Genomic DNA, 57,671 nt, shown 5'->3' with positions numbered 1-57,671 from the left:
GCGGTCCCCACGGGACTGCTCGCCGCCGTCGCCGGGGCCTTCGCGTACGTCGCGGCAGTGGACCCGAACGAGCCGGGCCACTACCCGGTGTGCCCGCTGTACGCCTACACCGGCCTGTACTGCCCCGGCTGCGGCGGACTGCGCAGCGCGCACGCCTTCATCCACGGGGACCTCACGGCCGCGCTTCAGGCCAACGCCCCGGCCGTGGCCGCCTACCTGGCCTTCGCCGTCCTGTGGACCGTCTGGATGGTCCGCACGGTGCGCGGGCGGCCGATGCGGATCGCACTCGGGCCGGTGCACCTGTGGAGCCTCGGAGCCGTGCTGCTGGCCTTCACCGTTGTCCGGAACCTGCCGTTCGGTGGCTGGCTGCATCCTTGATCAACTGGGTGAGGTCCAGGTAGTGGGACCGGCGACGACCGGATGCGGGGCCTTCGCCGTCCTGCGGATACCATCGCAGTGACCACGGGTTTCGACCCGGCAGGAACCACCGGCTGGAAGGGGGCCGCTCGCGTGAGTGTGCTCGACGAGATCATCGACGGGGTCCGTGCCGACCTGGCGGATCGGCAGGCGCGCGTCAGCCTCGACGAGCTCAAGGAGCGCGCGGCGAAGGCGCCGGCGGCCAAGGACGGGGCGGCCGCCCTGCGCGGCGACGGCGTCAAGGTGATCTGCGAGGTCAAGCGCTCCAGCCCGTCCAAGGGCGCGCTGGCCGCGATCGCCGATCCGGCCGGGCTCGCCGCCGACTACGAGGCGGGCGGCGCGGCCGTCATCTCGGTCCTCACCGAGCAGCGCCGCTTCGGCGGCTCGCTCGCCGACCTGGAGGCGGTCCGGGCCCGCGTGGACATCCCGGTGCTGCGCAAGGACTTCATCGTCACCTCGTACCAGCTGTGGGAGGCCCGGGCGTACGGCGCCGACCTCGCGCTGCTGATCGTCGCAGCCCTCGACCAGCCGGCCCTGGAGTCGCTGATCGAGCGGGCCGTCTCCATCGGGCTCACCCCGCTCGTCGAGGTGCACGACGAGGACGAGGTGGACCGCGCGGTGGACGCGGGCGCCAAGGTGATCGGCGTCAACGCGCGCAACCTGAAGACCCTGGAGGTCGACCGGGGCACGTTCGAGCGGGTCGCCCCGGAGATCCCGGACAGCGTGGTCAGGATCGCCGAGTCCGGTGTCCGCGGCCCGCACGACCTGATCGCCTACGCCAACGCCGGCGCCGACGCGGTCCTGGTCGGCGAGTCCCTGGTGACCGGGCGCGACCCGAGGACGGCGGTCGCCGACCTGGTGGCGGCGGGCGAGCACCCCGCACTGCGGCACGGCCGGGGCTGAACTCCCGGTAGGGTGGGCCCCGATGACTGCGACGATCCCCGTGACGACCACGGACCGGTACGCCCGCCTGGCGCGCGGCTGCCGTCCCCGTGGCTGCCGGGCGCCCGCCCGCCGGGTGCACGGGCGCCGGGTGCGCTATGTCATCGGTGACGAGCCCGGGCAGGTGAACGGCCGTCGATGGCAGCGCCCCGGAAGGGGCGCGGGACACTGCGCGACCGGGAACGACGGTCCCGCAGCCGGCTGACGGAGCCCGCACCCCACGGCGATGAGTGTCTTTTCCACCAGCTCACCGTGAGGATTGCGCATGCCCAGCGAGTTCTTCATCCCCGACCCGGAGGGTCGGATTCCCAGCGCCGGGGGCTACTTCGGCGCGTTCGGCGGCAAGTTCATCCCGGAGGCGCTCGTCGCCGCCGTGGACGAGGTCGCCGTCGAGTACGACAAGGCCAAGCACGACCCGGAGTTCGCCCGCGAACTCGACGGCCTCCTGGCCGACTACACCGGCCGCCCGAGCGCGCTCACCGAGGTGCCGCGGTTCGCCGAGCACGCCGGCGGCGCCCGGGTGTTCCTCAAGCGCGAGGACCTCAACCACACCGGCTCCCACAAGATCAACAATGTGCTGGGCCAGGCCCTGCTCACCCGGCGGATGGGCAAGACCCGTGTGATCGCGGAGACCGGCGCCGGCCAGCACGGCGTCGCCACCGCCACCGCCTGCGCGCTGTTCGGCCTCGACTGCACCATCTACATGGGCGAGATCGACACCCGGCGCCAGGCCCTGAACGTGGCCCGCATGCGCATGCTGGGCGCCGAGGTCGTCGCCGTGAAGTCCGGCAGCCGCACCCTGAAGGACGCCATCAACGAGGCCTTCCGGGACTGGGTCGCCAACGTCGACCACACCCACTACCTGTTCGGGACCGTGGCCGGGCCCCACCCGTTCCCCGCGATGGTGCGCGACTTCCACCGGGTGATCGGCGTGGAGGCGCGCCGCCAGCTCCTGGAGCGGGCGGGCCGGCTCCCCGACGCCGCGGTCGCCTGCGTCGGCGGCGGCTCCAACGCCATCGGCCTCTTCCACGCCTTCATCCCGGACACCTCCGTCCGCCTCGTCGGCTGCGAGCCCGCCGGGCACGGCGTCGCCACCGGCGAGCACGCGGCCACCCTCACCGAGGGCGAGCCCGGCATCCTGCACGGTTCCCGCTCCTTCGTGCTCCAGGACGACGAGGGCCAGATCACCGAGCCGTACTCGATCTCGGCCGGCCTGGACTACCCGGGCGTCGGCCCCGAGCACTCCTACCTCAAGGAGTCCGGCCGCGGCGAATACCGCGCGATCACCGACGACGCGGCCATGCAGGCGCTGCGTCTGCTGTCGCGCACCGAGGGCATCATCCCGGCGATCGAGAGCGCCCACGCGCTCGCAGGTGCCCTGGAGGTCGGCCGGGAACTGGGCGGGGACGGCCTGATCGTGGTCAACCTGTCCGGCCGCGGCGACAAGGACATGGACACGGCCGCCCGCTACTTCGGCCTGTACGACGGCGACGCGGACGCCGAGGTCGCCGCGGACGCGGACGGCGCGCACGCCGAGATCGAGGGGGACGCCAAGTGAGCGGGAACATCCAGCTGCTGACCGACACGCTCGCCGCCGCGAAGGCAGAGGGGCGGTCCGCCCTGATCGCCTACCTCCCGGCCGGTTTCCCCACCGTGGACGGCGGCATCGAGGCGATCAAGGCCGTGTTCGACGGCGGCGCCGATGTGGTCGAGGTCGGGCTGCCGCACAGCGACCCGGTCCTGGACGGCCCGGTCATCCAGACCGCCGACGACATCGCGCTGCGCGGCGGCGTCCGGATCGCCGACGTCATGCGCACGGTCCGGGAGGCCCACGAGGCGACCGGGAAGCCCGTCCTCGTCATGACCTACTGGAACCCCATCGACCGCTACGGCGTGGAGCGCTTCACCGCCGAGTTGGCGGAGGCGGGCGGCGCGGGCTGCATCCTGCCCGACCTGCCGGTCCAGGAGTCGGCGCTGTGGCGTGAGCACGCCGCGAAGCACGGCCTCGCCACGGTCTTCGTGGTCGCCCCCAGCAGCAAGGACGCCCGGCTCGCGGAGATCACCGCGGCCGGCAGCGGCTTCGTCTACGCCGCCTCGCTGATGGGCGTCACGGGCACCCGTGAGTCCGTCGGCACGCAGGCCCAGGACCTGGTGCGGCGCACCCGTGCCACCGGCACGGACCTGCCCGTCTGCGTCGGCCTCGGCGTCTCCGACAGCGCCCAGGCCGCCCAGGTCGCGGGTTTCGCCGACGGAGTGATCGTCGGCTCGGCCTTCGTCAAACGCATGCTGGACGCCCCGAACCAGGCAGCCGCCATCGCGGCGGTCCAGGCCCTGGCCACCGACCTGGCAAGAGGTGTACGAGGCCAGCCCTAGCCAACCAGCCATAGCCAAACCCCGGACGCGCGCTGCCGAGCCGCGCCCCGAAGGGGGCGCGGGAATGGCGCGACCGGCCACGACGGCTCCGCGGTCGAACGACGGCCGTGATACCCCGCCCCACCCGCGGAGCGCTGGTCACTCGAACGGGTGGACCTGGGACCGGGGAGGCGCACTGTGCCTCCCCGGTTCGTTCTGGGGGTGTGAGCGAGAAGAATCGTGACGGAAAGCGCACCGCCCGCGAGCGCCTGGCGGTCGAGCGAGAGAAGCAGAAGGCCGCGGACAAGCGACGCCGCGCGCTGATCGTGGGCGCGACCGTGATCTGCGTGCTCGGGCTCGCGGCGGTGATCGGCGTGGTCGCCGCGAACGCCGGCAAGGACAAGAGCAGCGCCGGCGCGGGTCCGGTCGTGGCACCCTCCGGCGCGCAGGGCAAGGACGGCCTCGCCATCCCGGTCGGCAAGGACGGCGCCAAGTCCACGCTCACGGTGTGGGAGGACTTCCGCTGCCCGGCCTGCGGGCAGTTCGAGACGGCGTACCGCCCCACGCTGCACGAGCTGACCGACGCGGGCAAGCTCAGAATCGAGTACCACCTGGTCACGCTCATCGACGGCAACCTCGGCGGCAGTGGCTCCCGGCGCTCGGCCAACGCGGCGGCCTGCGCCCAGGACGCCGGAAAGTTCCGCGAGTACCACGACGTGCTGTACGAGAACCAGCCCAAGGAGACGGACGACGCCTTCTCCAGCGATGCCAAGCTGATCGAGCTGGCGGGCAAGGTGAACGGCCTGGACACGCCCGAGTTCCAGAAGTGTGTCAGAGACGGCACGCACAACAGCTGGGTGGCGAAGTCCAACAAGGCCTTCCAGGCGGGTGGTTTCTCCGGTACGCCGACCGTCCTGCTGAACGGCAAGAACATCTACCAGGACCAGACGCTGACCCCGGACAAGCTCAAGCAGATGGTGGAGGCGGCCGACAAGGGGTAAGCGATTCTCACGCCCCTGTTATGGACCCGTAGCCGGGCTGACTGCCGTGTGCCCGGCCCGGCACGGTAGCGTCGACCCTGCCATGGAACTTGCCTACATTCCCAGCCCGTCGCGCGGGGTGCTGTACCTCGGCCCGATTCCGCTGCGCGGCTACGCGTTCTGCATCATCATCGGCGTGTTCGTTGCCGTCTGGCTCGGCAACAAGCGCTGGATCGCCCGCGGTGGCCGTTCCGGCACGGTGGCCGACATCGCCGTCTGGGCCGTGCCGTTCGGCCTCGTCGGCGGTCGGCTCTACCACGTGATCACGGACTACGAGCTGTACTTCAGCGAGGGCCGTGACTGGGTGGACGCCTTCAAGGTGTGGGAGGGCGGGCTCGGCATCTGGGGCGCGATCGCGCTCGGCGCACTGGGTGCCTGGATCGGCGCCCGGCGCCGGGGCATCCCGATGCCCGCGTACGCCGACGCCGTCGCCCCCGGCATCGCCCTGGCGCAGGCGATCGGCCGCTGGGGCAACTGGTTCAACCAGGAGCTGTACGGGCGTGAGACGGACCTCCCCTGGGCGGTGCACATCACCTCCTCCTCGGGCGGCCGGGTGCCGGGCTACTACCACCCGACGTTCCTGTACGAGTCCCTGTGGTGCATCGGCGTCGCCGTCCTGGTGATCTGGGCCGACCGGCGCTTCAAGCTGGGGCACGGCCGGGCGTTCGCCCTGTACGTCGCCGCGTACTGCGTGGGCCGGGCCTGGATCGAGTACATGCGTGTCGACGACGCCCACCACATCCTGGGCCTGCGGCTCAACGACTGGACCGCGCTGCTCGTCTTCGTGCTGGCGGTGGTGTACATCGTCGTGTCGGCGAAGAAGCGGCCCGGCCGGGAGTCCGTGGTGGAGCCGGCCGCCGCGGCGGCGGATGCCGAGGGTGCGACCCCCGGCACGGAGACCGGGTCCGAGACCGCGTCCGACGACGAGGCGAAGGACAAGGCGACAGACAAGGCGAAGGGCGAGGCGCAGGCCGAGACCGGGGCCGCCGGGGTCCCCGAGGGCCGCGCCGAGAACGGGGATGACGCCGAGGTCCCCGAGGCTTCGGAAGCGCAGGACGAGGCGGAGTCGGCCAAGAAGAGCTGACCCGCGGCCGTACGACGACGAGGGCGCCCCGGATCGCGGGGCGCCCTCGTCGTGTCTCACGGCCTGCGGGCCGCCAGGGACAATGTCCGCCGGGCCGCCGCCACCACGGCCGCGTCGATGAACCGGCCGTCCGGCAGCGCCTGGGCGCCACGCTCCGTCGTCGCCGCCTTCACGACCGTCTCGGCCTGTTCCAGCTCCGCCTCCGTGGGCAGATAGGCACGCTCGATGATGGGCAGCTGGCGCGGGTGGATGGCGGCCCGGCCGAGAAAGCCGAGGGCGCGGCCGTGGGCGCAGGAGGCGGCTAGCCCGTCCAGGTCGCGGATGTCGGGGTGGACCGACTGCGGCGGCGGCGCGAGCCCGGCCGCCCGCGCGGCGACGACGACCCGGGAGCGGCACCAGTCGAGGCCCGCGTCATCGCGTACGCCCAGGTCGGCCCGGAGATCCGCCTCGCCGAGCGAGATGCCCCGCAGGGCCGGGTGGGCGCCGGCGATGGTATGGGCGTGCTCGATGCCGAGGGCGGTTTCGAGAAGCGCGTACAGCCGATGCCCCGTGGTGTCGGCGGCGCGCACCACCTCGTCGGCGGAGGTCACCTTCGGCAGCCGTACCCCGGACACACCCGGCAGCCCGGCCACCGCCCGCAGGTCGGCGCCGGCCCACGGGCCTTCGGTGCCGTTCACCCGGACGTGGACCCGTACCGGCTGCGGCTCGGACAGCAGGTCGACGGTCGCCGCGCGGGCGTACTCCTTGCGGTCAGGGGCGACCGCGTCCTCCAGGTCGATCACCACCACGTCCGCGCCGCAGGCCAGCGCCTTGGCCACCACATGCGGGCGGTCGCCCGGGACATACAGCCAGGTGAGCGGGAACGGGATCACAGGGCGCCCTCCTCGCGCAGGGCGTGCAGCTCCTCCGGGGTCAGGCCCAGCTCGGTCAGGACGGCCTCCGTGTCCGCGCCGTGCGGGCGGCCCGCCCAGCGGATCGCGCCGGGGGTGGCGGAGAGCCGGAAGAGGACGTTCTGCATGCGCAGCGGGCCCAGTTCCGGGTCGTCGACGGTGGCGATGGTGCCCAGGGCGGCGTACTGCGGGTCGGACATGACGTCCCGTACGTCCTGGATCGGCGCCACCGCGGCCTCCGCCTTCTCGAAGGCGGACACCACCTCGTCGCGGGTGCGGCGGGCGATCCAGCGGCCGACCGCCGCGTCGAGGGCGTCGGCGTGCGCCGCCCGTCCGGCGCCGGTCGCGAACCACGGCTCACCGATCAGGTCCTTTCGGCCGACCAGGTCCATGACGCGTTCGGCGACCGACTGCGCGGAGGTGGAGACGGCGACCCAACTGCCGTCGGCCGTGCGGTAGGTGTTGCGCGGTGCGTTGTTCTGCGAGCGGTTGCCGGTGCGCGGCTGGACGTGGCCCAACTGGTCGTACCAGATGGGCTGCGGGCCGAGGACGGTCAGGATCGGCTCGATGATGGCCATGTCGACGACCTGGCCCGCACCGGTGTGCTCCCGGGCGGCCAGCGCGGTCATCACCGCGTACGCCGTGGCCAGGGCGGCGATGGAGTCGGCGAGACCGAAGGGCGGTAGTGTCGGGGGCGCGTCCGGCTCGCCGGTGATCGCGGCGAAGCCGCTCATCGCCTCGGCGAGGGTGCCGAAGCCGGGGCGGCGCGCGTACGGCCCGAACTGGCCGAAGGCGGTGACCCGGGTGAGCACGAGGCGCGGGTTGACGGCGGACAGCTCCTCCCAGCCCAGGTCCCACTTCTCCAGCGTGCCGGGCCGGAAGTTCTCGATCACCACGTCGGCGGTGGCGGCCAGCCGCAGCAGGGTGGCGCGGCCGCCGGGTTTGGACAGGTCCAGGGTGACGGTGCGTTTGTTGCGGCCGAGCAGCTTCCACCACAGGCCGACGCCGTCCTTGGCGGGACCGTGACCGCGGGACGGGTCGGGTTTCGCCGGGTGCTCGACCTTGACGACCTCGGCGCCGAAGTCACCGAGCAGGGTGGCGGCGAGGGGGCCGGCGAAGAGGGTGGCGAGATCGAGGACGCGCAGACCGTCCAGGGGCCGGGGGGCGTTCATCCGGCGTGCGGGGCCTCGTACGGGACGAGGCCGGTGGTCGCGCTGGCGGGTGCGATGGGGGTCATGGGCGGGTCGCCTCCAGGTGGGTGAGCTGGGCGAGGGTGTCGAAGCCGGTGCCGTCGAAACCGTTGACGGAGGTGGCGAGGCGGTTCTTGAGGGGGGCCGTCCAGCGGTCGGGCAGGGCGGCGGGGGTGCCGGCGAGGAGCCCGGCGATGCTGCCCGCGGTGGCCCCGTTGGAGTCGGTGTCCCAGCCGCCCGACACGGCGCGGCAGATGGAGCCGGTGAAGTCGCCGTCCGCGTGGGTGAGGGCGGCGGCGATCAGGGCGGTGTTGGGAAGGGCGTGGACCCAGTGGTAGGCGGCGGAGTAGCGGGCGTGCAGCGCGTCCACGACCTGGTCGAAGTCGGTGTGTTCGGCGGCCAGCGGGACGGCGTGGTCCAGGGCCTGCGCGAGTCGGGAGCCGGGCGGTACCACCGTGCGGCCGACGCGCAGGCAGGCGTGCACGTCCAGGGCTCCGGTGGCCGCGGCGGCGATGGTGGCCGCGATGAACATCGCCGCGTAGACGCCGTTGGCGGTGTGGCTGAGCACGGCGTCGCGATGGGCCTGTTCCGCGGCGGCGGCCGGATCGCCCGGGTTGGTCCAGCCGTGCATGTCGGCCCGGATGAGGGCGCCGATCCACTCGCGGAAGGGATTGCGGTGACGGGCCGTGTGCGGGGGTTCGATGCCGGCGAGAAGGTTGCGGTAGGCGATGCGCTCGGCGGTGAAGGTGCGGCCGGCGGGGAGTTCGTCGAGCCAGAGCCCGGCCAGCTCGACGGTGCTGAACGCCCTGCCGTGCCGGCGGAGCAACAGGAGGTTCAACAGCGGGTAGTTGAGGTCGTCATCCTCGGGCATGCCGTCGATGTTCTCGGCGAGCGAGGTGGGGGCGGAACGACGGTTCCAGGGGTGGGCCGCCTTGAGGTCGTCGGGGACCCCGCGTGCCGTGAAGTACCCGGCGAGCGGCCAGTTGCCGGTGGACCGGGCGAGCCGGCGGATGCCGTCGAGGGGCACCTTCTCGACCGGCTTGCCCAGCAGACAGCCCACGGCCCGCCCCAGCCAGGCCGCTTCGAGCCGGAGCGGCGTGAGGTCCGTACAGCCCCCACCACCGTCCGAACCCCGCGGCCCCCGCGGCCCTGCGGAGCCGGAGGACCCGTGACCGGGGAGCCCGCGTTCGTAAGACCCGTGGGCCGGGGATCCGTGATCCGGCAACCCGCCGTCCAAGAGCCCGACTTCGGCGAACTGACGATCCCGCGACCCATGGTCCGGCGGCCGACGCCCCGTCAATCGGCCGCGAAGCGGGAGTGGTTCGGTGGGCCAGTCGGGGCACCGGGTCTTGATCTTTGTCAGCTCGGTCGGTTCTCGGTCGGTCAATGCGCTGGGCAGGTCGGCCAGTTCGTCCAGCAGATCCTCCGCGAGCAGCCGCAGATACCGCGACGCCGGCCGTGGGGAGGCACCGGCCCGCAGCGGCGCGGCGCCGCCGCCCGCCGCCGTCCACCGCGCCTCGATCGCCGTCGGCTCGCGTCCGTCCTGCCGCGCCTGGCGAAGCTCGTGGGCCACCAGGTCCTCCGGCTGGACCCAGGTCAGTCGGAGCATTCCGGACCCCCGAGTGCGGCGAACGCCCGCTCGTGGGCCCGGCGCCGTCCGACGTCCCGCGCGAAGACCTCCTGTGCGACCTCGGTGAGCGTCCGGGCGGGCGCCCACAGGTCAAGCCGGCTTGCCTCCGCCACGGTCTTGGACCAGTCCTTGGGGACGGGCGAGCCGAGGGCGCCGGCCAGCGCGCCCGCCATCGTCGCGATCGAGTCGCAGTCACGGCCGTAGTTGACCGAGCCCAGCACCGCCTGCCGGTAGTCGCCGTCGGCCACCAGCAACATGCCGAGCGCGATGGGAAGTTCCTCGATCGAGTGCAGCCGGGACGGGCGGCGGGCGCCGAGGGACGGGGCCCGGTAATCGGGGCCGACCGTGTCGTAGGGTGCCACCGCCTCCCGCAGCGGTACCAGCGCCGACTCGATGTCGCGGTGCCGGCCGGCCACCGCGCAGACCTCCTCGATCGCCGCCCGGGTGCCGTCCTTGGCCAGTGACAGGCAGGCGGCCACCACCGACCGGGGGCTCGCGCCGGGTGCCGTGGCCGCCGCCACCGCCGCGGCGAAGACCCCGGCCGCCTCACGGCCGTACGACGACTGGTGCGCGCCCGCCACCTCCAGCGCCTCGGCGTACGCACCCGCCGGGTTGGCCGCGTTGACCAGGCCGACGGGCGCCATGTACATCGCCGCCCCGCAGTTGACGATGTTGCCCGTGCCCGCCTCCCGGGGGTCCACATGGCCGTACGCCAGCCGGGCCACCAGCCACTTCTCCGCCAGGAAGATCCGGTGCAGGGGCAGCGCCTCCGCCTCCAGTTCGGGGATCCAGCGGGGGTTCGTCATCAGGTCCGGGACCAGGTGGTCGGCGACGGCGTAGGCGTCCAGATGGTCCCGGACCCGCGCGTACACCCGGACCAGCGCATGGGTCATCAAGGTGTCGTCGGTGATGTGCCCGTCGCCCTTGTGGTAGGGGGCGATGGGGCGGGCGGTGCGCCAGGCGTCGCCGTGCCAGGGGCCGACGATGCCGTGCACGCGGCCACCGTGGCGTTCGAGGATCTGGTCGGGCGAGTAGCCCTCGACGGGGCCGCCGAGGGCGTCCGCGACGGCGGCGCCGACGAGCGCCCCGGTGATCCGCTCATGCAGACCGGGGCTGCCGATTTCATCTGCTGTGGGCGTCATGCCCCGCATCATCCCCCTGGAGCGGGCGGTTGCGCGGCTTCCAGGAGTTCGGCGAGTTCGACCAGGTCGGTGCCGGTGAGGCGGGGGAGCGCACAGCCGGAGAGGGTGCGGCAGGCGTCCCGCCACGCGCGCGGGAGGGCCGCGCCGCCGCCCAGCGCCCCGGTCAGCGCGCCCGCCAGCGCGGGGGCCGAGTCGGCGACCCGGGACAGACAGGCCGCGGCGGGCACGGCCTCGGCGATCCGGCCCCGCGCGGCGCCGGCCAGGGCGAGGGCGACCGGGACCGTCTCGGCGGCGGCGATGCCGTAGCTGTAGACGTGGTCGACGATCTGGTGCTCCAGGAGCGGGATCAGGGCGAAGGCGGTCCCGGTGTCGTGGGCGAGGGCCAGCGCGTGGCGGGCGTTGCGGCCGATCTCCGTGGTCGCGGGCAGTTCGCCGAGGGCCGCCGTCACACAGGTGTCCACATCCGCGCCGGCGAGCGCCAGGGCAAGGGCCGCGGCCATCGCCCGCGCGCCGTGCACCCCGTCGCCGTCCTGGGTGTAGCGGGCGTCGAACTCGGCCAGTTCGGCGGCGCGTCCCGGGTCGCCGCGGTGGGCGACGGCGAGCACGCAGGCGCGTACACAGGCCGCGTCGTCGAAGTAGTGCGGGTTGTCGTGGCCGGTGGCGGGCGGGCGCAGCCCGGTGGCGAGGTTGCCGAGGCCGGCCCGGACCGAGATCCGGGCACGCAGCGGCAGCACCGCGGACTCGACCTCCGGGGCGCGCTCGGCCGCGGCGGCGACCTCGGAGGCGACGGCGCTCCAGGTGAGGTCGATGGCGGCCCGGGTGCGGCGGTCCCGGCTGAGGTCCCCGAGCGCGCTGTCGTCGCCGGCGCGCAGTACCGCCTCGGCCGCGAACACCGCCCACTCGGCGTCGTCGGAGGGGCCGAGGCGCAGCGGCTCCGGGGGCTGGTTGAGCGCGATCGGCACGGGCAGCGTGGTCGTCGCGTTCTGCTCGGCGAAGGTGTCCAGTTCGCGGGTGAGCCGCCGTGTCCACTCGGGCATCCGGGCGGCCCGGTGGCGCGCCGCCGGCCATCCGGCGGCGTCCCCGGCGGCCAGCCCGAGCAGCAGCCCCTCGATCCTGCGGCTCACGGCCGCACCTTGCCCTGCTCGACCGGCGCGCACGCGGCGGGCACGTAGGCCGCGGTGTCGGCGGGCGGTACGGTCGCCGGCTCGACCGCCGGGTGGGCCGCGCCGCGTACGGAGTCCGGGGCGAGCCCTTCCGCGGCCTGTGCCCCGGCCAGTGCGACGAGGTCACGCAGCGCACCGGGCAAGACATGCGGCACGGACGGTACGGCCGCCCCCGATCCGCCCGCCCCCGGTCCGCCTGTCCCCGGTCCGCCTGTCCCCGGTCCGCCTGTCCCCGGTCCGCCCGTCCCCGGTCCGCCTGCCCCCGGTCCGCCCGCCCCCGATCCGGCCGCCTCCCGGGCCGGGAGTTCCGGTGCGTCCTCGACCAGGAGTTCCGGTGCGTCCTCGACCAGAGGATCCGGTGCCCGTTCGATCAGGAGATCCGCCACGTCGAGCACGTGGTGGCCCGCCATGGAGGGCAGGCAGGTGCCGCGGGCCGGACCGATCGCCGCCGCCCAGTCGGGCGGGACCGCGCCCGCGCCCTCGGTCGCGCCGGCCAGCGCGCCCGCCACGGCGGCCGTGGTGTCGGCGTCCCGGCCCATGTTGACCGCCGTCAGGACGGCCCGCCGGAAGTCGCCGTCGGCGGACGCGTACGCCCCGAAGGCGAGCGCCACCGCCTCGGGGGCGAGGTCGGTCCAGGGGTAGCCGCCGACGACGACCGCGGAGCGGACCGCGCGTTCGCCGCGGTGGGCGACGGCGACCGCCCGGCGCAGCGAGCGGGCCGTCCACGAGTCGTCGGGGACGACGGCGAGCGCGGCGGCGACCACCGCGCTGACCGGCGCCCCCGCCATGGCCGCGGCCACCCCGGCGGCCACCGCCTGCCCGCCGTAGATGCCCTCGCCGTCATGGCTGACCGAGCCGTCGATCGCCACCAGCCGGGCCGCCTCGGCGGGGCGGCCCGCCGCGAACACCCCGAAGGGGGCGGCCCGCATCGCGAGGCCGTCGCTCCAGGCGTGCCGGTGCTGGGCGGAGATGGGCGCGGCCAGCCCCCGGCGCAGGTTCTCCAGTGTGCCCCGCTCGCTGAATCCCGCGCCCCGGAAGGGCCCCTCGTGCTGGTTGGCGATCCACTCGTGCCAGGCCGCCTCCGCATGCTCCGGGGTGAGCGCGCAGCCGTGCCGGGCGAGCAGCAGCCCCGAGAAGATCGCGTACTCGGTGTCGTCGGTGCCGGACGGCCGTTCCACGACGTAGCCCGTGATACGGCCCCAGCGGGCCCGGATCTCCGAGGGCTTCAGGTTCTCCGCCGGGGCCCCGAGCGCGTCCCCCACCGCGAGGCCGAGCAGCGCGCCGCGGGCCCGTTCGCGCAGTTCGGTGGCGTCCCCGGCGGACGGGACCGACGGGATGCGGGCGATCGATGCCATGGGCGGCTCTCTTCGTGGGGTGACTTTTGCGGATGTCTGCCACCGGAGCCCTCGGCGTGAGCACCGAGGGCCTCAGCGTCACCCGGTCGACATATGCGCGACCATCCGCACGTTTGAGCAAAGAAGGTAAAGCCGCAGGTTAGCCGAGCCTTTCCTTGCTGGCGGTGCGGAAATCAAAGGCGTAGATTCGCTGTTGTCGAAAAATAGAACCCGTCCAACTAGGTTCCTGGGGGACCCCTATGGCCATCATCGAGACCGAGGCCGCGCTGCACGAGGCCCATCGGGACAACCACACGCACCGGGACGTGAACGGCGGCTGGCTGCGCCCCGCCGTGTTCGGCGCGATGGACGGCCTGGTCTCCAACCTCGCCCTGATCACCGGTGTGGCCGGCGGCGCGGTCGGCCACCAGACCATCGTCATCACGGGGCTCGCGGGCCTCGCCGCCGGCGCCTTCTCCATGGCGGCCGGCGAGTACACCTCCGTAGCCTCGCAGCGCGAGCTGGTCGAGGCCGAGCTGGACGTCGAGCGGCGCGAGCTGCGCCGGCACCCGCAGGACGAGGAGGCGGAACTGGCGGCACTCTACGAGACGCGGGGTGTCGAGCCGGAACTGGCCCGCGAGGTCGCCCGGCAGCTGTCCCGGGATCCCGAGCAGGCCCTGGAGATACACGCCCGGGAGGAACTGGGCGTCGACCCGGGCGATCTGCCGTCGCCGCTGGTCGCGGCGGTCTCCTCGTTCGGCTCCTTCGCGCTGGGCGCCCTGCTGCCCGTCCTGCCGTACCTGCTGGGCGCGACCGCGCTGTGGCCGGCCCTGCTGCTGGCCCTCATCGGGCTGTTCGGCTGCGGCGCCGTGGTCGCCAGGGTGACCGCGCGCAGCTGGTGGTTCAGCGGTCTGCGACAGCTCGCCCTCGGTGGCGCGGCGGCCGGTGTGACCTACGCCCTGGGCAGTTTGTTCGGAACCGCCGTAGGATAGTGCAGCTGGCACCCATGCGCCGGGCCGCGTGGGGCAGCTGTTACCCACTGGTTTCAGATGCTTGACCGCTGGGCATGAGCCGTAAGCGCTGTGGGCAAAGACGCCCGCGGCACATCCGCGGGATGGGCGAGTACGCCCCTCCCGCCCCCCTTCGGGCCGATGGACATGGATCTGTCCGCGCCGGCCCCCACACACTTCCGCCGCCGTGCGCGGCGCTCTGTCGCGCACCCCGGCGACATCCGCATGCTGGAACGGAGTATCCGGTTCCCGAGAACCGCTCCATCATGTAACCTGCACGAAATTTTGCACTCACGCAGAGGGCCAGCGTCGTCCCTCGGCACCGCATATGCCAGATGACGACGACGGGAGAGCCGATGCGTACACCGCGCCAGCCGTCCCAGCACTCCACGAATGGCCGGAACTGGTCGTTCATGGATGCTCGCCCTGCTGCGCAGGGTATGTACGACCCCCGCAACGAGCACGACGCCTGTGGCGTCGGCTTCGTGGCCACCCTCACCGGCGAGGCGAGCCATGCGCTGGTCGAGCAGGCGCTCACGGTTCTGCGCAACCTGGAGCACCGCGGTGCCACCGGCTCCGAACCCGACTCCGGCGACGGCGCGGGACTGCTCTCCCAGGTGCCGGACGCCTTCCTGCGCGAAGTGGCCGGATTTGAACTCCCCGCGGCCGGGGCCTACGCCGTCGGCATCGCCTTCCTGCCCGAGGAGCACACCGCCGAGGCCGTCTCACAGATCGAGACGATCGCCCACGAGGAGGGGCTGACGGTCCTCGGCTGGCGCGAGGTCCCGGTCGCCCCCGATCTGCTGGGCGCCACCGCGCGCTCGACCATGCCGGTCTTCCGGCAGCTCTTCGTCACCGACCGGGCCAGCGAGGGCATCGCGCTGGACCGCAAGGCGTTCGTGCTGCGCAAGCGCGCCGAGCGCGAGGCCGACGTGTACTTCCCGTCGCTGTCCTCGCGCACGATCGTGTACAAGGGCATGCTGACCACCGGACAGCTCGAACCGTTCTTCCCGGACCTGTCCGACCGCCGTTTCACCACCGCGATCGCGCTCGTGCACTCCCGGTTCTCCACCAACACCTTCCCGTCGTGGCCGCTCGCGCACCCCTACCGCTTCGTCGCGCACAACGGCGAGATCAACACCGTGCAGGGCAACCGCAACTGGATGCGCGCCCGCGAGTCCCGGCTGGCCTCCGACCTGTTCGGCGACCGAAACCTGGACCGTGTCTTCCCGGTGTGCACGCCCGGCGCCTCCGACTCCGCCTCCTTCGACGAGGTGCTGGAACTGCTGCACCTCGGCGGCCGCTCGCTGCCGCACTCCGTGCTGATGATGATCCCGGAGGCATGGGAGAACCACGCCTCCATGGACCCGGCCCGGCGCGCCTTCTACCAGTTCCACGCCACCATGATGGAGCCCTGGGACGGCCCGGCCTGCGTCACCTTCACCGACGGCACCCAGGTCGGCGCCGTACTCGACCGCAACGGTTTGCGTCCCGGCCGCTACTGGGTCACCGACGACGGCCTCGTCGTCCTCGGCTCCGAGGTCGGCGTCCTCGACATCGACCCCGCCAAGGTCGTCCGCAAGGGCCGGCTGCAGCCCGGCCGTATGTTCCTCGTCGACACCGCCGAGCACCGCATCATCGAGGACGACGAGATCAAGGCGGCCCTCGCCGCCGAGCAGCCCTACGCCGACTGGCTGGAGGCCGGCGAGATCGAGCTGGTCGACCTGCCCGAGCGCGAGCACATCGTGCACACCCACGCCTCGGTCACCCGCCGCCAGCAGACCTTCGGCTACACCGAGGAAGAGCTGCGCGTCCTGCTCGCGCCGATGGCCAAGGCCGGCGCCGAGCCCATCGGCTCCATGGGCACCGACTCGCCGATCGCCGCCCTGTCCGAGCGCCCGCGCCTGCTGTTCGACTACTTCACCCAGCTGTTCGCGCAGGTCACCAACCCGCCGCTGGACGCGATCCGCGAGGAACTGGTCACCTCGCTGCGCTCCGCGCTGGGCCCGCAGGGCAATCTGCTCGACCCGACCGCCGCCTCCTGTCGGTCCGTCGTGCTGCCCTTCCCGGTCATCGACAACGACGAGCTGGCCAAGCTCATCCACATCAACGCGGACGGCGACCTGCCGGGCTTCAAGGCCGCGACCCTCTCCGGTCTGTACCGGGTCGGCGGCGGCGGCGAGGCCCTGGCCGCCCGCATCGACGAGATCTGCGCCGAGGCCGACGCCGCCATCGGCAACGGCGCCCGGCTGATCGTCCTGTCGGACCGCCACTCGGACGCCGAGCACGCCCCGATCCCCTCGCTGCTGCTCACCGCAGCCGTCCACCACCACCTCATCCGCACCAAGCAGCGCACCCACGTGGGCCTGCTGGTCGAGGCCGGCGACGTCCGCGAGGTCCACCATGTGGCCCTGCTCATCGGCTACGGCGCCGCCGGGGTCAACCCGTACCTGGCGATGGAGTCCGTGGAGGACCTGGTCCGCGCGGGCACCTTCCTGCCCGGCATGGAGACCGAGAAGGCCATCCGCAACCTGATCCACGCCCTCGGCAAGGGCGTACTGAAGGTCATGTCCAAGATGGGCATCTCGACCGTCGCCTCCTACCGCGGCGCCCAGGTCTTCGAGGCCGTCGGCCTCGACGACGGCTTCGTCGAGAAGTACTTCAACGGCACCGCCACCAAGATCGGCGGTGTCGGCATCGACGTCGTCGCCGAGGAGGTCGCCGCCCGGCACGCCAAGGCCTACCCGGTCTCCGGCATCGCCCCCGCGCACCGCGCCCTGGAGATCGGCGGCGAGTACCAGTGGCGTCGCGAGGGCGAGCCGCACCTGTTCGACCCCGAGACGGTCTTCCGCCTCCAGCACTCCACGCGCACCGGCCGCTACGACGTCTTCAAGAAGTACACCGCGCGCGTGAACGAGCAGTCCGAGCGTCTGATGACGCTGCGCGGGCTGTTCGGCTTCGCCGCGGACCGGCAGCCGGTCCCCGTCGAGGAGGTCGAGCCGGTCAGCGAGATCGTCAAGCGTTTCTCCACCGGCGCCATGTCGTACGGGTCCATCTCCCGCGAGGCGCACGAGACGCTCGCCATCGCCATGAACCAGCTGGGCGGCAAGTCCAACACCGGTGAGGGCGGCGAGGACCCGGAGCGCCTGTACGACCCGGCGCGCCGCTCGTCCATCAAGCAGGTCGCCTCCGGCCGGTTCGGTGTGACCTCCGAGTACCTGGTCAACGCCGACGACATCCAGATCAAGATGGCCCAGGGCGCCAAGCCCGGCGAGGGCGGCCAACTGCCCGGCCACAAGGTGTACCCGTGGGTGGCCAAGACCCGGCACAGCACCCCCGGTGTCGGCCTGATCTCGCCGCCGCCGCACCACGACATCTACTCCATCGAGGACCTGGCCCAGCTGATCCACGACCTCAAGAACGCCAACCCGGCCGCGCGGATCCATGTGAAGCTGGTGTCCGAGGTCGGCGTCGGCACGGTCGCCGCGGGCGTCTCCAAGGCGCACGCGGACGTGGTCCTGATCTCCGGGCACGACGGCGGCACCGGCGCCTCCCCGCTGACCTCCCTCAAGCACGCGGGCGGCCCCTGGGAGCTGGGCCTCGCCGAGACCCAGCAGACCCTGCTGCTCAACGGCCTGCGCGACCGGATCGTGGTGCAGACCGACGGCCAGCTGAAGACCGGCCGGGACGTGGTCATCGCCGCGCTGCTCGGCGCCGAGGAGTTCGGTTTCGCGACCGCGCCGCTCGTCGTCTCCGGCTGCATCATGATGCGCGTCTGCCACCTGGACACCTGCCCGGTCGGCATCGCCACCCAGAACCCGACCCTGCGGGACCGGTTCGCCGGCAAGGCCGAGTACGTGGTGAACTTCTTCGAGTTCATCGCCCAGGAGGTCCGCGAACTCCTCGCCGAGCTGGGCTTCCGCTCCATCGAGGAGGCCGTCGGGCACGCCGAGGCGCTCGACGTCAGCCGGGCCGTCGACCACTGGAAGGCGCAGGGCCTGGACCTGGAGCCGCTGTTCCACGTGCCCGACCTGCCCGCGGGCGCGGTGCGCCACCAGGCCGTCGAGCAGGACCACGGCCTGGCCAAGGCCCTGGACAACGAGCTGATCAAGCTCGCCGCCGACGCCCTCGCCGCGGCCGGCGCCATCGACGCCCAGCCGGTGCGCGCGCAGGTCGCCATCCGCAACATCAACCGCACGGTCGGCACCATGCTCGGCCACGAGGTGACGAAGAAGTTCGGCGGCGCGGGTCTGCCCGACGACACGATCGACATCACCTTCACCGGCTCGGCCGGCCAGTCCTTCGGCGCCTTCCTGCCGCGCGGCGTCACCCTCCGCCTGGAGGGCGACGCCAACGACTACGTCGGCAAGGGCCTGTCCGGCGGACGGGTGATCGTGCGCCCGGACCGCGGCGCCGACCACCTCGCCGAGTACTCCACGATCGCGGGCAACACCATCGCGTACGGTGCGACCGGCGGCGAGCTGTTCCTGCGCGGCCGCACCGGCGAGCGGTTCTGCGTCCGCAACTCCGGTGCGCTGGTGGTCGCCGAAGGCGTGGGCGACCACGGCTGCGAGTACATGACCGGCGGTCACGCGGTCGTCCTCGGCGAGACGGGCCGCAACTTCGCGGCCGGCATGTCCGGCGGCGTCGCCTACGTCATCGACCTGGACCGCGACCACGTGAACTCGGGCAACCTGGGAGCGATCCAGGCGCTGGACGAGACGGACAAGCAGTGGCTGCACGACGTGGTGCGCCGCCACCAGGAGGAGACCGGCTCGACGGTCGCCGAGAAGCTGCTGGCCGAGTGGGAGACCGCGGCCGACCGCTTCACCAAGATCATCCCCAGCACGTACCAGGCAGTGCTCGCCGCCAAGGACGCCGCCGAGCGAGCCGGTCTCTCCGAGACCGAGACCGACGAAAAGATGATGGAGGCGGCGATCAATGGCTGACCCGAAGGGCTTCCTCAACCACGGCCGTCAGATCGCCGAGACCCGTCCCGTCGACGAGCGCGTCAAGGACTGGAACGAGGTCTACGTCCCCGGCTCGCTGCTGCCGATCATCAGCAAGCAGGCCAGCCGGTGCATGGACTGCGGCATCCCGTTCTGTCACAACGGCTGTCCGCTCGGAAACCTCATCCCCGAGTGGAACGACTACGCCTACCGCGAGGACTGGTCCGCCGCCTCGGAGCGGCTGCACGCCACCAACAACTTCCCGGAGTTCACCGGGCGGCTGTGCCCGGCGCCCTGCGAGTCGGCGTGTGTGCTCGGCATCAACCAGTCGCCGGTCACCATCAAGAACGTCGAGGTCTCGATCATCGACAAGGCGTGGGACGTCGGTGACGTCCGGCCGCAGGTGCCCGAGCGGCTGTCCGGCAAGACGGTCGCCGTGATCGGCTCAGGACCGGCGGGCCTGGCCGCCGCCCAGCAGCTGACCCGGGCCGGCCACACCGTCGCCGTCTACGAGCGCGCCGACCGGATCGGCGGCCTGCTGCGCTACGGCATCCCCGAGTTCAAGATGGAGAAGCGGCACATCAACCGCCGCATCGAGCAGATGCGGGCGGAGGGCACCCGGTTCCGCACCGGCATGGAGATCGGCCGCGACCTGAAGGCGACCGACCTGCGCAAGCGGTACGACGCCGTCGTCATCGCCGCCGGCTCCACGACCGCCCGCGATCTGCCGGTGCCCGGCCGTGAACTCAAGGGCATCCACCAGGCGATGGAGTACCTGCCGCTGGCCAACAAGGTCCAGGAGGGCGACTACGTCACCGCGCCGATCTCGGCGAAGGGCAAGCATGTCGTGGTGATCGGCGGCGGCGACACCGGCGCGGACTGCGTGGGCACCGCCCACCGCCAGGGCGCGGCCTCCGTCACCCAGCTGGAGATCATGCCCCGCCCCAACGACGAGCGGGACACGGTCTCCCAGCCCTGGCCGACCTTCCCGATCCTCTACAAGGTCACCTCGGCCCACGAGGAGGGCGGCGAGCGCATCTACTCGGCGTCCACCAGCCACTTCGAGGGTGACGAGGACGGTCAGGTGCAGTGGCTGCACCTGGCCGAGGCCGAGTTCGTCGACGGCAGGCTGACGCAGAAGCCGGGCACGGAGCGCCGTATCCCCGCCCAACTCGTCACGCTCGCCATGGGGTTCACCGGCACCGACCGGGACAACGGCATGGTCGAGCAGTTCGGCCTGGAGCTGGACGAGCGCGGCAACATCGCCCGCGACGCCGACTTCCAGACCAATGTCCCGGGCGTCTTCGTCGCCGGTGACGCCGGCCGCGGCCAGTCGCTCATCGTGTGGGCGATCGCCGAGGGCCGCTCGGCCGCCAAGGGCGTCGACCGCTTCCTGACCGGCGCGAGCGACCTGCCGGCCCCGATCCGCCCGACGGACCGCGCCCTGGTCTGACCGACCGCCACCAGACGTCCCGTACAACGGCGTACGGAACACCGACGGCGCCTGCCCACCAGTCCCCGACCGGACACCGGGCAGGCGCCGCCGTCTGCCCAGCCCCACAGGGACGCGGGGAACCGCGCGTTCAGCCACGACGCAGCCGCAGACGACGGACGACAGGCGACAGATGACGCGCTACGGCACCTTGTACGTCTCGCCGTACACCTTCCATTCCAGCGGTGTATGCAGATCCATGTTGCCGTCGTAGAGGAACCGCCGCTGGGCCGTGTCGATGCGGGTGGTGTCGATGCCGGGGCGCTTGGCCCGCATCGCCGTCCGGCGGACGTCCAGGAAGATGTCGAGGTAGGCCTTCTCGCTGCCGCCCTCGGCCGGGGTGTCGGCCTCCTTCAGGGCGTGTTCGCGCAGGCCGTAGAAGCCGTCCGGGCCGGTGCCGGGGCCGTGGAAGACCATCGCGTCGTAGTAGACGAACTGGCCCAGCGTGCCCAGCCCGTCCAGCTTGGCGAGGCGGACGGCGGGGTCGAAGTAGGCGCGGTCACGCTCGGAGTCCTGCGCCGCGCGGAAGGCCGGAAACTTCGACTCCGTCTTCCAGGCGGCGGTGAAACCGGGGTCGAGACCCTCGTGCGAGTCCGTGCCGTCGACCTTGCGCAGGGCGGGCAGATAGCCGGCGAGACCGTTGTCCGGGTGCGCCTTGGTGTAGCGCTCGACCAGGGTGAGCAGGTCATGTGTGCCGGTGCAGAAGCCGATGATGCCCGCGGTGTAGCCCTGGCCGTCGCCGATGTCCTCGATGTAGCCGTACGTACTGCGCCAGTCCAGCGTGGAGTTCTCGGCGCTCGCCACGACCTGCTGCGCCAGTTCCTTCTTCTTCGGCGCGGCGAGGCCCGGCGGCGCGTCCGCGATCACCTCGTCGTCCTGTGACTTCTCCGACCGCTCGGCCCGCGCCTTGGCGTCCGCGCGGGACTGGGCCGCGGCGGAGGCGGGCTGGGACGAGGACGGGCCCGAGTCGCCCGGCGTGGCCACGTACACCACCGCCGTGACGATCACCGGGACGGCCGCGAACAGCAGAATGCCGGCTCGTTTCATGACTTCACCGTACGGCCTGCATCAGGCCGCCCCTCCCGTCAGTTCCGAGACCTTCGCCCAGGTCAACACCACCAGCAGGCCCAGCACGGCGATGCCCGCGCCCGCCTGCACCAGGGTGCGCCGGCCGTCCCGCGGCGCATACGCGTACGCGAGTGTCAGCGTGCCGCCCGCCAGCAGTCCGCCGAGATGCCCCTGCCAGGACGCGAACCCGGCGGAGATCACCAGCCACAGCAGCAGCCCCGCCATGTAGCGGTTGACGGCGTTCATGTCGTAGCCCAGGCGGCGGGCCATCACGTAGTAGGCGGCACCGATCCCGAAGATCGCGCCGGACGCGCCGACCGTCAGCGTGTCCGGCGCGATCAGCAGCACCAGTACGGAGCCGCCGAGCGCCGAGAGCAGATACAGGGCGACGTAGCGGATACGGCCCAACTGGGCCTCCACCACCCGGCCGAGGCTCCACAGGGACACCATGTTCAGCACGATGTGCAGGACGCCGAACGGCGTCTGCGTGGCCGGCAGATGCAGGAACGCCCCGGTCAGCAGCCGGTACCACTCGCCCCCGGCAAGCCCTTCCGCGTGCACGTCAAAGCCGTACGGGTACTGCCACAGATAGTGCGTGCCGTCGCCGCCCACGAGCCCGCGCCCCAGCATCCCGAACCGGTCCACGACCGCCGGGCGCACCAGTTCGGCGAGGTAGGCGAGGACATTGAGGCCGATGAGGACACCGGTGACGAGCGGCACCGTGGTGATCCGGCCGCCGAACGCCGTCCGCGCCTGCCGTATCGACCGGGCGCCCTCCCGTACGCAGTCCACGCACTGGTGGCCGACGGCGGCCTCGCGCATGCAGGCCGGGCAGATATAGCGATCGCAGCGGGTGCAGCGCACATGCGACTCCGCCTTGGGATGGCGGTAGCAGGTGGTGACGGCGGACTCGGCGGCCACGGCCGGCTCCTCAAGATCACGGGGACGGGATGAGCCGGTGGGGACGGCGGCGAACAAAATAGCGAACTGTGGGGCCGGGAGGAAAAAGCGGGGGTGGAAGATCGCGTAGTCTCGGCGTCCGGAGCCGCACGAGGGGGGAGCCAGGCATGGCCGCGATCAGTCTCAGCAAGGTGGCGCAGAGCGCGCCCGCGCTGGTCGAGCCGTACCGCACGGCCGGGGTGTCCCTCGCCAAGCACGGGCTCGACGGGCTGCGCGCGGCCGTCTATCTCGTCGTCGACTACTCCGGGTCGATGAAGCCGTACTACCAGGACGGCAGCGTGCAGGCGCTCGCCGACCGGGTGCTCGGGCTGTCCGCGCACCTCGACGACGACGGCCGGGTGCCGGTGGTGTTCTTCTCGACGGACGTCGACGCCGTCACCGACATCGCCCTCGCCGACCACGAGGGCCGCATCGGCCGGATCGCCGCCGGGCTCGGGCACATGGGCAAGACCAGCTACCACCTGGCCATGGACGCCGTCATCGACCACTACCTGGACAGCGGCACCACCGCTCCCGCCCTCGTCGTCTTCCAGACCGACGGCGGCCCGATCAGCAAGCCCGCCGCCGAACGCTATCTGTGCAAGGCGGCCAAGCTGCCGCTGTTCTGGCAGTTCGTCGGCTTCGGCGACCCGGACAGCCGCCAGTTCGACTTCCTGCGCAAGCTGGACGAGCTGGCGGTGCCGGATCTGCGGGTGGTCGACAACGCGGGCTTCTTCCACGCCGGTTCGGACCCCCGGACCCTGCCGGACGCGGAACTCTACGACCGCCTCGTCGCCGAATTCCCCACCTGGCTCGGTTCAGCCCGCTCCCGGGGCATCATCCCCTCGCCCTGACTCCCGCCTGCCGACCTTCTCCAGGGGAGCCGGGGGAGTACCGGGAACCGCGACGGTTCTCGGCGAGGCCACGGAGCGCGTGCGGCGGTCGAGACGGAAGGAGATGTGCCGGAACCGGACTCGCATGCCGGAACCGGACTCGCATGCCGGTGCCGGTGCCGGTGCCGGTGCCGGTGCCGTGCCACCGGGGCCACCACCGCCCGGGGCGCGGTCCGGGCCGGTCCTGGCGATGTCCGGACCGGCCGTGCGTGCCGGAACCGGGCCGCGAAGAGGCCTGGCAGCTTGTCCTCGGCGGCGGTTGTCGGCAGTGGGTGCGGTTCTCGGGGCGCGGGTCAGGTGTCGCATTCCAGTACCGTGCGGCACAGGGCGCAGCGGGCCCTGACCCGGCCCTTCACCGGCACCCGGATGCGCTGCTGGCACGTCGGGCAGGGGAAGGAGACGCGCAGCCGGCCGCCGCCGTCGGGGGTGAAGGTGTAGGGCACGCCGGGCTGCGGCCCGTGAGCGTGCCTGCGGTCGCGGGCGTAGCGGCGGCGGCCCGCCCAGCCCGCCGCGGTCAGCGGCGGCTGCTGTTCGTCGTGCCGGGCCAGCGCCAGACCCTTGGTGTACGCCGTGTACGCCTGCGGGCTGGTGAACCACACCGACGGGTCCTCGCCGAAGACCTGTGAGCGCTTGGCGAGGACGTAGCCGAACTCCTCCGGGGTGAGGTAGCCGAGCTTCTGGGACGACACCGAGTCCTCCCGGAAGGCGTCCAGCAGCAGCCAGCCCGCGCCCAGGTACGTGGCCGCCGTGTCCGTGAGGATCTCGTTCTCCGCCGTGCTGGGGAAGGACAGGTCCAGACGGTGCAGATAGACATGCGTGACCTCGTGCGCCAGGGCCGCGCCGATGTCCCGCCGATGGGTGCGGAAACGGTCGTTCAGCTCCACGAAGTACTCCGGCCCCGCGGTGAGTTCGACGTTCGCCGCATGAGTCATCTCGCGGAAGCTGATGATCACCCGGGCGTCCGGCAGCCGGAAGTGCCGGACGATCTCACCGGCCACCCGCTGCGCGCCCAGGTGCAGATCGTCGGTGTCGCAGAAGGCCACGTCGACGGGGGCCACACTGGCCGGGAAGGTCTGGATCGTGTCGTACGACAGACGCCTGTACAGCGCGGTGATCGCGGCCCGCACCGTCTCCAGATGCGGATAGCCGTGCACGACCGGTCCGTCGTTCGCCACGCCGTCACCCCCAAGGACGCCCCGACTTCTCATCCACTCTATGCGGGTGTGAGCGGTTTTCGCCGGTCCCCGGCCCCCGCCGCCGCCCCGGCGCGGTCGCACGCGCGGCAGGCGCGGGACGGGCGGGTCACCGGGGGAGGACGGGACGACCGGGTCATACGGGGAGCAGGCGCGGCGCGGCCGGTTCCGGGCCGGTCTCCTGGAGTTCCGGCACCCACACCTCGTTCCCGCCCTCCCGCAGCACCGGCCCGGGGGACGTACAGCGCCCGCCGCGGGCCTGCCGCCCCGTACCGGCCCAGGCCCAAACCGTCGATCCAGACGAATCCGCTTGTCCAGCCCGGCAGTTCGAGCCGCGCATCACCGGCCCCGCGGACCGTGACCGCGCCCCGGTACCGCATACGGCGCGTCGGAGCTGTAGCTGCCGTACCTGCCGTACTCGTTCTCGATCCGCACCAGGGCCACCGGGCCGCCGCGGTCCGGCTGCCGTGCCGTGATCTCCGACAGCAGCCGGCCGACCCAGCGCTCCACATGACCCGGGAAACGCTCGTCGCGGGTACGCACGCGCGTGCCCGGCTCGCCCGTCACCCCGTGCGGCAGACCGCCGTTCTCCCACTCGGCGCAGATGTACGGACCCGGCCGCACGACCGCCCACAGCCACGCGCGCCGCGCCGCGTCCAGGAACCGGCCCACCGCCGCCACGCCCCGGAAGGTGCCGGGCCGCGGCTCGTGCGGGTTCCGCGGGACGTACGTCTGCACGCAGTTGAGGCCCATCGCCCGCGGCAGCACCAGCCGGTGCCTCCACTGCGCCTCGTGCACCCGGAAGCAGGGCATCCGGCTGGGCCGCGCCAAGGCACTCCTCGCCGGCACCGAACTGCCGGTCGCCGCGGCGGCCCGTCGGGTCGGCCACGACGATCCCGCCTGCCTCTCCCGGCTGTTCAGCCGTCGGGTCGGCACGGCCACCGGCCGTTTCCGCGCCCAGCGGGGCCGTGCCGCCCCGGGCGGCCGGAGCGACCGGGTCCCCGACCCCGACGATCCGCCGATGATCGAACCCGCCGCCGCCCCTTAGGCTGAACCCCCATGACCACCAGCAACACCGGTACCGGTGACGTCGATCCCGCCGTCCGCGCGGAACTCGACCGGCTGCGCGACAGCATCGACAACATCGACGCGGCCGTCGTCCACATGCTCGCCGAGCGCTTCAAGTGCACCCAGCAGGTCGGCCGACTCAAGGCCGTGCACCGGCTGCCGCCCGCCGACCCGGCCCGCGAGGCCCGGCAGATCGCCCGGCTGCGCAGCCTCGCCGAGAACGCCAAGCTGGACCCGGCCTTCGCTGAGAAGTTCCTCAACTTCATCGTCGCCGAGGTGATCAGACACCACGAGCGCATCGCCGAGGACACCGCCAAGCAGCGGGCCGTCGAGCCCGGCTGACCTCCGGCGACGCGGTGGGCCCGCGGTCTGGCGCGGCCGGGCGGTGCCGCGCCGCCGGGCACTGTTCGTCAGCCCGCGAGTACGCGCCGTCAGTGCTCCGGCGTAAGCTGGTGGGTCACGCCAGGCGGGAGGGACGTGGGGCCATGCCGTCGGACGCCGAGATCCTCATCGTCGACGACCACCAGCACACGCTGTACGCACTGGAGCACGCCCTGGCCCCGCTGGGCCTGAGGATCGGCCGCGCCACCAGCTCGGACCAGGCACTCAAACAGGCCCTGCGCGGCCGGGTCGGCCTCCTCCTGCTCGATGTGAGCACGCCCGGTGCCTACGGCCCGGACGGACCGGACGGCCTGGACGTGGTGCGGTGCATACGCCGACTGGAGCAGACCCGGCACATCCCCGTCGTCCTGCTCACCGGCTCCGACCCGGACCGCGAACTGGCCGCGGCCGCCTTCGGGCTCGAAGTCGCCGACCTGGTCCGCACCCCGGTCGACCCCTGGGCCCTGCGCACCAAGGTCCGCCACCTGTACGCCGCCCACCAGCGCGGCCTCGCCCTGGAACGGGAGGTGCGCGAGTTGCGCGCGCTGCTCGCCGGGCGCGCCCAGGACGGGGACCGCGGCCCGCGCGCCGCCCGAGCGCATCCCGACGGCCTGATACCGCCGCACCCCGACGGCCGGGTACCGCCGCAACGCGACGCCGGGCGGCCCGCCACCGCCCAATAGCGGACATAAGCCGAGTACCGCATCCGCCCCTGTGTGTTGTCGGCGGCATCGGGCAGCATGGCCTGCATGTCCGTACTCACGCGCGACGAAGCGCACAACCGAGCACAGCTCCTCGACGTCCACCGCTACACGATCGAACTCGACCTGACCACCGGGGACGAGACCTTCGACTCGCGCACCGCGATCAGTTTCTCGGTGCGGGCGGACGCCACGAACACCGACACGTTCGTCGAGGTCAAACCCGCCGAGCTGCGCTCCGTCACGCTCGACGGACAGCCCCTCGACCCGGACTCGCTGGACGAGAACCGGCTGCCGCTGAAGAACCTCGCCGCGGGCGAGCACGAACTGCGCGTCGACGCGCGGATGCGCTACTCCCGCACCGGCGAGGGCATGCACCGCTTCACCGACCCCTCCGACGGTGAGACCTACCTCTACACCCAGCTGTTCATGGACGACGTGCAGCGCGTGTACGCCGCCTTCGACCAGCCCGACCTGAAGGCCGTCTTCGAGCTGTCCGTCACCGCCCCCGAGAGCTGGACCGTCCTCGCCAACGGAGTCACCGAGCACCTCGGCGCGGGCCGCTGGCGGGCCGCCCCCACCCCGCTGATCTCCACCTACCTCGTCGCCGTCGCCGCCGGCCCCTGGCACTCCGTGCGCACCGAGCACCGCGGTCTGCCCTTCGGCATCCACTGCCGCCGCTCCCTCGCGCCCCACCTGGACGCCGACGCCGAGGAGATCATCGACGTCACGCGCGCGTGCTTCGACCGCTACCACGAGAAATTCGAGGAGCCCTACCCCTTCGACTCCTACGACCAGGCGTTCGTCCCCGAGTTCAACGCCGGCGCCATGGAGAACCCGGGCCTGGTCACCTTCCGCGACGAGTTCGTCTTCCGCTCCGCCGTCACCGACACCGAGCGGCAGACCCGTGCCATGGTCATCGCCCATGAGATGGCCCACATGTGGTTCGGCGACCTCGTCACCCTCAAGTGGTGGGACGACATCTGGCTCAACGAGTCCTTCGCCGAGTACATGGGCTACCAGACCACCGCCGAGGCGACCCGCTTCACCGACACCTGGGTCGACTTCGGCGTCGCCCGCAAGGGCTGGGGATACAACGCCGACCAGCGCCCCTCCACCCACCCCGTCGCCCCCGAGGCCGTCGACGACACCGCCGCCGCGCTGCTCAACTTCGACGGCATCTCCTACGCCAAGGGCGCCTCCGCGCTGCGCCAGCTCGTCGCCTGGCTCGGCGAGAAGGACTTCCTGGCCGGCATCAACACCCACTTCGCCCGGCACCGGTTCGGCAACGCCACGCTCGCCGACTTCATCGACTCCCTGGCCACCGCCACCGAGCGCGACGTGCACGCCTGGGCCGACGCCTGGCTGCGCACCACCGGCGTCGACACCCTCACCCCGGCCGTCAACCCCGCCGCCGACGGCACCTGCGCGCTCACCGTCGAACACGACGGCAGCCGGCCGCACCGCATCACCGTCGGCCTGTACGACCACGACCTCACCGACGAGGGCCGACTCGTGCTGCGTGAGCGCGTCGACCTCGACATCCCGCAGACCGCGCCGCACCCCCTCGGCAAGCGGCCCGCGCTGCTGCTCCTCAACGACGGCGACCTGACCTACGCCAAGGTCCGGTTCGACGCCGAGTCCTTCGACGCGCTGCGCACGGGACTGTCCGGACTGCCGGATCCGCTCACCCGCGCGGTCGTGTGGAACGCGCTGCGGGACGCGGTCCGCGACGGCGAACTCCCGCCCGCCGCCTACCTGGACGCCGCCCGCGCCCATCTGCCGCACGAGACCGACCTCGCCCTCGTCGAGGGCGTCCTCGCCTTCGCCACCGTGCACGTGGCCGGCCGGTATGTCACGCCCGAGGACCGGCCCGCCGCGCTGGCCACGCTCTCCTCGCTCTGCCGCGACCTCATCCGGCGCACCGAGGACGGCGACAGCCCCGGCCTGCGGCTGCTCGCCGTACGCCACTTCATCGATGTCGCCGCCCACCCCGACACGATCGCCGCCTGGTTCGCCGACGGCACCGTGCCCGGCGGGCCCGAGCTGGACCCGGAGCTGCGCTGGCGCATCCTGGGCCGGCTCGCCGTGCTCGGCGCCACCGACGAGGCCGCCATCGCCGCGGAACTGGCACGCGACCCGAGCGCCAGCGGCCAGGAGGGCGCCGCACGCTGCCGCGCCGCCCTGCCCGATGCGGAGGCCAAACGGGCGGCGTGGGAGGCGATGTTCGCCGCGGACAGCGGGGCCGAGCTGTCGAACTACCTGTTCATCGCCACCGCCCGCGGCTTCTGGCAGCCCGAACAGGCCGATCTGGTACGGGAGTACGTGCCGCGCTACTACCCCGACGCGGTCGCCGTCGCCGCCCGCCGCGGCCCGGCCATCGCCGCCGCCGTCGGCCGCTGGGCCTTCCCGGCCCACGCCGTGGACGGCGAGAACCTCGCCCTCGGCGAAGCATGCCTACGCGACGGCAAGCCGACCACCGCCCTGCGCCGCTGGCTCACCGACGAACTCGACGACCTCGCCAGGGCCCTGCGTATCCGTAAGGCATAACCCCCTACGGGGTCCGCCGGGGCTTCGGCCGTTGCGCGGCGGCTGGGCGATGTACCGGTCGGCGCCCGTCCGTCGGGTCTCCCGCTTGCCCACAAGCCGGCCGAGGACTCCCCCAAGGGAACCCCTCAGCCGGGCCACCGCTCAGCCCTCCCCGGCCCCACCCCCAGCGCCCCGGCTCCGGCCCAGGCCCCAGGCCCCAGGCGGCGACCGCACGGCATCGGGCGTAGACCGTGCGGAACCGGTGGTCGAAATGTTGCCGTCGGCGCGGTACCCGACAGGTTTTCCCCGTACGGGAGTACCCACTTTCGGGTTCGATCGCCCCGCATCCCGGGCGCGTCGGGGGCGGTGCGCACAAGCTGGAAGCCACATGGTCGTTCCGCCTTCCCGCAGCCCGGAGGAGAGCCCATGAGCATGCCCCCCTTCGCCTCGTCGCCCGAAGGGCCCGACGCCCTGCGGCCGTTGCTGGACACCGTGCTCGACGCCCTGAGGGACGGCGGACGGGTGCGCGGCGGGCCGCTGCCCGCGGGCGGCCCCGAGGCGGTCGCCGCGCGGATCGCCGAGGCCGTGGGCGACGTACTGCCCGGCGAGGGCGACCCGGACGCCCTGCGCACCCTCGTGCGGGCCCTCGCCGAGGGCTCGGCCGACCCCGCCGACCCGCTGTGCGCGGCCCATCTGCACTGCCCGCCGCTCGCCGTCGCCACCGCCGCGGACCTCGCGGTGAGCGCCCTCAATCCCTCCCTGGACTCCTGGGACCAGGCGCCCGCCGCCTCCGCCCTGGAAGCCGTCGTCACCCGCCGACTCGCCCAGGAGATCGGCCTGGCCGACGCGCTCGTCACCACCGGCGGCACCGAGTCCAACCAGCTCGCGCTGCTGCTCGCCCGCGAGACACAGGGCAGCGGCGTCCGGCTCGTGTGCGGCGCCAACGCCCACCACTCGCTGCCCCGCGCCGCCTGGCTGCTGGGCCTGCCCGAACCCGTGGTCGTACCCGCGCCGCGCGGCATCCTCGACCCGGCCGCGCTCCATGACGCCGTCCTCCGGCTGCCGCGCCCCCTGCTGGTCGCCGCCACCGCCGGCACCACCGACGCCGGCCTCATCGACCCGCTCGCCGAGATCGCCGCCCTGTGCTCCGCCCACGGCGCCCGGCTGCACATCGACGCGGCCTACGGCGGGCCGCTCGTCTTCAGCGACCGGCACCGCGAACAGCTGGCCGGTCTCGAAGCCGCCCACACCGTCACCCTCGACCTGCACAAACTCGGCTGGCAGCCGGTCGCCGCGGGCCTCATCGCCGTGGCCCGCCCCCGCGAACTCGCCGTGCTCCAGCACCGCGCCGACTATCTGAACGCCGACGACGACACCGAGGCCGGCCTCCCCGACCTGCTCGGCCGCTCCCCGCGCACCACCCGCCGCCCCGACGTGTTCAAGACAGCCGTCACCCTCAAGACCCTGGGCCGCCACGGACTCGGCGCCCTGGTCGACCAGGTGTGCGCGCGGGCCCGCGAGTTCGCCGCCCTCGTCCAGGATCACCCCGGCTTCGAACTGTACGGCCGGCCCGTCATCAGCACCGTCCTGTTCCGGCCCGCCGGAGCGGACGACGACGCCGTCGCCGCCGTACGGCGCGCCCTGCTCAAGGAGGGCCGGGCCGTGCTCGGCCGCGCCCGCCTCGACGGCCGCCTCTGGCTAAAGACCACCCTCCTCACCCCCCACACCCGCCCGGGCGAACTGGCCCACCTCCTGAAGCTCGTGGAAGGAACCACGCTCAGATGACCAGCCCCCCACACCACGAGACCGAAGCCCCCCGCGATCTCGTCGGCGTCGGCATCGGCCCGTTCAACCTGTCCCTCGCCGCCCTCGCCCACCCGCTCGCCGAACTCGACGCCGTCTTCTACGAACAGCGTCCCGGCTTCGACTGGCACCCCGGACTGCTCATCGAGGGCGCGACCGTCCAGGTCCCCTTCCTCGCCGACCTGGTGACCCTCGCCGACCCCACCAGCCAGTGGAGTTTCCTCAACCACCTCAGGAGCCGGGACCGGCTCTTCCCCTTCTACTTCGCCGAGCGCTTCCACAGCCTGCGCGCCGAGTACGACGCCTACTGCCGCTGGGTCGCCGAGAACCTTCCCGGACTGCACTTCTCCCACCGGGTCGACGCCGTCCGCTGGAATTGCCGACGGGACGTCTTCGAGGTCGACTACACCCGCCTCGACGCCGAAGGCAAGGCGGAGTCCCTCGGCCGCACCCACACCAGGAACATCGTCCTCGGCGTCGGCACCGCCCCCCATGTGCCCGATACGCTCAAGCCCCTGGTGGCGGCGCCCGATGTCCCCGTCGTGCACGCCGCCGACTACCTGGAGCACCGCGAGGCGTTCCTCGCCGCCGGGCATGTCACCGTCGTCGGCTCCGGACAGTCCGGCGCCGAGGTCTTCCTGGACCTGCTGCGCCACCGCCCGCCCGGCCGCGAACGGCTCCACTGGCTGGGCCGCACGGAGGCGTTCGCGCCCATGGAGTACTCCAAGCTGGGCCTGGAACACTTCACCCCCGACTACAGCCGTTACTTCCACGGCCTGTCCGAACCGGTCCGGGACCGGCTCGTCGCCGCCCAGTGGCAGCTCCACAAGGGCATCGACGCCGAGACCATCGCCGCCATCCACGACGAGCTGTACCGCCGCAGCCTGCACGGCGGCTGGCCCGACGCCGTGCTCACCCCCGGGGTCCGGGTGCGCACGGCGGACCGCGTCGCCACCACCCAGATCGAACTCCACCTGGAACACATCCAGCAGGACACCCGTTCCCGGCTCACCACGGACGCGGTCGTCCTCGCGACCGGCTACCGGGAACGCCCACTGGAGGGCATCCTCGCCGGACTCGGCCCCCAGGTGCGCCGCGACGGCGCCGGCCGCCCCGAGGTGGACGAGGCGTTCCGGCTCGTGCTCGACCCGTCCGTCACGGGGACGGCCTATGTGCAGAACGCGGAACGGCACACCCACGGCGTGGGCGCGCCCGACCTGGGGCTGGCCGCCTGGCGCAGCGCCACCATCATCAACTCCCTGACGAAGAAGGAGACCTACCCGCTGCCCGGTCGGACGGCCTTCACCAGCTTCGGGCTCGAACCGGCCCGGCCGGTGCCGCCCGCCCGGCAGGCGCGGGTACCGACCCCGCTCGTGGACGACCACAGCTGACGAACCGGCCCCGGGCCGGTGCCCGGGACCGGCCCGGGGGCCCTGGAACGAGGCCCTAGAACACCGGCGTGCCGGCCCGGGTCAGCTTCCAGTCCACCGACGCGAAGTCCTTGGGGTCCAGGACGCCCTTCGCGGTCGCCCACTCCGCGATCCGGGTCCGGATCTCCGTCGACTCCGACCACAGCTCCTGGGCCGAGGCCACGTGCGGGAACGCGCCGCCTCCGTTGGCCCGGTAGTTGTTCACCGCGAACACGAACTGCTGCGCGTCGTCCAGCGCGGCCCCGTCGAAGGTGAGGTTCTTGATCCGCGAACCGGCCGGCTGGGCGATGTCGATGTCATAACCGAGCCCCGACACATAGTCGTAGTTGTAGTCCGGACGGCCGCCCGCGTTGGTGAGCTTCTGCACGTCGACCACCACGTCGGGGGCCGTCTGGACGTAGTACTCCGCCGAGTACTCCAGGTACGCCCGCACCTGGGCGCCCGTCATCAGCTTCGCGACCAGCGTGTTGTCGTACACGTACAGGCTCGACAGGTCCCGGATCGTCACCTCGCCGGCCGGGATCTCCGAGGTGCGGGAGAACGGCGAGGCCTGCGAGATCACCGGCAGCGAGGCGTACGCGGTGCCCGCGAGCGCGGCCCTGACCACGTCCTCCTGCACCTTGTTGATGAGGTCGATGATCGGCGCGTCCTTGTAGCGGGCTTCGACCGTGGTCAGCGTCTCGGTGGCGGTGCCGACCACCTGGTTGACGTACTCGACGACCTTCGCGTGCTCGTCGGACAGCAGCTTGGTGATCTTCGGGTCGTCGGCGACGGTGTTGGAGTTGCGCAGCGAGGCGGAGACCGACTCCACCGTCCAGCGGCCCTTGGCGAACACCAGCTCGATGTCGAACAGGGTGAGCCGCTCGGCGTAGCACAGCGGCTCGGACAGCACGACCGTCCTGCCGGTCTTCTCGTTGGTGACCTTCAGCTCCGGGATCTCCACGTGGGAGTGCCCGACCAGGATCGCGTCGATGCCCGGCACCTGCTTGGCGACGTTGGCCGCCGCGTTCTCCACATACGGCACCTGGTCGCCGTACGACGACGTGCCGGACGTTCCGGAGTGCGCCGAGACGACCACGACGTCCGCGCCCATGGAGCGCAGCTTCGGCACCCACTTCGCGGCCTGCTCCTCCAGACCCGGGAACTTCAGCTTGCCCTGCACATACGCCTTGTCCCAGATGGCGATGCCCGGGTTGGTCAGGCCGAGGACGGCGACCGTGACCGGCGGGGCGCCCTTCACACGGAACTTCTTGATGAAGTACGGCGGGAAGGCGGGCCTCAGGGTCTTGGCGTCGACGGCGTTGGCGCCGAGCAGCGGGAAGCGCAGCTGGTCCTCGAACGTGCGCAGCGTTTCGATGCCGTAGTTGAACTCGTGGTTGCCGAGGGCCGCCGCGTCATAGCCGATCGCGTTCATCGCCTGGGCCATCGGGTGCACCGGGCCGCCCTTGGCGGTGATCGGGTCGACTTTCGCGTAGTAGTACGTCAGCGGGGTGCCCTGGATGGTGTCGCCGGCGTCGAGGAGCAGCGTGTTCTCGCGGCCCTTCTCCTTGCGCACCTGGTTGATCAGGGTGGAGACCCGGGCCAGGCCCATCGCGTTGCCGGCGGTGTCGGAGTACTCCGCGTCCTTGAAGTAGTCCCAGTTGAAGACGTGCCCGTGCAGATCGGTGGTGCCCATGACGGTCAGCGAGTGGCGCTTGGGCCGCTTGCCGGCCGCGCTCTTACCGGGCGACGCCGACGCCTGCGCCGGGGCTGCCGCGGCACCGGCGATCGCCACTCCCGCTCCGGTTGCTGCGGACTTCTTCAGAAACTTCCGGCGGTTCAGCGGCATCGTGCGGTCTCCTCGGGGAGTGGTTCAACAACGCGCGTAGATTCTGGCCCGGCCGGGCCGACGGCAACAGGGCCGGGAGGTTTCGATCCGGTGACCTCATCGGTGAACTCCTGGGTTCAGGCCGGGGGAAGGCGTGACAGAGTGGGGCGTATGGCCACTCCCTCGCCCGAGCTGCCCCGCGTCGCCGTGCGCGGCGAGGCGCATCTGGAAGCCGACCCGGAGATCGCCCGCATCGGCATCACCGTCACCGCCCGCGGACGGGACCGGCGTTCGGCCCTCCATGACCTCACCCGGCGCAACGCCGCCGTCCTCGACCTCGTCAAGTCCTACGGTGAGGCGGTGGAGCGCCTGGAGACGGGCTTCCTGTCCCTCACTCCGGAACTGTCGACGCACGGCCGGGGCGAGCGCGTCCGCACCTACCACGGCAGCGTGCACATCACCGCCGAACTCTCCGACTTCACGGCGCTCGGCGAATTCACCGCACGCCTCGCCGACTTGGAACTGACCCGCATCGACGGCCCCTCGTGGGCGCTGCGCCCCGACTCGCCGGTGCACGGGCAGGTCCGCCGGCAGGCGGTGCACGAGGCGGTCCGGCGGGCCCGCGAGTACGCGGAGGCGCTCGGCACCTCGTTGGCCGCGCTGGTCGAACTCGCCGACATCGGCGTGGAGCACCCCGAGCCCTACGGCCACCCCGGTGTGCGTGCCCGTTCCATGGCCTTCGCCGCGGCGGCGGAGAACGCCACGCCCCCGCTCGACCTGGAACCCCAGCGGCAGCATGTGTACGCACAGGTCAACGCCCGCTTTACGATGACACCCCCACGCCTGTGAGTGCCGGTGAAGCGGAGCGGGGCTTTCCGGGAATGCGACGGTCAGTGACCGTCCGCTGATTCCCCGGGGCCGTCCGTGAGCGGCCTTCCGGGCCGTTCTCGGTGTTCCGTATGCTCATCAGAGCGCCTGGTCGCACAATTCAACAGTTGTCAATGACCCTTTACTCAAAGGTTGTTGAGTAGTCACGTCCGGCCAATTCTCTACCCGCCGGTAAGCCCTAGGCTCGATGCATGCGCCGAGCAAAGATCGTCTGTACATTGGGGCCCGCCACCGACTCGTATGACCAGATCAAGGCACTGGTCGAGGCCGGAATGGACGTCGCCCGATTCAACCTCAGCCACGGCGGTCCTGCCGAGCACGAGGAACGGTACCGACACGTGCGGAAGGCCGCCGACGAGACCGGTCGCAGCGTCGGCCTCCTCGCCGACCTTCAAGGCCCGAAGATCCGCCTCGGCCGCTTCCTCGAAGGACCGGTACTCCTTGAACGCGGTGACGCCTTCACCATCACGGTGGAGGCGGACACCGAGGGCGACCGCAATCAGTGCGGAACCACCTACTCCGGTCTGGCCGCCGATGTCACGCCCGGTGAGCGCATCCTCGTCGACGACGGCAAGGTCTGTCTTGAGGTCACCGCGGTGGACGGCCCCCGGGTGCACACCACGGTGGTCGAGGGCGGCATGGTCTCCGACCACAAGGGCCTCAATCTGCCGGGCGTCGCCGTCTCCGTGCCCGCGCTCTCCGAGAAGGACGAGGCCGACCTCCGCTGGGCCCTGCGCACCGGCTTCGACGTCGTCGCGCTGTCCTTCGTGCGCAGCGGCAAGGACATCGAGGACGTCCACCGCATCATGGACGAGGAGGGCCGGCGCCTCCCGGTGATCGCCAAGGTCGAGAAGCCGCAGGCCGTCGACGACATCGACGGGATCGTGGCGGCCTTCGACGGCATCATGGTCGCGCGCGGCGACCTGGGCGTCGAAATGCCCCTGGAGCAGGTGCCGATCGTCCAGAAGCGCGCCGTCAAGCTCGCCAGGCGCAATGCCAAGCCGGTCATCGTGGCCACCCAGATGCTGGACTCGATGATCGAGAACTCGCGTCCCACCCGGGCCGAGGCGAGCGACGTCGCGAACGCCGTCATCGACGGCACGGACGCGGTGATGCTGTCCGGCGAGACCAGCGTCGGCAAGTACGCGGTCGAGACCGTCCGCACCATGGCCCGCATCGTCGAGGCGGCCGAGGAGGACATCCTGGCGGGCGGCCTGCCGCCGCTGACCGAGCGGAACAAGCCCCGCACCCAGGGCGGCGCGGTAGCCCGGGCGGCGGCGGAGATGGGTGACTTCCTCGGCGCGAAGTTCCTGGTCGCCTTCACCCAGTCCGGAGACACCGCCCGCCGGCTGTCCCGCTACCGCTCCCCGATCCCGCTGCTGGCCTTCACCCCGGAGCCGGCGACTCGCTCCCAACTCAGCCTCACCTGGGGTGCCGAAACCTTCCTGGGGCCGCACGCCGACTCCACCGACGCCATGGTCGCCCAGGTCGATGAACTGCTCCTGAAGTACGGCCGCTGCCAGAAGGGCGACGTCGTCGTCATCACGGCGGGCTCCCCGCCCGGTGTTTCCGGCACGACGAACATGGTGCGGGTCCACCACATCGGCGAGGACGACGGCCCCCGATAGCCAAGCCCCGAGAGCGGTGGCCGCCCCAGCGCCCGGTCACACGAAAGGGCCCCTCATCAGCAGGGGCCCCAAAAAAACACGCTGACCTTGAGATCGAAGGAAAAGTGCCCCGGGTCGGACTCGAACCGACACTGTACGGGTTTTGAATCCGTTGCCTGCTGCCAATTGGGCTACCGGGGCTCGAAGAATCAAAGGTTTTGCCTGACCCTCCGCGCGTCCACCATACCGTAGCTAGGTAGGCTCTTGTGAGCAGTACCCCTGCCCTGAACGAGGAGCCCCCGTGACCGCCGAGTCGCCCCAGCCCGTAGACGTGCCCGACGACGACAAGTCGCACGTGCCTCCGCTGACGACCCGCGTCGTCATCGCCGAGGACGAGGCGCTGATCCGGCTCGACCTGAAAGAGATGCTGGAGGAGGAGGGGTACACCGTCGTCGGGGAGGCCGGCGACGGTGAGCAGGCCGTGGAACTCGCCCGCGAGCACCGGCCCGACCTTGTGATCCTCGATGTGAAGATGCCCAAGCTGGACGGCATCTCCGCGGCCGAGAAGATCGCCGAGGAGTCCATCGCCCCGGTCCTCATGCTCACCGCCTTCTCCCAGCGCGATCTCGTCGAACGCGCCCGCGACGCCGGGGCCATGGCGTACCTGGTGAAGCCGTTCAGCAAGAGCGATGTGGTGCCGGCCATCGAGATGGCCGTCTCCCGCTTCACCGAGCTGCGGCAGCTGGAGAAGGAGGTCGCCGACCTCACACAGCGGCTGGAGACCCGCAAGCTGGTGGACCGCGCGAAGTCCATCCTCCAGACCGAGTACGGGCTGACCGAGCCGGCCGCCTTCCGGTGGATCCAGAAGACCTCCATGGACCGCCGGATGTCCATGCAGCAGGTCGCCGAGGCCGTCATCGCGGACAACGCCGAAAAAAAGGCAACCAAGCCAGACCGCCCCTGACCCCCACCCCCACAACGAGGCCCGCCCCGGATACCCCGGAGAAACGGGCCTCGCTGTGCACCAGCGCCCAAAAGGGCGCGGGGCTGTATCACCATGCGGCTCCGCCGCGCGGGCGCGACCAGCCACAACGCACCCGCAGTCGGCCGCCGACGGACCCACAACCGACCGACGCCGCCCCCGCAACCAAGCCACGCCGCACCCGCAGTCGGCCATCGACGGACCCACAACCGACCGACGCCGCCCCCGCAACCAAGCCACGCCGCACCCGCAGCCGGCCGTCGACGGACCCGCAGCCGACCGGCGCCGCAGCGCAGCCGACCGGCGCCGTAGCCGATCTACGCCACAAACACGGCCGAACCCGCGGAGCGCTCAGTCCTCGCCCAGGTATGCCTTCCGTACCGACTCGTCGTGCAGCAGTTCCTGGCCGGTGCCCGACAGGACGATCGTGCCGACCTCCATGACATGACCGTGATCGGCGAGGGACAGCGCGGCCTGGGCGTTCTGCTCGACCAGCAGAATCGTCGTGCCCTGGGACTTCAGCTCGGCGATGGTGGCCATGATCTTCTGCATCATGATCGGCGACAGCCCCATCGAGGGCTCGTCGAGCATCAGCAGCTTCGGCTGGGACATCAGCGCCCGGCCCATCGCCAGCATCTGCTGCTCACCGCCGGACAGGGTGCCCGCGGCCTGCTTGCTGCGTTCCCCGAGGATGGGGAACAGCTCGTAGGCGCGCTGGATGTCCTTCTCGATGCCCGGCCGGTCGCCGCGCAGGAAGGCGCCGAGGCGCAGATTGTCCTCGATGGTCATCCGGGGGAAGATGTGCCGCCCCTCGGGGGAGTGGGCGAGCCCCAGCGCGACCACCTGGTGCGCGGGCACCTTCTTCAGCGACTTCCCGTTGAACCGGATCTGCCCGCCGACCGGTCTGAGCAGCCCCGAGAGCGTGCGCAGCGTGGTGGTCTTGCCGGCCCCGTTGGTGCCGATGAGAGTGACCACCTCGCCGGCCTCGACCGTGAAGGAGATGCCCTTGACGGCCTCGATCTTGCCGTAGGCGACCCGCAGGTCCTCGACTTCGAGCAGTGCGGTCATCGGTCGTTCTCCTTGCCGGGCGCGGCGTCCTGCGGGGTGTCGGCGTGTGCCTCGGCGGCCTCCACCTCGGCGACCTCATCGGCGCCGGGCGCGTCCTCGAAGGGCTCGCCCAGGTAGGCGGCGACGACCCGCTCGTCGCCCCGCACGGTCGCACTGTCGCCTTCGACGAGCTTTTCGCCCTGCACGAGGACGGCGACGCGGTCGCAGAGGTTGAAGATGAAGCGCATGTCGTGCTCGATGACGAGGACGGCGATGCCCTGGTCGCGGATGGCGAAGACCAGTTCCTCGGTGGCCCGGGTCTCCTGCGGGTTCATGCCCGCGGTCGGCTCGTCGAGGAGCAGCAGCCCCGGCTCGCTGGCCAGCGCCCGGGCGATCTCCAGCTTGCGCTGCTCGCCGTAGGGCAGGTTGCGGGCCAGGTGCTCGGCCTTCCCGTCCAGGCCGACGAACCGCAGCAGTTCCATGGCGCGTTCACGGGAGGCCGCCTCGGCCCGGTGGAAGCCGGGTCCGCGCAGCAGGGCGGACCACAGGCCCTCCTTGGTGCGGGTGTGGCGGCCGACGAGGACGTTCTCCAGCACCGTCATATTGGCGAACAGCCGGATGTTCTGGAAGGTGCGGGCGATGCCGGCCGCGGTGACCTTGAACGACTTCGGCGGCAGCACGGCGCCCTTGTAGCGGACCTCGCCCTCGGTCGGAACGTACAGGCCCGTCAGACAGTTGAAGAAGGTCGTCTTGCCGGCGCCGTTCGGGCCGATCAGGCCCACGATCTCACCGCTGTCGACGGTGAGGTCGACATTGCGTACGGCGGTCAGGCCACCGAAGCGCATGGTGACACCGCGGGCGTCGAGCACGACCTGGCCGGGCGCGGGGGCCCCGGGGACGGCGCCCCGGGTGGTGATGTCGGTAGTCATCGTGGTTCAGGCCCCTGCCTTGGTGAGGACGGCGGGCGCTTCGGCCTCTGCGTGGAATTCGAGCCGGCGGCGCCGGTCGGGGATCAGGCCCTCCGGGCGGAAGCGCATCAGCAGGATGAGCGCGACACCGAAGGCCAACAGCTGGTACTCGCCGAGGAACTGGAGCTTGTTGGGGATCAGGAACAGCAGGGACGCGCCGATGAGCGGCCCGCTGATCGTGCCCATGCCGCCGAGGACCACGGCGGCCAGCAGGAACGCCGAGTTGGGCGGGATGGGGCCGGCGAAGAGGTACTGCTCCGGGGTGACCGTGTAGGTGACGTGGGCCTGGACCGTACCGGCGAGACCGGCCAGCGAGGCGCCGACGGCGAACGCGATGAGCTTGACGCGGAAGCCGTTGATGCCCATGGCGAGGGCCGCGGTCTCGTCCTCGCGGATGGCCACCCAGGCCCGGCCGATGCGGGAGTCACCGCTGCGCCGGAAGACCAGCACGACGACCGCGGTGATGACCAGCATCAGGAAGAAGTAGTTGGCGAACCGGCCGATGGTGAAGCCGCCGACGTCGTGCGGGGTGCCGAAGTCGAACCCGAAGATATTGAGGTTCGGGATCGAGGAGATGCCGTTGGAGCCGTTGGTGAGATCGGGACCCGAGGTGCCGTCGAGGTTGTTGGCGGTGATCCGGAAGATCTCACCGAAGCCGAGGGTGACGATGGCGAGGTAGTCGCCGCGCAGCCGCAGGGTCGGGGCGCCGATGAGCACACCGAAGACGAGGGAGGCGGCGGCGCCCACCAGGACGGCGGCCCAGAACGGGAAGTGCACGTCGAACGGGGAGCTGGGCGAGCCGGAGACCAGGGCCGCCGCGTAGGCGCCGACGCCGAGGAAGGCCACATAGCCGAGGTCGAGCAGGCCCGCGAGGCCGACGACGATGTTCAGACCGAGGGCGACGGTCCCGAAGATGAGGATGTACACGCCGACCGTGGCGTACTGGTCGTCGGTCTGGGTGAAGGGGAACAGGGCCGCCGCGACGAACGCGCCGACCACGGTGATGTTCTGGTGCCGGGAGGTGATCTGGGACGCCTGGGCGATCAGCCCCGCCTTGTTGAGCGCGGCGAAGCCGAACCCGGCCGTGATCAGGAAGCCGACGAACAACTCGTCGTACGAGGTGCCGATGCCGTAGGTGAAGACGGTCAGGCCCAGGGCGAGGATCGCCACGATGATCAGGATCTCGACGTACGACGGCAGTGTGCCCACGGGGCGGGCGGTGCCGCCGGTGTAGGAGGCCCTGAGTGTCTGCCACCCGTGGGCGAGACGGTGCTTGGCGCGCGCCCAGCCGGATTCCTCCGGGTCGAGCGGGTCGGGCTCGGGCCGCTCGAACGGCAGCGCGTGCGCCCCGAGGAGCGCGATCAGGGAGGCCGCGGCCACGAGATAGCCGCCGGGCTCCAGGTTGACGACGCCGCCGAGTTCGGCGCTGATCGCGATGACCGTGTACCAGGCGGTGCCGAAGGCGGCCAGCGAGGCGAACCTGAGGGCGCCGCCGCCACCCGCGGGCGTCAGCCGGCCGAGGCCCTTGACCTCGTACGAGGCGAGGCCGAACAGCGTGGTCAGCGCCCCGGCTATGAGCACCAGGACCTGGAGGCCGCCGGGGTAGCCGTTGACGGTCAGATCGCCGGGGAACTCGGACGTCCAGGTCCAGGCGAGGAACGGCGAGACGACGGTGAGGGCGCCGCCGCCGGTGGCGAGGGCGCGCGCGACGGGCGCCGGCATACCGAGGGCGCCGCGTGTGCGGCCGGCGACGGGGGCGCTGGGGGTTTCGGGTGCGGTGGTCTGTGTGGTCATCGGTGTCACGCCCTGTCCGCGACGCGCTCGCCGAGCAGGCCCTGCGGCCTGAACAGCAGTACGAGGATGAGGAGTACGAAGGCCCAGACGTCGGCCCATGACTGGCTGCCGAACTTGTCCATGCCCGGGATGTCGGCGATGTAGGCGGTGGCCAAGGTCTCGGCGACGCCGAGGACGACACCGCCGATCATGGCGCCGTAGATGTTGCCGATGCCTCCGAGTACGGCGGCGGTGAACGCCTTCAGGCCGAGGATGAAGCCCATCTTGTAATCGATCTGACCGTACTTCAGGCCGTAGGCGACACCGCCGACCGCCGCGAAGGTGGCCCCGAGGGCGAAGGCGATCACGATGATGCGGTCGGTGTTGACGCCCATGAGCTTCGCGGTGTCCGGATCCTGGGCGGTGGCCTGCATGCCGCGTCCGGTGCGCGTCTTCATGACGAAGTAGGCGAGGACGGCCATGCTGACGGGCGCCGCGGCGATCAGGAAGATGTCGCCCGGCTGGATCGTGACGCTGCCGATGTGGAACGGGCCGCCGTGGATCTGCGGGAAGGTGCGCGCGGACTTGGCCTCGGGGTACCAGGCCCAGACCGCCTGCTGGAGGGCCAGGGACAGACCGATGGCGGTGATCAGCGGAGCGAGGCGGGGGCCGCCGCGCAGCGGGCGGTAGGCGAGCCTCTCCGCTCCCACCGCGACGAGTACGGAGACCAGGATGGCGCCGATGAGCATGAGCGGCAGGGCCACCCACATGGTGGTGCCGTCGGGCAGCACCCACAGATGGACCGAGAGGGCCCCGAAGGCGCCGGTCATGAAGATCTCGCCGTGGGCGAAGTTGATGAGCTGGATGATGCCGTAGACCATGGTGTAGCCGATGGCGACCAGCCCGTACATGGATCCCAGTAGCAGGCCGTTGACCAGCTGCTGCGGCAGTTCGTTCACCGCATGTCCTCCGAGACGTTCGATGTTTCGACGGATGACGGATGGAGCCGGATGCGAGTCCGCGCGGGGCGCCAGTGGAACAGCGCCCCGCGCGGCTCGTGTGGTCCGGGCGGATCAGCCGGTGTAGGTACCGGACTTGACCGGCACCCAGTCGCCGTTCTTGACGGCGTACACGGTGAGCTGCTTGTTGGTCGCGTCACCGTACTCGTCGAAGGAGACCTTGCCGGTCACCCCGTCGAAGGAGACGTCCTGCATGGCCTCGGTGACCTTCGCGCGGGCGTCGGACGGCAGCTTGCCATCGTTGTCCTCGACGACCTTCTTCACGGCCTCGATGATCGCCCAGCCCGAGTCGTAGGAGTAGCCGCCGTACGCCTCGTACGCCTCCTTGTAGCCCGCGGACTTGTAGTTGGCGACGAACTCCTTGGCGGAGGGCAGCTTTTCGACCGGGGCGCCGACCGAGGTGGCGAGGTCGCCGGTGGCGGTCGCGCCGGCCAGCTTGATGAAGTCGGCGCTCTTGATGCCGTCACCGCCGATCACCGGGATCTTGGCGCCGGCCGCCTTGATCTGCTTGCTCAGCGGGCCGGCCTGCGGGTACTCGCCGCCGTAGTAGACGACGTCGGCGCCCGAGTTCCTGACCTTGGTGGCGATCGCGGAGAAGTCCTTGGTGTCCGGGTTGATGTGCTCGCTGCCGGCCACGGTGCCGCCGAGCTTCTTGAACTCGTCGGTGAATGTGGCGGCGAGGCCCGAGCCGTAGGTCTTCTTGTCGTCGATGACGAAGACCTTCTTCTTCTTGGCGTCGTTGAACAGGTACCGCGCGGCGAACGGGCCCTGGATGGCGTCCGTGGTCGCGGTGCGGAAGTACGACTTGTACGGACGCGACTTCGACGTCTGCCAGTTGGCGCCCTGGGTGAGGGCCGGGGTGGTGTTGGCCGGCGAGACCTCGACCAGCTTGGCGTCGTCGAAGACCTTCTGCATCGACTCGGCCACCGACGAGTTCAGCGGGCCGACGACCCCGAGGACGGACTTGTCGGCGACGAGCTTGGTGGCGTTCTGCTGGCCCGCGGAGGGCTGCACCTGGTCGTCGAGGGCCTCTGTCTTGAAGGTGATGCCCTTGACGTAGTCCTGCTTGTTCGCGGTCTTGGCCGCGAGGTCCACCGAGTTCTTGATGCCGAGGCCCAGCGCGGACAGGTCGCCGGTCAGCGGGGCGTCGACGCCGATGACAACGGTGGTGCCGCCACCGTTGCCGGAGTCGGAGCCCTTGTCGCCGCTGTCGCGCGAGCCGCAGGCGGTGAGGGTGAGTGCTCCCGCCGCCAGCGCGGCGGTGATGGCGATGAGCGAACGTTGACGCACGATCCATCCTTTCCCCTGGCACGACCGCATCCCCGTGGAAACGGTCGAGTCGCACGCTGGGCCGGTAACACAATCCGACAGTGCGGTGACTGGCCGTGACTCTAGGCCCGGCGCGAGGAGAGGGGAGAGAGTCTGGTCAAGGCTGTGACGCTCTTGTTATGACCTAGGTAATGGAGAGCGGTACACGGTGTGGGGAACGCGCGAATTAAGGCCGATTCGCCCCCTCCGTATCGTGAGAACCCGCAGGACCCGCCCTGGGTCTGTTCAGGCGGCTCAGGTGTTTTGGTGATTACTGGATCTGTTGCGGCAGGCAACTCGAAGGGCTTCTGGGATTTCTGTGCATATCGTGACTCATGATGAAACTGTGGGCTTGCATTGCACACGTATTACGCAGAGTTACTTCCGGAAAAAGAAGTCCGGCGTCCCTCGATATTTTTCCGCATTCCGTCACGTGCATGGTTATCGTGATCTTGCGGGGAGAGCCCGCATTTGCCCGGAAAGGCGCCCCCGGCGCCTTGACGCGCCCCGAAGGGGGGCGCGGGGCTGTGTATCAGCCATGCGGCCCCGCCGCGCGTGCGCGACCAGCCACGACGCTGCCGCAGCCGCACGACGGCGCATTACGGCCCCCCTCGGCGGAGCGCGCCTGACGGCCCATCAACTCATCGGCCGTCGAGGGGCCTTGACGCCGCTCGACGGCACGCGCTGCGGCCACGACGCGCCGCACGATCTCGCATTGCCCGTTGGACAGTCCCCTCGACCGGTGGTCGCCGTAGGCGCCGTCGTCGAGCACCTGCCGTGACCAGTGGGCGACGATCCTGGCGCACAACTCGGCGTCGGAGGTCACCGACGGAACCGCCGATCCGGCCGACGTCACCGGGGCTGACGGGGCGGTCGGCGCCGAAGCCCCGGCCGGGGGACGGGCAGTGGTCCCCGGGCCGCCGGGCCCGCCACAGCCGGCCGCCGACAATCCCGGCCGCCGACGCCGGCCCGACCCCCGGTGCGGATGCGGTCACCCCCGCGCGGGGGCCTCCTCGCCGGCCCATGAGCCGAAGTCACGGGCCCGAGCGGCGGGGTTCAACGGCTCGGCGCGGGCAGCCGTCAGCCCTGCGCGGGACGGACCCGGGCCTCGTCGTCGGCGTTGACCTCCCGCAGCAGACAGGTCAGCCGGGCGGTGCACACCCGCCGACCCGCCTCGTCACTGAGCACGATCTCGTACGTCGCCGTGGTCCGCCCCCGGTGCAGCGGCGTTGCCACCCCGGTGACCAGGCCCGACCGCACACCCCGGTGGTGCGTGCAGTTGAGATCGACGCCCACGGCGATCTTCGAACTGCCCCCGTGCAGCATCGACCCCACCGAGCCCAGCGTCTCCGCCAGCACCGCGGACGCGCCGCCGTGCAGCAGCCCGTACGGCTGGGTGTTCCCCTCCACCGGCATCGTCCCGACGACCCGCTCCGCCGACGCCTCGAGGATCTGCACGCCCATCCGCGTCCCGAGATGGCCCGCGGAGAACAGGGCCGGCAGATCCACCCCGAGCGCGGCGTACTCGTCGACGATCTCCTGCGGGAACTTCACGTGCTGCTGCTCGCCCATCGACCAGGCTCCGTTCGTCGTGATCCGCTCGCTGGAACTCCGCTGAACCGGGGGTGCCCCCGGGGCGCAGTCCGGGGAAGCTCAGTCGGTTGCCGATTGTTCCAGACGCACCACGACGGACTTGCTGGCCGGGGTGTTGCTGGTGTCCGCCGTGGCATCCAGCGGCACCAGCACATTGGTCTCGGGGTAGTACGCCGCCGCACAGCCCCGCGCGGTCGGGTAGTGCACGACCCGGAACCCGGCGGCCCGCCGCTCCACGCCGTCCCGCCACTCGCCGATCAGATCGACGTACGACCCGTCGGCCAGCCGCAGTTCGCGCGCGTCCTCGGGGTTCACCAGCACCACCCGGCGCCCGTTCCTGATGCCCCGGTAGCGGTCGTCCAGGCCGTAGACGGTGGTGTTGTACTGGTCGTGCGAGCGGATCGTCTGGAGCAGCAGACGGCCCTCCGGCAGCTTCGGGTACTCGATCGGCGCCGCCGTGAAGTTCGCCTTCCCCGTGGCCGTCGGGAAGCGGCGTTCGTCACGCGGGGCGTGCGGCAGCGCGAAACCGCCGGGCCGGGCCACGCGCGCGTTGAAGTCCTCGAAACCGGGGATCACGCGCGCGATGCGGTCCCGGATCGTCGCGTAGTCCTTCTCGAACTCCTCCCAGGGGACCACGCTGTCCGCGCCGAGCACCCGGCGCGCGAGCCCGCACACGATCGCCGGCTCGGACAGCAGCCGCGGGCTCGCCGGTTCCAGCCGGCCCCGGGAGGCGTGCACCATGCCCATGGAGTCCTCGACGGTCACGAACTGCTCGCCGGCCCCCTGCAGATCACGCTCGGTGCGGCCCAGAGTGGGCAGAATCAGCGCACGCGCGCCCGTGACCACGTGCGAGCGGTTGAGCTTCGTCGACACGTGCACGGTCAGCCGCGCGCGCCGCATGGCCGCCTCGGTGACCCGGGTGTCGGGGGACGCGGAGACGAAGTTGCCGCCCATCGCGAAGAAGACCTTCGCGTCGCCGTCGCGCAGGGCCCGGATCGCGCGGACCACGTCGTAGCCGTGCTCACGCGGCGGGGCGAAACCGAACTCCTTCTCCAGGGCGTCGAGGAAGGCCGGGGCGGGCCGCTCGAAGATGCCCATCGTCCGGTCGCCCTGCACGTTCGAGTGGCCGCGCACCGGGCACACGCCCGCGCCCGGACGCCCGATGTTGCCGCGCAGCAGCAGGAAGTTGACCACCTCGCGGATGGTCGGCACGGAGTGCTTGTGCTGGGTGAGACCCATGGCCCAGCACACGATCGTGCGCTCGGAGGCGAGCACCATCGCCAGCGCCCGGTCGATCTCCGCGCGCGTGAGGCCCGTCGCCGTCAGCGTCTCGTCCCAGTCGGCGGCGCGGGCGGCCGCGGCGAACTCCTCGTAGCCATGGGTGTGCTCACGGACGAAGTCCTCGTCGACGGCGCCCTCGGCCTCCAGGATCAGCTTGTTGAGGAGACGGAAGAGCGCCTGGTCGCCGCCGATGCGGATCTGCAGGAACAGATCGGTCAGCGCGGCCCCCTTGAGCATGCCCTGCGGGGTCTGCGGGTTCTTGAACCGCTCCAGGCCCGCCTCGGGCAGCGGGTTGACACTGATGATCCTCGCCCCGTCGGCCTTGGCCCTCTCCAGGGCCGAGAGCATCCGCGGATGGTTCGTCCCCGGATTCTGGCCGGCCACGATGATCAGATCGGCCTTGTACAGGTCCTCCAGCAGGACGCTGCCCTTGCCGATGCCGATGGTCTCGGAGAGGGCCGAGCCGGACGACTCGTGGCACATGTTCGAACAGTCCGGCAGGTTGTTCGTGCCCAGCTCCCGCGCGAACAGCTGGAAGAGGAACGCGGCCTCGTTGCTGGTGCGGCCCGAGGTGTAGAAGACGGCCTCGTCGGGCGAGGACAGCGCGGCGATCTCGTCGGCGACGATGCCGAAGGCGCGCTCCCAGGAGACCGGCTCGTAGTGCTCGCCGCCCTCCGGGAGGTACATGGGGTGCGTGAGCCGCCCCTGCTGTCCCAGCCAGTAGCCGCTGCGGGCGGCCAGATCGGCGACCGGGTGCGCGGCGAAGAACTCCGGGGTGACACGGCGCAGCGTGGCCTCCTCGGCCACGGCCTTCGCGCCGTTCTCACAGAACTCCGCCGTGTGCCGGTGGTCCGGCTCGGGCCAGGCGCAGCCCGGGCAGTCGAAGCCGTCCTTCTGATTGACCCGCAGCAGGGTCAGCGCGGTGCGCTTCACACCCATCTGCTGCTGCGCGATCCGCAGCGTGTGCCCGACGGCCGGCAGCCCCGCCGCCGCATGCTGGGGCGCGCCGATCCGCGGCGCGTCCTGGACCGGATCACCCTTCGGCGGTTTCGTCGCCACCGCGCGCTCCCCTCGACGACTGCATCTGTGCGCTCGCATTCGATACTCCCACGCGGCGGTGACAACCATCGAGGCCGGTCGCAGGCCCCGCCCGCGGCCCCGGCCCGCGCCGTGCGACGTCTGTTGCCCGCGCCGTGCGACATCTGTTCCCCACCGTCGCGCGACCGCGGTCGGAGCGCGGGGCCGGGGCCGGTTGTCAGTGGGGCGTGGCAGGATCGGGTTCGTGGCAGAGACAGCATCGAAGAAGACCGACAAGACCTCCGGCGGTAACCGTCCCCGGCTCATGCTCATGGACGGGCACTCGCTGGCCTACCGCGCGTTCTTCGCGCTGCCCGCGGAGAACTTCACGACCGCGACGGGCCAGCCGACGAACGCGATCTACGGCTTCGCGTCGATGCTGGCCAACACGCTGCGCGACGAGGCGCCCACGCACTTCGCGGTGGCCTTCGACGTCTCCCGCAAGACCTGGCGTTCGGAGGAGTTCGCCGAGTACAAGGCGAACCGCTCCAAGGCCCCGGACGAGTTCAAGGGCCAGGTCGAGCTGATCGGTGAACTGCTCGACGCGATGCACGCCCCGCGCTTCGCCGTCGACGGGTACGAGGCGGACGACGTGATCGCCACACTCGCCACCAGCGCCGAGGCCGAGGGCTTCGAGGTGCTGATCGTCACCGGTGACCGCGACTCCTTCCAGCTGGTCACCGAGCACACGACGGTGCTCTACCCGACCAAGGGCGTCTCGGAGCTGACCCGCTTCACCCCGGAGAAGGTCTTCGAGAAGTACACGTTGACGCCCGCCCAGTACCCCGACTTCGCCGCGCTGCGCGGCGACCCGTCCGACAACCTCCCGGGCATCCCCGGCGTCGGCGAGAAGACGGCCGCCAAGTGGATCAACCAGTTCGGTTCCTTCGCGGAACTGGTCGAGCGCGCCGACGAGGTCAAGGGCAAGGCCGGGCAGAACCTCCGCGACCATCTGGAATCGGTCAAGCTCAACCGTCGGCTCACCGAGCTGGAGCGTCAGGTGGAGCTGCCGAAGACGGTCGCCGACCTGGAGCGCATCCCGTACGACCGCAAGAGCGTCGCGCTGATCCTGGACACCCTGGAGATCCGCAACCCGTCCCTGCGTGAGCGGCTGTTCGCCGTCGACCCGGGCGCCGAGGAGGCCGAGACCACCGTGGTCGCGGTCGGCGGCGTGGAACTGGACGGCGCCGTGCTCGGCACCGGAGAGCTGGGCCCCTGGCTCGCCGAGCACGGCACACGGCCCCTGGGCGTCGCCACCGTCGACACCTGGGCGCTCGGCACCGGCTCGGTCGCCGAGGTGGCGCTCGCCGCGGCCGACGGGCCCGCCGCCTGGTTCGACCCGTCCGAGCTGGACGAGGCCGACGAGAACGCCTTCGCGGCCTGGCTGGCGGACGCGGGCCGGCCCAAGGTCCTGCACAACGCCAAGGGCGCCATGCGGGTCTTCGCCGAGCACGGCTGGAGCATCGACGGCGTCGACATGGACACGGCGCTCGCGGCCTACCTGGTCAAGCCGGGCCGCCGCTCCTTCGACCTGGACGCGCTGTCCCTGGAGTATCTGGGCCGTGAGCTGGCGCCCGCCGCCGCGGCCGACGGCCAGCTCGCCTTCGGCGTGGACGACGCCGCAGAGGCGGAGGCGCTCATGATCCAGGCCCGCGCCGTCCTCGACCTGGGGGAGGCGTTCGAGGGCCGGCTGCGGGAGGTCGGCGCGGCGGACCTGCTGCGGGACGTCGAACTGCCGACCTCGGCGCTGCTCGCCCGCATGGAACGGCATGGCATCGCGGCGGACCGGGCCCATCTGGAAGCCATGGAACAGATGTTCGCGGGAGCCGCGCAGCAGGCGGTGAAGGAGGCCCACGCGGCGGCAGGGCACGAGTTCAACCTCGGCTCGCCCAAGCAGCTCCAGGAGGTACTTTTCGGCGAGCTGGCACTGCCGAAGACCAAGAAGACCAAGACCGGCTACACCACCGACGCCGACGCCCTGGCCTGGCTCGCCACCCAGACCGAGAACGAGCTGCCGGTCATCATGCTCCGCCACCGCGAGCAGGCGAAGCTGCGCGTCACGGTCGAGGGGCTGATCAAGACGATCGCGGCCGACGGCCGTATCCACACCACGTTCAACCAGACCGTCGCGGCCACCGGCCGGCTCTCCTCGACCGACCCGAACCTGCAGAACATCCCGGTCCGCACGGACGAGGGCCGCGCGATCCGCCGTGGCTTCGTCGTCGGTGACGGCTTCGAATCCCTGATGACCGCCGACTACAGCCAGATCGAGCTGCGCGTGATGGCCCACCTGTCCGAGGACGAGGGCCTGATCGAGGCGTTCACCTCGGGCGAGGACCTGCACACCACGGTCGCCTCGCAGGTGTTCTCGGTGGGCCGCCTCGCGGTGGACGCGGAGATGCGCCGCAAGATCAAGGCGATGTCCTACGGCCTGGCGTACGGGCTGTCCGCCTTCGGTCTCTCCCAGCAGCTGAACATCGAGGCGGCCGAGGCCCGTGCCCTGATGGACACGTACTTCGAGCGGTTCGGCGGGGTGCGGGACTATCTGCGCCGCGTGGTGGACGAGGCGCGGGCGACCGGCTACACGGAGACGCTGTTCGGGCGCCGCCGCTATCTGCCGGACCTCAACAGCGACAACCGTCAGCGCCGCGAGATGGCCGAGCGGATGGCCCTGAACGCGCCGATCCAGGGCACGGCGGCCGATATCGTCAAGATCGCCATGCTCAACGTCGGCCGGGCGCTGCGCGAGGCGGACCTCACCTCGCGCATGCTGCTCCAGGTCCACGACGAAATCGTCCTGGAGATCGCCCCCGGCGAGCGCGACGCCGTGGAGCGGATCGTCCGCCGCGAGATGGCCGACGCCGTCCAGCTCAGGGCTCCCCTGGACGTCTCCGTCGGCGCAGGCCCCGACTGGGAATCCGCAGCCCACTAGGCCGTTTCTGACGGCTCTTGGGCCCGCCCCGGTGCGGTTGAGGGCGAGCCTGACAACAATCAGCGATGCCCGCCCAGGAGCCCCCAGCAAGCCCCCACCGACCCCCTCCCCACCGACCACCCCCAGCCCTCAGCCGCCCCAGGTCTGAGCCGCACCCGAAATCCCAGCCGCCCCTAAATGTCTGCCGCCCCCATGCCTCAGCCGCCTCCAGGTTTGGGCCGCCCCGAGATCTCAGCCGCTCCCAGCTGTCAGCCGCCCTCATGCCTCAGCCGTCCCCCAGGTCTGAGCCGCACCCGAAATCCCAGCCGCTCCCAGCTGTCAGCCGCCCCCATGCCTCAGCCGTCCCCCAGGTCTGAGCCGCACCCGAGATCTCAGCCGCTCCCAGCTGTCAGCCGCCCCCATGCCTCAGCCGTCCCCCAGGTCTGAGCCGCACCCGAGATCCCAGCCGCACCCAGATATCCGCCGCAACGGCGAGCAACCACGACGGCGCATGACGGCGGTGCCGAACTCACCGCTCCGACTCTCACCAGCCAACCCGTACCCCCCGGCGCCGTCGGCCAGCTCGCACCCCCGCCGCCATCAAGCACCCCGCACAACCCGGCGCCGCCGGCCAACCCGCACCCCAGCCGCCATCAAGCACCCCGCATGACCCGGTGCCACCAGCCAACCCGCACCCCTCGGCGCCGCCGGCCAACTCGCACCCCAGCCGCCATCAAGCACCCCGCACGGCCCGGCGCCGCCAGGCACCCCGCACGGCCCGGTGCCGGCAAGCACCCCGCACAACCCCGGCCAAGCCCCGCAGGGCACCGTCACTCACGTGGCCCCCGCCAGAACGCCCCCGCCCCGCCCGCCCGTAAGGATGCGGGCATGGGTATACGCATGCTCCACCGCCGGACGGCACAGGCGTGGATCACGGCCAGGGCGGACACCGCCACGGCCCCGTCCTTGCCGCCCCCGCAGGTCCCGGCCCTCGCGGCCGACGCAAGCACCGCCCGCATCCCCACCGCCTCAAAGACGACGGTGCGCAAGGCCGTGAAGGACATCGGGCGGCGACTCGGGGGGCCCGCCCCCCGCCGCGATCCGACGCCGCGCTGGCGCCACTGGACCGAGCTGGCCCGCAGCTACCTCGCGCTGCTGCTCACCCTGCTCCCACGGCCGCGCCCGCCCCGCACCATCACCGTGTTCGTGGCCACCGTCACCGAGCGACCGGCCGGCTCCGCTCCGTCCCGTCCCCTCCGGGACCGGCGGGAACCGGAACCGGGACCGGACGCCACGCCCTGACCCTCAGGGCGCACACCACAAGCCCCGGCACAAGCCCCGCGCCGGCCCCGAAACACACCGCCGGCACCAGCTCCCAGGGCCGCGCCGTGGCGCGCCAGTACGCCCACCAGCGGACCGCACGCTCCACCGCCGCGACCATCGCGCAGCCACCGATCACGGCACCGGCCCACCACCGGTCCCGTACGGACAGGACCGGCACCCCCACCGGTTCGCGCGCGGGCGCCCGCCGTACCGCGCGCAGGACGAACGCGGCGATCACGAGCGCGGCCAGCGCCGAGCCGCCGTACTGCAGGTACCAGTACAGCGGCGCGCCCGCCAGGTCCCGGTCGAGCGCCGGGACCAGCCGTGTGCCCCAGCGGCCGTGGTGCGTGAACGCGTCCCACCCCACATGGGTCAGCGCACCGAGGACGGCGGACACGTACCACCACGCCACCGTGGCCGGCCGCACGCGCGCGCGTGGCGCCCCGCACCGAAGCAGCGCCGCGGCCGGTGCCCGGTACGCCCGTGGCAGCAGCGCCACCAGCGGCTCGCGCACCAGCAGCCACAGCCCCACGAGCGCCCACGCGGTCAGCACGTCGACGCCGAGGACGCCGCCCAGCGAGTGCGTGACCGCCCCGAACCGCATCGCGTCCGGCAGGACGCTCGCCGCGTAGAAGGTCATGTCGGGGGCGAAGGACCCGGCGACGAGCACCGCGGGCACCAGCCGCCCCCGCCCGGTCCCGTCCGCGCGCACCGCGGGCAGCACGGCGGCGGCGTGGCTGAGAGTGAACGGCAACGAGGGCCCCCTGAAGCGGTCGTCGGCCGCTGCGCCGACCCAGTGATCGCGTCTGCCAAGTATGGGGGACTTCCGCCACCGCAACGGCATATGGCCAACCGGTGAAAACCGGGCTGCAACGGGTGCCCGAGCAAAGCCAGTTGCCGTAGGGTCACCTGGGTCGCCGCCGTGACGCAGGGCCGGACGGATCACCGGGCGTACAGGCACGGCGCAGCGGGGCAACCACTGCCCCGGGTCAACCGTCACAACAGAGCGAGCAGGCAGTCGGAGACGGGCGCCGGGGCGTCCACGGGAGGGGTTCACTCTATGGCGGCGCATTTCGGCAGGAGGCTGCGTAAGGGGGCGGCGACGACCGCGGCGGCCGCGGCGGCGGTCGCTGCTCTCTCGGCGTCCCAGGCCCCGGGCGGTACGGCCGACCCCGACCAGCGGGCCGCCGCGGGCACCAGTGCCTCCGCATCGGAGAAGGACACCGAGCACAACGCCACGGGCAACTCGCCGTACTACACGGACCTGCCGCCCCTCAACAGCCCGAGCCCCAGCCCGTCGTCGAGCGCCGGTACCCCGGTCACCCAGGGCGATACCGAGGCCGGCATACCGGCCACCGTGCTGGACGCCTACAAGAAGGCCGCGGCGAAGCTGCGCTCCGCCAAGCCGGGCTGCAACCTGCCCTGGGAACTGCTCGCCGCCATCGGCAAGGTCGAGTCCGGCCAGGCCCGCGGCGGCCGGGTCAACGCGGACGGCACCACCCTGAGCCCGATTCTCGGCCCGCAGCTCGACGGCAACGGCTTCGCGCTCATCAAGGACACCGACAACGGCGAGTACGACGGCAACAGCCTGTACGACCAGGCCGTGGGCCCCTTGCAGTTCATCCCGTCCACCTGGGCCTGGGCGGGCCGCGACGGCAACGGCGACGGCAAGAAGGACCCCAACAACATCTACGACGCGGCGCTCGCGGCCGGCCACTACCTGTGCCGCTACGGCTGGGACCTGTCGGTGCAGGCCGACCTCGACCGGGCGATCCTCAGCTACAACAACTCGCAGGACTACCTCAACACCGTCCTGTCGTGGCTGGAGTACTACCGCAAGGGCATCCACTCGATCCCGGACGGCACCGGCCGGCTGCCCGGCAACCGCAGCGACGGACCGGACCGCGTCGACCCCTCGCCGTCGCCCCAGAAGCCGGGCGGGTCGACGCCGAAGCCGCCGAAGCCGAGCGACACCCCCAAACCCCAGGAACCGTCCCCGCCGAGCACGCCGTCCCCGCCGGCCACGCCTGCCACGCCCACCGACACGGTGGACCACCTGGCCGACGCGGGCACCGCCCGGCTCTCCGCGATGGCCGGCGACACCTTCACCAAGAAGATCAGCACACGCGCCGAGACCAAGGCCGACGCGGCCGTCGGCAAGGTCCGTGTCCGGTTCACCCTGATCGGTGACACCGACGCCACCTTCGCCGGCGGCGAGCGCGTCGCCACGGTCGCCACCGACAGCAAGGGCGTGGCCGTCGCGCCGGCGCTGAAGGCGGGCCAGAAGACCGGCGACTTCGCGGTCCGGGCCGCCGTGGTGGGCCGCCCGACGGTCAAGGCCCTCGACTACACGGCGACGGTCACCGCACGCGCGGCCGACGCCCTGGCCCGCACCGGAGAAGCCCCGCTGACCTGCCCGGCCGGCGGCGAGTTCGCCGACCAGGTCACCGTGAAGGCCACGTACCAGGGCGCGGTCGCGGACGGGGTCGCGGCCACCGCGACCCTGGTCACGTCGGCGGACGACCCCTCCGCCAACGACAAGGGCCCCTACTTCAAGGACGCCGACGGCAACGCCGTGCGCGCCCTGAGCGGCCTGGTGACCGACGCGAACGGCCAGATCACGCTGCCCAAGCTGTACGCGGACGACACCACGGGCACGTTCCTGCTGCGGATCACCACCACCGGCGGCGCGACGCTGACCGTCGAGCTGACGGTGACCGCGGCCGAGAGCCCGTCCGCCCCGTCGCCGACCGCCTCCGCGACGTCGTAACGGCCGCAGACAGCACGCTCCCTGCGAGGGCGCCCCTCCGCTTTGTACGGAGGGGCGCCCTCGTCCGTGTACGACGTGTTCTCATCTCGCCCTCCCGTTGCTACGGTGCCGGACCTGACGAGCCATCAGTTCACGATGTCCGGCCGGAGTTGTGCGAAGTGCCCGCTCCGTGCCCGGCTGTTCCGACCGTCCGGGGAGGCCCCGTATGCGTGCCCTGATCGCCGCCGCGACCGGTCTCGTCCTCGCGTTCGCCGTGGTCCTCGCCATCACCGTCATGGGCCTGCCGGACGGCAGGACGTCCCCGAAGCCGCTGCTGACGACCGTGCCCGCACACCCGTAACCGCCCCTTTGGGAGGGAGGCCGAGATGCGCCGCAAGGCCGGCCTGGTCCTGCTCGCCCTCGCCGTGTTCTTCGCGGCGCTGTCCCCGCTGGTGCGCTGGTACGCCTTCCCGCGCCTGGCCAAGATCCCGCCGAACCAGTACCAGGACATGGTCCTGGAGGCGAAGGGCGCCACCCTCCTCGACTACGGCACGATGAAGGCACGGAAGGTCTCCGAGGTCACCATCGTGCAGACGCTCAAGGGCAATGTGGAGGCATCGAGGAAGGTCGAGCGGACGGCGGGCCGGGACGTGGTCGTCTGGGACGGCCTTTCCTACGTCCGGGGCCCCGACGGCAAGACGGTCTCCGAGATCCCCGAACGCTACATCTTCGACGCCCACTCCCAGGAACCCGTCCACGCCACCGGCGAGATGGTCGACGGCGACCCGGTCCGACGCGACGGCATCGAGTTCAAGTGGCCCTTCCTCACCGAGAAGCGGGACTACGAGTACTTCGACGCGCAGACCCGCACCACCAGCCCCATCCACTACCAGGGCACCCGGAACTTCCGCGGGCTGCCCGTCTACCTCTTCGAACAGACCGTCCCCTGGACCAAGGTCCGCTTCCCCAAGTCCCTGCCCGTCGAGGGCATCACCCCGGAGTCGGTCGCCAAGACCGGCACGACCCGCTGGTACACCACGGTCCGCAAGTTCTTGGTCGAGCCCGTCACCGGCGCGCCCGTCTACGGCGAGGAGATCCACAAGGAGGAGCTGCGCGGCGGCACCCTGCTCGGCGGCCGGGACCGGGTGACGGCGTTCGCCGGCCATGTGAAGATGCGCGAGGACTACATCGCGCACACGGTGTCCCTGGTCAAGCACAACCGGACCGTCGTCCTGCTGCTGACGTCCCACCTGCCCTGGGGATTCCTGTCCCTCGGCGTCCTGCTGCTCGCCCTCTCCCTCTGCCTGGAGGCACGCGGCCGCCGACCGGAAGAACCCGCGCGGGCCGACGCGTCCGAACCGGAGCCGGTCGGCGCCTGAACCGGTCAGTTCCTGAGCCGGTCGGCGCCTGAACCAATCGGTTCCTGAGCCGGTCGGTTTCCGGGCCGGTCAGCGCCTGAGGCGGGCGTTGGTGTGCCGGGTCGGCTCGGCCGTGGCCGGGTCCTCGGGCCACGGATGCCTCGGGTACCGACCGCGCAGCTCCGCCCGCACGCCCCGGTAGCCGTCCTTCCAGAAGGAGGCCAGGTCGGCGGTGACCGCGGCGGGCCGCCCGGCGGGGGAGAGGAGATGCACCAGCAACGGCACCCCGGCGACGGCCGGCGACTCGTGCAGCCCGAACATCTCCTGCAGCTTCACCGCGAGGACGGGTTGTTCCGGGTTGCCGTAGTCGATCCGGATCCGGGACCCGCTGGGGACGGTGATCCGTTCCGGGGCCAGCTCGTCCAGGCGCCCGGCCGTGCCGTCCGCCCACGGCAGCAGCCGCGCAAGCGCCTGCCCGGCGTCGATCCGTGCGAGGTCCGCACGGCGCCGGGCCCGCCCCAGCTCCGGCTCCAGCCACTCCTGCACGCGCGCGTGCAGAGCATCGTCCGACACATCCGGCCAGGGCTCGCCCAAGTGCCGCCGCAGAAAGGCCAGCCGCTGCCGCAGCACGCCCGCCTCCGCGGACCACTTCAGCAGTCCCAGCCCCTCCTGGCGCAGTCCGTCCAGCAGTGCCTCGCGCACCAGGGCGGGCGCGGCGTCCGGCAGCGCCCGCACGGCAAGCTCCACGGCGCCCAACCGCTCGACCCGGCGCGCCACGACGTCCCCGTCGGCCCAGCGCACCTCGTCGTGCCCGTCCAGCAGCGCCCCGCCCGCGAGCCGGGCCACGTCCTCGTCCACCACCGCCCCGAGCCGCACGCGCGCGTGGCCCTTGCCCACGGGGCGGTCCGCGGCGGCGACGGCGAGCCATGCGCAGCCGCGCAGCGCCGAACCCTCAGCGGCCTCCGCCCGCGTCCCCGACACCATCAGCCACGACCCGCCGGACCACTGCCCCACCCGCTCGGGAAACGCGAGAGCGGCGACGACACCCGCGGCCCGGTCCGCGCCGGACCCCGCCGGGCCACCCGACCAGGCCGGCGGCGACGTCACGGGCGGTGCGGCAGCGTCGACCGTGCCGGGCTCGGTCGTCGCCGGGACCGGGCGGCCGGACTCGGCGGCGACGGCCCGCAGCCGTTGCACCTCCGCCCGCCACCGGCCCGCGTAGGCGTCGCCGCCGCGCCCCGCGGTCCGCACCGCGCCCGCGAGATCGTCGCCGTACGCCCGCGGCGCCTCCTCGCTCAGCAGCGCGACCACCTTTGCCGCCCGCTCCGCGCCCACCAGCG

Annotated in this window: 44 protein-coding genes, 1 tRNA gene and 3 pseudogenes (1 of these 48 running past the window's edge); 25 read left to right on the top strand and 23 right to left on the bottom strand. The window is 71.8% G+C overall.

Annotated features, from left to right (window positions below; all coding sequences use genetic code 11):
* The 7 genes from ABT245_RS20325 to lgt all read left to right on the top strand — a co-directional run.
* On the top strand, nt 1–378 hold the 3' portion of the coding sequence (locus ABT245_RS20325; protein WP_351735448.1) for a DUF2752 domain-containing protein. It extends 72 nt beyond the left edge of the window; 378 of the gene's 450 nt are visible here — the last part of the coding sequence; its start codon lies off the left edge, out of view; its stop codon occupies nt 376–378.
* A 132-nt stretch (nt 379–510) separates the two neighbouring features.
* Nucleotides 511–1,320, top strand: coding sequence for an indole-3-glycerol phosphate synthase TrpC (gene trpC / locus ABT245_RS20320; RefSeq protein WP_351735446.1), 810 nt, complete (start codon nt 511–513; stop codon nt 1,318–1,320).
* Between the two features lie 22 nt (nt 1,321–1,342).
* Nucleotides 1,343–1,564 (top strand): tryptophan biosynthesis modulator TrpM, encoded by a 222-nt coding sequence (trpM, locus tag ABT245_RS20315; RefSeq protein ID WP_351735444.1) that lies wholly within the window; start codon nt 1,343–1,345, stop codon nt 1,562–1,564.
* A gap of 60 nt (nt 1,565–1,624) precedes the next feature.
* A complete protein-coding gene (gene trpB / locus ABT245_RS20310; protein ID WP_351735442.1) occupies nt 1,625–2,917 on the top strand; it encodes a tryptophan synthase subunit beta in 1,293 nt (430 codons plus the stop codon).
* The gene (trpA, locus tag ABT245_RS20305; protein WP_351735440.1) at nt 2,914–3,732 is read left to right on the top strand and encodes a tryptophan synthase subunit alpha; all 819 of its coding nucleotides are present in this window, start codon (nt 2,914–2,916) and stop codon (nt 3,730–3,732) included. Before trpB ends, trpA begins: the two co-directional genes overlap by 4 nt.
* 203 nt (nt 3,733–3,935) lie before the next feature.
* Nucleotides 3,936–4,712 carry a DsbA family protein gene (locus ABT245_RS20300; RefSeq protein WP_351735439.1) on the top strand — a complete coding sequence of 259 codons (777 nt, stop codon included), beginning with the start codon at nt 3,936–3,938 and terminating at the stop codon, nt 4,710–4,712.
* 82 nt (nt 4,713–4,794) lie between these two features.
* A complete protein-coding gene (gene lgt / locus ABT245_RS20295) occupies nt 4,795–5,835 on the top strand; it encodes a prolipoprotein diacylglyceryl transferase (protein ID WP_351735438.1) in 1,041 nt (346 codons plus the stop codon).
* A 56-nt stretch (nt 5,836–5,891) separates the two neighbouring features.
* On the opposite strand, the gene ABT245_RS20290 is transcribed toward lgt, so the two are convergent.
* The 6 genes and pseudogenes from ABT245_RS20290 to ABT245_RS20265 form a co-directional block, all read right to left on the bottom strand.
* The gene (locus tag ABT245_RS20290) at nt 5,892–6,707 is read right to left on the bottom strand and encodes an HpcH/HpaI aldolase/citrate lyase family protein (protein WP_351735437.1); all 816 of its coding nucleotides are present in this window, start codon (nt 6,705–6,707) and stop codon (nt 5,892–5,894) included.
* Nucleotides 6,704–7,897 (bottom strand): CaiB/BaiF CoA transferase family protein, encoded by a 1,194-nt coding sequence (locus ABT245_RS20285; protein ID WP_351735435.1) that lies wholly within the window; start codon nt 7,895–7,897, stop codon nt 6,704–6,706. The genes ABT245_RS20290 and ABT245_RS20285 overlap by 4 nt, the downstream gene beginning before the upstream one ends.
* Before the next feature lie 61 nt (nt 7,898–7,958).
* Nucleotides 7,959–9,524, bottom strand: coding sequence for an ADP-ribosylglycohydrolase family protein (locus ABT245_RS20280; protein WP_351735433.1), 1,566 nt, complete (start codon nt 9,522–9,524; stop codon nt 7,959–7,961).
* On the bottom strand, nt 9,512–10,687 hold the full coding sequence (locus tag ABT245_RS20275; RefSeq protein ID WP_351735431.1) for an ADP-ribosylglycohydrolase family protein: 1,176 nt from the start codon (nt 10,685–10,687) through the stop codon (nt 9,512–9,514). Before ABT245_RS20275 ends, ABT245_RS20280 begins: the two co-directional genes overlap by 13 nt.
* 8 nt (nt 10,688–10,695) lie before the next feature.
* A complete protein-coding gene (locus ABT245_RS20270; protein WP_502982155.1) occupies nt 10,696–11,844 on the bottom strand; it encodes an ADP-ribosylglycohydrolase family protein in 1,149 nt (382 codons plus the stop codon).
* A gap of 374 nt (nt 11,845–12,218) precedes the next feature.
* Nucleotides 12,219–13,205, bottom strand: a pseudogene (locus tag ABT245_RS20265) (ADP-ribosylglycohydrolase family protein); the annotation flags it as partial.
* A gap of 239 nt (nt 13,206–13,444) precedes the next feature.
* Between ABT245_RS20265 and ABT245_RS20260 the strand changes: the two are divergent.
* The 3 genes from ABT245_RS20260 (at nt 13,445) to ABT245_RS20250 (ending at nt 20,596) form a co-directional block, all read left to right on the top strand.
* Complete coding sequence (locus ABT245_RS20260; protein WP_351735427.1) at nt 13,445–14,176, top strand: VIT1/CCC1 transporter family protein; 732 nt, start codon at nt 13,445–13,447, stop codon at nt 14,174–14,176.
* Between the two features lie 458 nt (nt 14,177–14,634).
* Complete coding sequence (gene gltB / locus ABT245_RS20255) at nt 14,635–19,143, top strand: glutamate synthase large subunit (protein WP_351735557.1); 4,509 nt, start codon at nt 14,635–14,637, stop codon at nt 19,141–19,143.
* Nucleotides 19,136–20,596 (top strand): glutamate synthase subunit beta, encoded by a 1,461-nt coding sequence (locus tag ABT245_RS20250; RefSeq protein WP_351735425.1) that lies wholly within the window; start codon nt 19,136–19,138, stop codon nt 20,594–20,596. Before gltB ends, ABT245_RS20250 begins: the two co-directional genes overlap by 8 nt.
* A 180-nt stretch (nt 20,597–20,776) precedes the next feature.
* Here ABT245_RS20250 and ABT245_RS20245 read toward each other — a convergent pair whose 3' ends face one another.
* A complete protein-coding gene (locus tag ABT245_RS20245) occupies nt 20,777–21,682 on the bottom strand; it encodes a chitosanase (protein WP_351735423.1) in 906 nt (301 codons plus the stop codon).
* Between the two features lie 21 nt (nt 21,683–21,703).
* Complete coding sequence (locus ABT245_RS20240) at nt 21,704–22,624, bottom strand: rhomboid family intramembrane serine protease (protein WP_351735421.1); 921 nt, start codon at nt 22,622–22,624, stop codon at nt 21,704–21,706.
* Nucleotides 22,625–22,770: 146 nt separating this feature from the next.
* Here ABT245_RS20240 and ABT245_RS20235 point away from each other — a divergent pair, with 146 nt between their 5' ends.
* On the top strand, nt 22,771–23,496 hold the full coding sequence (locus tag ABT245_RS20235) for a vWA domain-containing protein (protein ID WP_351735419.1): 726 nt from the start codon (nt 22,771–22,773) through the stop codon (nt 23,494–23,496).
* 332 nt (nt 23,497–23,828) lie between these two features.
* Here the strand turns inward: ABT245_RS20235 and ABT245_RS20230 are convergent, their stop codons facing one another.
* The 3 genes and pseudogenes from ABT245_RS20230 to ABT245_RS20220 all read right to left on the bottom strand — a co-directional run.
* Nucleotides 23,829–24,710 (bottom strand): hypothetical protein, encoded by an 882-nt coding sequence (locus tag ABT245_RS20230; RefSeq protein WP_351735417.1) that lies wholly within the window; start codon nt 24,708–24,710, stop codon nt 23,829–23,831.
* A gap of 38 nt (nt 24,711–24,748) precedes the next feature.
* A complete protein-coding gene (locus tag ABT245_RS20225) occupies nt 24,749–25,108 on the bottom strand; it encodes a hypothetical protein (protein ID WP_351735415.1) in 360 nt (119 codons plus the stop codon).
* Nucleotides 25,107–25,577: pseudogene (locus ABT245_RS20220) on the bottom strand (beta-galactosidase); the annotation flags it as partial. The pseudogene ABT245_RS20220 and the gene ABT245_RS20225, both read right to left, overlap by 2 nt.
* On the opposite strand from ABT245_RS20220, the pseudogene ABT245_RS20215 reads away from it, so the two are divergent.
* From ABT245_RS20215 to ABT245_RS20190, 6 genes and pseudogenes are all read left to right on the top strand, one after another.
* Nucleotides 25,537–25,776 (top strand): annotated as a pseudogene (locus ABT245_RS20215) (AraC family transcriptional regulator); the annotation flags it as partial. The pseudogenes ABT245_RS20220 and ABT245_RS20215 overlap by 41 nt on opposite strands.
* Before the next feature lie 11 nt (nt 25,777–25,787).
* A complete protein-coding gene (locus ABT245_RS20210; protein WP_351735413.1) occupies nt 25,788–26,138 on the top strand; it encodes a chorismate mutase in 351 nt (116 codons plus the stop codon).
* A 143-nt stretch (nt 26,139–26,281) separates the two neighbouring features.
* Nucleotides 26,282–26,860, top strand: a complete 579-nt coding sequence (locus ABT245_RS20205; RefSeq protein WP_351735411.1) for a response regulator — start codon at nt 26,282–26,284, stop codon at nt 26,858–26,860.
* A gap of 66 nt (nt 26,861–26,926) precedes the next feature.
* Nucleotides 26,927–29,428 (top strand): aminopeptidase N, encoded by a 2,502-nt coding sequence (gene pepN, locus ABT245_RS20200; protein ID WP_351735409.1) that lies wholly within the window; start codon nt 26,927–26,929, stop codon nt 29,426–29,428.
* 405 nt (nt 29,429–29,833) lie between these two features.
* Nucleotides 29,834–31,192 carry a pyridoxal phosphate-dependent decarboxylase family protein gene (locus ABT245_RS20195; RefSeq protein WP_351735407.1) on the top strand — a complete coding sequence of 453 codons (1,359 nt, stop codon included), beginning with the start codon at nt 29,834–29,836 and terminating at the stop codon, nt 31,190–31,192.
* Nucleotides 31,189–32,601 (top strand): lysine N(6)-hydroxylase/L-ornithine N(5)-oxygenase family protein, encoded by a 1,413-nt coding sequence (locus ABT245_RS20190; RefSeq protein WP_351735405.1) that lies wholly within the window; start codon nt 31,189–31,191, stop codon nt 32,599–32,601. The genes ABT245_RS20195 and ABT245_RS20190 overlap by 4 nt, the downstream gene beginning before the upstream one ends.
* 55 nt (nt 32,602–32,656) lie before the next feature.
* Here ABT245_RS20190 and ABT245_RS20185 read toward each other — a convergent pair whose 3' ends face one another.
* Entirely contained in the window at nt 32,657–34,468 is a 1,812-nt protein-coding gene (locus ABT245_RS20185; protein ID WP_351735403.1) for a bifunctional metallophosphatase/5'-nucleotidase, read from the bottom strand.
* A 150-nt stretch (nt 34,469–34,618) separates the two neighbouring features.
* On the opposite strand from ABT245_RS20185, the gene ABT245_RS20180 reads away from it, so the two are divergent.
* Nucleotides 34,619–35,296 (top strand): SIMPL domain-containing protein, encoded by a 678-nt coding sequence (locus ABT245_RS20180; protein WP_351735401.1) that lies wholly within the window; start codon nt 34,619–34,621, stop codon nt 35,294–35,296.
* A 230-nt stretch (nt 35,297–35,526) separates the two neighbouring features.
* Nucleotides 35,527–36,963: a pyruvate kinase gene (gene pyk, locus ABT245_RS20175; protein ID WP_351735399.1), complete on the top strand. Its 1,437-nt coding sequence runs from the start codon at nt 35,527–35,529 to the stop codon at nt 36,961–36,963.
* A gap of 105 nt (nt 36,964–37,068) precedes the next feature.
* Here pyk and ABT245_RS20170 read toward each other — a convergent pair.
* Nucleotides 37,069–37,143, bottom strand: a tRNA-Leu gene (locus ABT245_RS20170).
* Between the two features lie 100 nt (nt 37,144–37,243).
* Between ABT245_RS20170 and ABT245_RS20165 the strand changes: the two genes are divergently transcribed.
* Complete coding sequence (locus ABT245_RS20165; protein WP_351735398.1) at nt 37,244–37,906, top strand: ANTAR domain-containing response regulator; 663 nt, start codon at nt 37,244–37,246, stop codon at nt 37,904–37,906.
* Between the two features lie 369 nt (nt 37,907–38,275).
* Here ABT245_RS20165 and ABT245_RS20160 read toward each other — a convergent pair whose 3' ends face one another.
* The 8 genes from ABT245_RS20160 to ABT245_RS20125 all read right to left on the bottom strand — a co-directional run bounded on the left by ABT245_RS20160 (nt 38,276) and on the right by ABT245_RS20125 (nt 47,972).
* Complete coding sequence (locus tag ABT245_RS20160; protein WP_351735396.1) at nt 38,276–38,992, bottom strand: ABC transporter ATP-binding protein; 717 nt, start codon at nt 38,990–38,992, stop codon at nt 38,276–38,278.
* Nucleotides 38,989–39,900, bottom strand: coding sequence for an ABC transporter ATP-binding protein (locus ABT245_RS20155; protein ID WP_351735394.1), 912 nt, complete (start codon nt 39,898–39,900; stop codon nt 38,989–38,991). The genes ABT245_RS20160 and ABT245_RS20155 overlap by 4 nt, the downstream gene beginning before the upstream one ends.
* Before the next feature lie 6 nt (nt 39,901–39,906).
* A complete protein-coding gene (locus ABT245_RS20150) occupies nt 39,907–41,733 on the bottom strand; it encodes a branched-chain amino acid ABC transporter permease (protein ID WP_351735392.1) in 1,827 nt (608 codons plus the stop codon).
* 5 nt (nt 41,734–41,738) lie between these two features.
* The gene (locus ABT245_RS20145; protein ID WP_351735390.1) at nt 41,739–42,671 is read right to left on the bottom strand and encodes a branched-chain amino acid ABC transporter permease; all 933 of its coding nucleotides are present in this window, start codon (nt 42,669–42,671) and stop codon (nt 41,739–41,741) included.
* 114 nt (nt 42,672–42,785) lie between these two features.
* Nucleotides 42,786–44,021, bottom strand: coding sequence for a branched-chain amino acid ABC transporter substrate-binding protein (locus ABT245_RS20140; RefSeq protein ID WP_351735388.1), 1,236 nt, complete (start codon nt 44,019–44,021; stop codon nt 42,786–42,788).
* 550 nt (nt 44,022–44,571) lie between these two features.
* Nucleotides 44,572–44,865: a hypothetical protein gene (locus ABT245_RS20135; protein WP_351735386.1), complete on the bottom strand. Its 294-nt coding sequence runs from the start codon at nt 44,863–44,865 to the stop codon at nt 44,572–44,574.
* Nucleotides 44,866–45,119: 254 nt separating this feature from the next.
* Complete coding sequence (locus ABT245_RS20130; RefSeq protein WP_351735384.1) at nt 45,120–45,611, bottom strand: hotdog fold thioesterase; 492 nt, start codon at nt 45,609–45,611, stop codon at nt 45,120–45,122.
* An 81-nt stretch (nt 45,612–45,692) separates the two neighbouring features.
* Nucleotides 45,693–47,972, bottom strand: coding sequence for an FdhF/YdeP family oxidoreductase (locus ABT245_RS20125; protein WP_351735382.1), 2,280 nt, complete (start codon nt 47,970–47,972; stop codon nt 45,693–45,695).
* Between the two features lie 223 nt (nt 47,973–48,195).
* Here ABT245_RS20125 and polA point away from each other — a divergent pair, with 223 nt between their 5' ends.
* The gene (polA, locus tag ABT245_RS20120; RefSeq protein ID WP_351735380.1) at nt 48,196–50,922 is read left to right on the top strand and encodes a DNA polymerase I; all 2,727 of its coding nucleotides are present in this window, start codon (nt 48,196–48,198) and stop codon (nt 50,920–50,922) included.
* An 867-nt stretch (nt 50,923–51,789) separates the two neighbouring features.
* On the top strand, nt 51,790–52,203 hold the full coding sequence (locus tag ABT245_RS20115; protein ID WP_351735378.1) for a hypothetical protein: 414 nt from the start codon (nt 51,790–51,792) through the stop codon (nt 52,201–52,203).
* Here the strand turns inward: ABT245_RS20115 and ABT245_RS20110 are convergent.
* Nucleotides 52,118–52,978, bottom strand: a complete 861-nt coding sequence (locus ABT245_RS20110; protein WP_351735376.1) for a DUF4184 family protein — start codon at nt 52,976–52,978, stop codon at nt 52,118–52,120. The two genes, ABT245_RS20115 and ABT245_RS20110, sit on opposite strands and share 86 nt — an antisense overlap.
* Nucleotides 52,979–53,284: 306 nt before the next feature.
* Here ABT245_RS20110 and ABT245_RS20105 point away from each other — a divergent pair, with 306 nt between their 5' ends.
* The 3 genes from ABT245_RS20105 to pgfA all read left to right on the top strand — a co-directional run bounded on the left by ABT245_RS20105 (nt 53,285) and on the right by pgfA (nt 56,352).
* Complete coding sequence (locus ABT245_RS20105) at nt 53,285–54,994, top strand: lytic transglycosylase domain-containing protein (protein WP_351735374.1); 1,710 nt, start codon at nt 53,285–53,287, stop codon at nt 54,992–54,994.
* Nucleotides 54,995–55,199: 205 nt separating this feature from the next.
* Entirely contained in the window at nt 55,200–55,334 is a 135-nt protein-coding gene (locus ABT245_RS20100) for an SPW_0924 family protein (RefSeq protein WP_351735372.1), read from the top strand.
* A 25-nt stretch (nt 55,335–55,359) separates the two neighbouring features.
* Complete coding sequence (gene pgfA, locus ABT245_RS20095; protein WP_351735370.1) at nt 55,360–56,352, top strand: cell envelope lipid trafficking protein PgfA; 993 nt, start codon at nt 55,360–55,362, stop codon at nt 56,350–56,352.
* 69 nt (nt 56,353–56,421) lie between these two features.
* Here the strand turns inward: pgfA and ABT245_RS20090 are convergent.
* The coding region (locus ABT245_RS20090; protein WP_351735368.1) for an ATP-dependent helicase C-terminal domain-containing protein at nt 56,422–57,671 on the bottom strand (1,250 nt) is incomplete at its 5' end.

The sequence above is a fragment of the Streptomyces sp. NPDC001508 genome (assembly GCF_040298665.1).
Classification (GTDB): Bacteria; Actinomycetota; Actinomycetes; order Streptomycetales; family Streptomycetaceae; genus Streptomyces.
This window is presented reverse-complemented; position numbering and strand designations above follow the sequence as displayed.

Coding starts and splice junctions, on each gene's coding strand:
- ABT245_RS20195 (WP_351735407.1), top strand. CDS start 29,834: ATGAGCATGCCCCCCTTCGCCTCGTCGCCCGAAGGGCCCGACGCCCTG.
- ABT245_RS20115 (WP_351735378.1), top strand. CDS start 51,790: ATGGGTATACGCATGCTCCACCGCCGGACGGCACAGGCGTGGATCACG.
- pyk (WP_351735399.1), top strand. CDS start 35,527: ATGCGCCGAGCAAAGATCGTCTGTACATTGGGGCCCGCCACCGACTCG.
- ABT245_RS20190 (WP_351735405.1), top strand. CDS start 31,189: ATGACCAGCCCCCCACACCACGAGACCGAAGCCCCCCGCGATCTCGTC.
- lgt (WP_351735438.1), top strand. CDS start 4,795: ATGGAACTTGCCTACATTCCCAGCCCGTCGCGCGGGGTGCTGTACCTC.
- ABT245_RS20235 (WP_351735419.1), top strand. CDS start 22,771: ATGGCCGCGATCAGTCTCAGCAAGGTGGCGCAGAGCGCGCCCGCGCTG.
- ABT245_RS20250 (WP_351735425.1), top strand. CDS start 19,136: ATGGCTGACCCGAAGGGCTTCCTCAACCACGGCCGTCAGATCGCCGAG.
- ABT245_RS20225 (WP_351735415.1), bottom strand. CDS start 25,108: ATGCGGTACCGGGGCGCGGTCACGGTCCGCGGGGCCGGTGATGCGCGG.
- ABT245_RS20150 (WP_351735392.1), bottom strand. CDS start 41,733: ATGACCACACAGACCACCGCACCCGAAACCCCCAGCGCCCCCGTCGCC.
- pepN (WP_351735409.1), top strand. CDS start 26,927: ATGTCCGTACTCACGCGCGACGAAGCGCACAACCGAGCACAGCTCCTC.
- gltB (WP_351735557.1), top strand. CDS start 14,635: ATGTACGACCCCCGCAACGAGCACGACGCCTGTGGCGTCGGCTTCGTG.
- ABT245_RS20210 (WP_351735413.1), top strand. CDS start 25,788: ATGACCACCAGCAACACCGGTACCGGTGACGTCGATCCCGCCGTCCGC.
- trpM (WP_351735444.1), top strand. CDS start 1,343: ATGACTGCGACGATCCCCGTGACGACCACGGACCGGTACGCCCGCCTG.
- ABT245_RS20155 (WP_351735394.1), bottom strand. CDS start 39,900: ATGACTACCGACATCACCACCCGGGGCGCCGTCCCCGGGGCCCCCGCG.
- ABT245_RS20160 (WP_351735396.1), bottom strand. CDS start 38,992: ATGACCGCACTGCTCGAAGTCGAGGACCTGCGGGTCGCCTACGGCAAG.
- ABT245_RS20180 (WP_351735401.1), top strand. CDS start 34,619: ATGGCCACTCCCTCGCCCGAGCTGCCCCGCGTCGCCGTGCGCGGCGAG.
- pgfA (WP_351735370.1), top strand. CDS start 55,360: ATGCGCCGCAAGGCCGGCCTGGTCCTGCTCGCCCTCGCCGTGTTCTTC.
- ABT245_RS20275 (WP_351735431.1), bottom strand. CDS start 10,687: ATGACGCCCACAGCAGATGAAATCGGCAGCCCCGGTCTGCATGAGCGG.
- ABT245_RS20100 (WP_351735372.1), top strand. CDS start 55,200: ATGCGTGCCCTGATCGCCGCCGCGACCGGTCTCGTCCTCGCGTTCGCC.
- ABT245_RS20105 (WP_351735374.1), top strand. CDS start 53,285: ATGGCGGCGCATTTCGGCAGGAGGCTGCGTAAGGGGGCGGCGACGACC.
- ABT245_RS20185 (WP_351735403.1), bottom strand. CDS start 34,468: ATGCCGCTGAACCGCCGGAAGTTTCTGAAGAAGTCCGCAGCAACCGGA.
- ABT245_RS20205 (WP_351735411.1), top strand. CDS start 26,282: ATGCCGTCGGACGCCGAGATCCTCATCGTCGACGACCACCAGCACACG.
- ABT245_RS20285 (WP_351735435.1), bottom strand. CDS start 7,897: ATGAACGCCCCCCGGCCCCTGGACGGTCTGCGCGTCCTCGATCTCGCC.
- ABT245_RS20260 (WP_351735427.1), top strand. CDS start 13,445: ATGGCCATCATCGAGACCGAGGCCGCGCTGCACGAGGCCCATCGGGAC.
- ABT245_RS20245 (WP_351735423.1), bottom strand. CDS start 21,682: ATGAAACGAGCCGGCATTCTGCTGTTCGCGGCCGTCCCGGTGATCGTC.
- ABT245_RS20280 (WP_351735433.1), bottom strand. CDS start 9,524: ATGCTCCGACTGACCTGGGTCCAGCCGGAGGACCTGGTGGCCCACGAG.
- ABT245_RS20130 (WP_351735384.1), bottom strand. CDS start 45,611: ATGGGCGAGCAGCAGCACGTGAAGTTCCCGCAGGAGATCGTCGACGAG.
- trpB (WP_351735442.1), top strand. CDS start 1,625: ATGCCCAGCGAGTTCTTCATCCCCGACCCGGAGGGTCGGATTCCCAGC.